Genomic DNA, 57,671 nt, shown 5'->3' on the forward strand with positions numbered 1-57,671 from the left:
TCCAGGCTTCGGAAGGGGACTCACGCGCTCAGCAGCCCGGCGTCGTGAGCGGGCGGACTGCCTACCGCAAGCGCTTGTTTTAGGGCTAGATGCAGGCGACGCCGTACGAGTTGGCCCAGGTCTCCAAGATCTCCATGCAGACCGTGAGCTCGTCCTGCGTGATGTTCATGGCGTCCTCCGCGACGTGTGGGAAGTGCTCCCAACCGCAGGTGGGAACACCAAAGTCGCCCGCATAGAGACCTGCAACGTCGTAGCCGCCCCCGGCGTATGGGATGTTCACCTGTAGCCCGGTTTCCCCAAAACCAAAGCCCGCATAGTCTTGGCAGTACAGCGGCTCGATCGAGAGGGCATCGATCCAAAACGGCATGCTGGCGCACGGTCACGTGGGCTCCGGCGGTGCGTCCGGCGTGTCGCAGTCGGTCCCCGTCCACCCCGGATCGCAAACACACACGTAGCCGTTCACCTGGTCCACGCAGACACCGTTGTCGCAGGGGTCCGCCTCGCACTCGTCGATCTCGATCTCGCAGTCGGTCCCCGTCCACCCCGGAGCGCAAACACACACGTAGCCGTTCACCTGGTCCACGCAGACACCGTTGTCGCAGGGGTCCGCCTCGCACTCGTCGATCTCGATCTCGCAGTCGGTCCCCGTCCACCCCGGAGAACAAACACACACGTAGCCGTTCACCTGGTCCACGCAGACACCGTTGTCGCAGGGGTCCGCCTCGCACTCGTCGATCTCGATCTCGCAGTCGGTCCCCGTCCACCCCGGAGAGCAGGCACACTCGTAGGCGTTCACCTGGTCCTCGCAGTCACCGTTGACGCAAGGGTTCGCTTCACACTCGTCGATCTCGGTGTCGCAGTTGGCCCCCGCAAAGCCCGGCGGGCACTCGCACGCGCCCTCCGAGGCCACCGAGGCGCCCGCCTGCTCGGCCTCGCACGCGCTCGGGTACGTCACGCCGTCGCAGCCGCACACCTCGCCTTGCGGCGCCTCCTCGCAGCCGATCGGCTGCGCCTTGCACAGGCCCGCCGCCACGTCGCCGCACGATGCCGCGTCCACGAAGTGGCAGAACGTGTCCTCGCCACAGTCTGCGTTGCTCGTGCACGCATCGCCCGGAAGGTACATATCGTACGGCTGGCATGCCTCCAGGCCAAAATCGGCATAGTCGCTGTTCCAGTACCAACTCGCGCTCTGCGTGAGGTTGTCCCACCGACCCACGCCCCAGTAGCCCACCTGATCCACCCAGTACGAGGCCATCGCGGGACCCGAGTAGCCCACCGGGAGCGTCCACCAGTTGTTACCCGGCCGTCCCGTCACCTCGAATGGCTCGTTGGTCGGCACCGCGCCCACCAGCGACTGGTACGCAGGCGTGCTCCCGTCCACCTGCGCCATGAGCACACCGCCGAGCCCGATCGTGAAGTCGGCTGCGCTGCCCACCCCGTACGCCGGCGTCCAGTGGATGTAGCTCTGGTTGACCGCATCCCAGCCCCACACGCTCACCACCGAGCTCCCGAGGCGAGCGACGACGTCCGAGGCACGCTCCGGACCGCCCACCATGCACACGGCGAGCTTGTTGTAACCCTGGGCCATCGCCGTGGTGGTCTTCATCACCATCTGCGAGAGCACCCGCGCGTCCCCGGTCTCGATGCCCACGCGGTAGTAGTAGTGCGGGGTCAGGTCGTCGTGGTCGGCCGCGCCGACGTCGGTGTAGTCGGTGGCGCTCGGATCGAGCACCACCTCGACCACACCCGCCGGCAGCGCGTTGCCGAGCGGCAGGCTGGCCAAGAGCGCTGGATCGCTCGAGCGGAACACGCTCACCGCGGTGCCCTGGGCGCCCGACCAGTCGAGTACCACGTCCTCGCCGCCGAGCGAGATCGCCACCGCGAAGCCGGGAGCGGGACCCTCGAAGTCGATGGGGCGCAGCGTGATGAGCTCGCCGTCGAGGTCATCGCTGAGGCAGCTCGCCAAGAGCGCCGTGGGCAGCATGAGGCCCGCGAGGCCCAGGAGCGTGCGCAGACGAGCAGAGCTTGGAAGGGAGGCTTGGTGAGGCATGGACATCGTGGTGGCCCCCTCTTAGCGAAGTGACTGGTCACCTGTCGCCTGTCAGCGACTACCGGTTGTGATCTGTCGAGACCCAACAGGGGGACCTGTCGGAATTACCAGACCCAGCGCAGTCTCCGCACGCGCGATGGCGCGCGCGGAGGGCACGGACGATGGATCGCCAGATTTCCTCATCCGTCGACGGCCGCGTGCAACTCCATGATCGAGGCCCTGTCCGACCGCAAATGCACGGAGCGACGGTGACATCGAAGCAGAGGCAGAGGCGGGCGCGGAATCGGCATTTCGAGTGGAGGGCCGTCTCCGAGCGGCGACGCAGGCGCGAACACGGAGCGCCAGGCTGGCTGCTCGACGAGCTCGCGTCCCTTCACGCCACGTTCTCTGCCGCCGTGGTCGAGGCGCCGCTCGCGGGGCTCGACCTGCTGGTCGCATCGCTCTTGGCCGATCTCGGGCGACTCCTTGGAGCAGCATGCACCACCATATACGAGCGCGCCGACGATCGCCGAGCATTTCGGGCCTGGCAGTCCTGGGCCACTGCGGGGTGCGAGCGCCGGCTGGAGCTCGAGCTCAATGAAGGCTTCGAGTCCTCGCGCGTGCCTGCCCCGCCGGGCCCCTCCCACCGGGTGATCCCGCTCCGCGTGGGTGGAGCGACGCTGGGAGCCCACGGGATCGACGGGGCCCCCCACGAGTCGCTCGCGCAGGCCCTGCACCCGCTGCACAATGCGCTCGCGGTGGCGCTGCTGCGCCGACGCAACGACCGCGAGCAGGCGCGCCGACACGGTGAGTTCGACGAGGTCGAGCGCACGCGCAACGAAGTCGCGTTGACCGCCCTCACCCACCGCTTGATCCGCGCACAAGAAGAAGAGCGAGCCCGGCTCGCCCGCGAGATCCACGATGACCTCGGGCAACGGCTCGCCGCGCTCAAGCTCGAGATCGATCTCTTGGGCCGTGATGCCGCGGATGGCACGCTCGGTGACGCGCTGCGGTCGCGGGTGCAGGCGCTGGGGAAATCGGCCCACGGCGTGGCTGCGGTCGCACGCGGGCTCAGCCACGCGCTGCACCCGGTGATGCTGCAGCAGCTCGGCCTGCCCGACGCCCTCGAGGCACTGTGTCTGCGCACGACGATGCTCTCCGAGGTCGATGCGAGCTTCGAGCCCGGCGACGTCCCCGGGAAGCTCGAGCCCGAGGTGGCGCTGTGCCTCTACCGCGTGGCCCAGGAGGCACTGGGCAACGTCACCCGGCATGGCCACGCGCGCACGGCCGCGGTGAGCCTGGCGCGAGTGGGCGACGAGCTCGTGCTCTCGGTGCGGGACGACGGCGTGGGCATGGCCGCGCGCGACCCCGCAGATCCGCCAGGGCTGGGCCTTCTGGGCATGCAAGAGCGCATGCACCTCGTGCGCGGTCGGCTCGAGGTCACCGCGAGCCTTCGGGCGGGCACGTGCATCACGGCTCGCGTCCCCCTGCTCGAATCGAGCGACTCATGAAGCGCGCACGGATCCTGCTCGCCGATGATCACAGGGTATTCCTGGAGGCGCTGCGCAGCCTGCTCGAGCCGCGCTTCGACGTGGTGGGAACCGTCACCGACGGCAAGGCGCTGGTCCAGGCCGCGCTGCACCTCGAGCCGGATGTGGTGGTCTCGGATGTGTCGATGCCTGGCGGCGATGGGCTCGAGGCCGCACGCCGGCTGCTCGAGCTCGTGCCCGGCGTGGGCGTGGTGTTGCTCACCGTGAGCGACGACCCCGCGCTCGCGGCGCTCGCGATGCGCATGGGGGTGCGCGGCTACGTACTCAAGACCGATGCCTCGACCGGTCTCGTGGCTGCGATCGATGCTGCGCTCGTGGGCGACAAGCACATCAGTCACACCCTGGTGAGCGGGACCCTGTCGCACCTCTCGGGCAAGGAGCCGCTCACGGAGCGACAGACCGAGGTACTGCGGTTGCTGGTGCAGGGTCACACGATGAAGGAGGTCGCAGCCGCGCTCAGCTTGAGCCCACGCACGGTCGCGTTTCACAAGTACCGCATCATGGAGGCGCTCGGGGTCGCCTCCAATGCGGCGCTGCTCCAGCACGCGGTCGCGCGCGGGATGTCCAAGAACTGAGCGATTTCGAGCGGAGGTGCTCCCGTGGAACGTGGCCGGCCTCGAGCCCATGACCGGACTCGAGGTCGCACGCGCGGGCGAGCACGACCTCGTGGACAGGGGCTCGGATCACTCGTCGACGATGGCCCAGGCGGCCCGCTCCTCCTCGGTCGGCGGCTCCCAGGCGTCGTAGGCCCGCTCGAAGATCTCCGGCGGCACTCGTTGGGTGAACGGTCCGGAGGATTGGTTGCGACGAGCGACGCGTTCTCGACAGGTGGCCCGCGGGGCGTCGAGGAGGTGCACGACGAGCTCGAGCCCTTCGCTGCGCGCTCGCTCGTAGAAGGCCTGGCGCTCCTGTTGCCCGAGCAGGCCGATCTCGAGCACGACGTCGGTGCCGCATGCGAGCACGCCGAGCGTCAGGTCCCACAGCACGCCGCGGCATCGCTCGCGGCGCTCGAGATACCAGGCCATGACGCCCTCGGGAGGTCGCGGATCGGCGCCGAACAGCCGCACCATCCACACGTCGAGGTCGAGGAACACGGCCGGCGAACGAGTCACGCGTCGCTGGGCGTAGGTGGTCTTGCCGGCACCAACCGGGCCGATCAACAGGTGAAGGGTTCCACGGGGACTCATCACGGACTCCAGGGAGGCAAAGCGGCACCGAACGCCGACGGCGACCCGACGCCCCCATGCTCGCCGCTTCCTGGCCTTGCAGGCAAGGCCAGGGCGCGGGGCCGAGGCGCTCGTCGCAACGGGCGGGTCGACGCACGGTCGCCATTCACACCGAGCTGCCGCCGCCGCGCGATCTCGACGAGGCGATCCAATCCGAATCATTCGGATCATGCGCTAGGATTGCCCGCATGGTGCACCGTGCATGCTTGCTCGCGATGCTGACGTGCGTGGTCGCGTGCAGCGAGCCCGAGCCCGCACGCACCCCCGCCCCCTCGAGCACCCCCGACCCCGCACGCACCCCCGACCCCGCACGCCCCCCCACCCCCTCGAGCCCCCTCACCCCCTGGTCCGACGCCTGGCTCCTCCGCGAGGGTGAGCGCTTCCTCGAGGACACCGCCTACCGACGCGCGGCGCTCGAGCACTCGCTGGTGAACCCGAACAACCTGTACTCGCGGCAGCGGCTGGCCTCGTATGGCCTGGGCACGCGCCGCTGGGATCGGCTGCCGGTGTGGAATCCCCGCTCGCAGCCGGTGACCGCCGAGCTCGCCGCCCAGCTCGAGCGAGGGCAGGTGCCGAGCGAGCCGAGCGAGCCGCTGTGGGACGGCAACGAGCCGACGACGATGGACGGCTGGGTGGCGCTGGGTCGGCGGGTCTTCTTCGAGTATCCGATGCGGGCCGAGGTCTACATGGAATGGGGCCTGACCAAGCCCGCGCTCGCGACCGCGGTCGGGGTCGAGCGCAGCGCCGAGGGCGGAGTGCCGGGCTTGGTGGTGTTTCGCGACGTCGATCGAGAGGTCCGCGTCGGCATCACGTGTGCGATCTGCCACTCGTCGGTCGACGATGAGGGCGTGGTGGTCGAGGGCGCCGCACGACGCAGCTTCGACTACGGCCGGCTGCGGCTGTCGTACTTCGCCGACACCGGCGAGTGGGTCGAGCCCGGGCTCGCACGCCGCATGGCGACCTGGGGTCCCGGTCGCGCCGACGTGACCGAAGACGACGACGAGGATCCGGTTGCGATTCCGGATCTATGGGGCATTCGCGCGCAGCGGTGGCTCACCCAGGCGGGCACGATCCGTCACGACAGCCCGCTGGCCCTCGCGATCCGGCAGGAGACGCAGCTGACCGATTCGAACCACGCGATGGTCCGCCCTCCGCGAGCGCTGGCGTGGGCGCTCGCGATGTACGTCTACTCGCTCGAGCCACCCACCGCGACGACGATCGACACCGCGAGCCGTGGTGCAGCCGTATTCGCCGACCAGTGCGCGGGGTGCCACGCGAACGAGGGCTACGGCGGTCGCGTGATCGCGGCCGACCGCATTGGCACGGATCCCGCGCTCGCCACGGGCCGAGGTCGCGGCACGGGGACCTATCGCGTGGCGCCCTTGCTGCGCGTCGCCACCGGCGCGCCGTACCTGCACGATGGCTCCGTCGCGTCGCTGCAGGAGCTGCTGTCGCCCGCACGCCTCTCGCCCGACTACACCGCCGGACGTCTCGGGCCGGGGCCGATCCCCGGTCACACTGCCGGCACGGCGCTCGTGGCCCACGACCGCGAGGCGCTGCTCGCCTTCTTGCAGACGATCTAGCAGACGATCTAGGCCTGGATCCTAGGTCTTGACGTTCGGCGGCAGGCTCGTCGGGGCATCCACCTCGACGCTCTGCTGCACGGTCTGGTCGTCACCATCGACCGAGAGCACGGCCTTGACCGTGTACGTCTGGTTCCAGCGGTCCTCGACCTTGGACCAGTCGGGCTGCGTCAGCGCGTAGCTCACCGAGAGATCCTGCCCCGGCTCGACCTTCTGATCCCACGGAAGGTAGCCGTCTGCATCCGACCACACGCTCGGCGCGCGCGCCTCGAGCATGCCGAGCGACGTGCCCGACTCGAGCATCAGCTCGACGGACCTCACCGCCATTGCGGCCGGCCTTGCGCCCTCCGGCGCGACGATTGCCAGCTGGATCGAGCTCTGCTCGCAACGACGCTTGGCCTTGGACTTGGCACTGAGGCCCGCGTCGCTCTTGCTGCGCTTGGCCTTCATCGGCGGCTCCCGGGGCGGGGTGTTCGGGCCCCCGCCGCAATCGTCGGCGAGCGTGGCAGCCGTCATCTGCACGGTGATCGTGGCCGCAGCCACCGTGCCCTCGGGCTCGCCATCCGACCTGCCCTCGGGCGGCTCGTCCGGCTCGACCACGGATTGCGGCGGTGCGCTCGGCTCGACCTCGTCGACGGTCTTGGGGCCCGACTTGGTGCAACCGAGCAATCCAACGAGGGCGAACACGACGCGGGTGTGCATGCGCGAACGATACCATGCGGCCGGGCGTGGGCGATCGACACGCACCGGCCACGAGCGCTCACCCCCCTGCCGCTCCGTCGTCCGCGTGCTCCCGCAGCCACGCCTCCGCCTCGGTCCGCTGCGCGAGCTCGCCATCGAGCCCGACCACCGCGGCCACCGCGTCGCGCACGAGCGCCACCGCGCGCTTGCGATCGCCTCCCGACTCCCAGAGCGCCCGACCGAGGGCGAACCTCACCTCGCACAGCTCGGGTGGCGGGGTGTGCTCGGGGGCCCGCAGCACCAGCCCCCGCTCGAGCGGGGGCACGGCGGCGCTGGGCTCGTGCTTGGCCAGCAGCGCCCGCCCGAGCCCGACGAGCGGATACGACACCTGGAAGGCGTCGGGGCCCAGGCTCTCTTCGAGCACGGGCAGCGCGCGCGCGAACCCCTGGGCCGCGAGCTCGACGTGGCCGGCCTTCAGCTCCACCTCGGCCAGGTTGATGATCGACGAGGCCGTGAGCGCATGGTCGGGACCCAGGGCTTGCTCGCGGATCTGGAGCGCCCGCCGCTGGCTGCGGAGCGCTCCGTCCACGTCGCCCACGGCGAGCTGATCGATCCCGAGGTTGTTCAGCCCCATGGCCACGTTGGGGTGGTCGACGCCAAAGGTCTGCTCCATGCCCGCGATCGCGCGCTCGTGCAGGGGAATCGAGGCGCGCATCTCCCCCCGCAGCGACAGCGTGAGCGCCAGATTGCCGACGATGCGCAGCGTCTGCGGGTGTGAGGGGCCGTGGTCCCGCTCGCTGCGTACCAGGGCCTGCCGCAGCAGCTGCTCGGCCCGGGCGGTGTCGTTGAGATCATTGGCGACGTTGGCGAGGTTGACCATGTGCAGCGTGACGCTGGGGTGGTCCTTGCCGAGCAGGCGCTCGGTGAGATCGAGCGCCTGCTCGTGGTGACGACCCGCTTGGTCGCTCCGACCCATCACGCGCGAGGTGCTGCCGAGGCGGCTGAGCAAGAGCGCGTGCCGGGTGGTCTCGGCCCCGCCCGCCGCCAGCAGGCGCTCGAGGCCCTGCGCGTAGGCGGCCTCGGCGTCCTCGTAGCGCCCGGCCGCGTGGTGCAGGCTGCCCAGGTGCTCGAGCAGCCGTACCTGCATGGACTGGTCGCCGGCGCGGGCCAGCTCGGCGCGCGCGTGCTCGCTCCACTGCAAGCCCTCCTCGTGGCGCGCCTGCTCCACCCCCACCACGTGGACCAGCTCGAGCGCGGCCTGTGAGGCGACGTCGGGGCGGCCCTGCTCGGTGGCGAGGAAGTACGCGTCGCGAAGGGCCTGCTCGGCCGCGGCGAAGTCGGCCACGCAGGTGGCCACGCGCCCCTTCAGCAGCGCCAGCTCGGCGTACAGCGGCGCGTGCTCGAGCGCGTCGACCTCGGGGGCCACCGCGCGCAGCTCCTCGCCGGCCTCGTCGCAGCGCGACATGCCCTCGAACGCCTCGACCCGGGCCAGGCGCCCGCGCACGAGGGTCACGCGCTCGGCGAGCGTGGGGTCGTCGGGGAGCAAGGGCTCGTGGTCCCCGTCGCGCGCCTCGGCGCACGCGGCCAGCGACGGCAGCTGCTCGACGGCGGCGATGGCCTTGGTCGCCCCCTCGTCGTCGGCCTCCGAGAGCGCCTGCACCAGCGCCTCGAAGCTCCGCCGCCGCCGCCGGAGGCACTGCACGCGGGCCTCGAGCACCGCGTCGCCCGTGGGCTCGGCGTTGGCGGCCTCGCACGCGGCTCGCCGCGCGCTGGCCCACTCACTGGCCCATGCACTGGCATAGTCGTCGAGCGCGGTGCTCACCCGCGCCCAGGTCTCGGGCGCATGGGCGGCCTCGGTGCGCTCGATCGCGGCCTTCACCCCGCTGCGCGCCGCGTCGGTCCACAGCGCAGGCGGCAGCGCGCCCTCGTCCTCGCAGCCCGGCAGCGCCTCCTCGGGGGAGGGCAGCAGCACGAGCACCGCGCCCAGCCCGACCGCGAGACCCCCGGCGGCCAGGGCCCACCCGCGCCGCCGGGCCGCGACGGGCTGGCTCACCGCCTCGAGCTCGGACAGCAGCGCCGTCATCGATGGCCAGCGATCGCGGGGCTCGGGGGCCATGCCTCGCACGAGCGCGGCGACCAGCCGTCGGGGCGCGTCGATCTCCCGCGGCCACGACCCAGGCCCGCGAACCTTGGCCCGCCCCAGCTCGATGTACGAGCCCTGGAACGGCCGCGCTCCGCACAGTGCCTGCCACAGCGTCACGCAGAACGCATACTGATCGGTGCGGCCGTCGGCGGGCAGGTCCTGGAACTGCTCGGGTGCCATGTAGGCGGGCGTGCCCACCACCATGCCGGTGGCCGTGAGCGCGTCGTCGAGCGGGTGACTCGCCGAGGCCGAGGGCGGTGGATCGTCCGAGAGCTCGGCGCGCTGGTCGAGCGAGGCATCGGGCGTGCGCGCCAGCCCGAAGTCCATCACCCGCACGCGGCCGTCGTTGCCGAGGATCACGTTGCCGGGCTTGAAGTCGCGGTGCACCAGCTCGGCCGCGTGAGCGGCCTCGAGCCCGCGGCCCGCCTGCAGGAACAGCGGCAGGGCCTCGCGCCACGGTCGGGGACCCGGCTTCATCCACTCGGCGAGCGTCGGTCCCTCGACCAGCTCCATGACCAGCACGAAGTCGTCCTCGAGCTCGACGTCGTACACCTCGATCACATTGGGGTGCGAGAGCTGGGCCAGCGCCTGCGCCTCGCGGACCAGGCGAGCCCGCACGCGTGCGTCGAGCACCCAGGACTTGAGTCGCTTGAGCGCGACCTCGCGATCGAGGCGGAGGTCGCGAGCGCGATACACCTCGCCCATGCCGCCCTCGCCGAGCAGGCCCAGGATTCGGAAGCGCCCTCGCGAGCGGGGCGGCGACGGGCGCGAGGGATCCGAGAACCCGCCGCTGGCATCGTCCCACGATGCCTCGGTCGAGGTGCGCTCCTCCGTCGCCATGCCCAGTGGTGCTCGCGGCGAGTGGGGGTCCATCGGCGAGCAGCCTACCATCGGCGAGCGTCGGCGAGCGTGCGATCTCCGTGGCCCGTCGGATCACGGGCAGTTCCCGCTCACCACGTCGCGCCAGGTCTGGCTGTTGCTCTGGCCATACTCGACGCCATCGAACCACGGGAGGATGCGCTCGGCCCCGGAAAAGCCCCAGCTCGCCTCGCCGTCGCCGTTGGCGTCGAAGCCGAGCTCGAAGTGCAGGTGGGGATGGTTGTTCGAGGTGGGGCCGGTCTTGCCGACGGCACCGATGCCGTCGCCGAGCTCCACGACGTCGCCGACCTCGACCGCTCGCGATTGCATGTGCACGTACGTGGTGAAGTAGCCGCCGCCGTGATCGATCTGCACCAGGTTGCCGGCGTTGGCGTGAAAGAACGACTGGTTGACGATGCCGGGGCCGGGGGCGAGGAGCGGCGCGCCTTCGGTGCCGTGCTGATCGGGCTCGCGCACCATGTCGAGCGCCGGTGCATGGCCCCATGTGTCGAGCCGCCACGCGTCCCCGCACACGAACGGGAGCTGGAGGCCCTCGGGGATCTGCACCTCTTCTTCCTCCGGCGGGGTCTCGTCCTCGTCCTCGCACACGCCGGTGTTCTCGAGCCTCCCGATCTCCGCCCACTGCGGCATGTCGTGCCAGCGGTCGAGATCGCGGTAGCCGTCGATCACGGTGGGGGCCCCCCACAGGGTCTCTCCCGCGATGATGGAGTATTGGATCTCCGAGGTGGGATCGGGCTCGGCGTAGACGTTCAAGAGCGAGTCGTCGGCGCTCGGCAGGACGACGTAGAGGCACCAGTCCTGCTCCTGCGGCGGCTCTTCGCCCGTGGTGGTGCTGCCGTCGTCGGCGCCCCCGGTCGTACCGCCCTCGTCGTCGTCCTCGGGGGCGGTGTCCGCATCGTCACCCGCCGCGCTGGAGCCGTCGCCCCCGCTCGTGCCAGGATCCCATGCCTGACTGGACTCGCCATCGCCCGAGCAGCCCGCGAGCGAGAGCAAGAGCCCAAGTCCCCACGACGCCCCGACGCGAACGACGATCCTCATCGCTCGTTCTTAGCATGCACTCCACGGAGGCGACGCAGCGCATTGGGTAAGGCTCGGCAGGCAAAGAACTGGACGTGCCGGTAGGCGCGATCCCAAGGCGATCACGGGGAGAAAACCCGGCGATGTGCGTCACCGGAGCTTCCCATGCTCTCATGCCGAGCGGTCGAGCCCAGCGATCGAGACCGACCGCTACTCATGGCACCGTGTGCCCGCAAAGCGCTCGAGCGCCGACAGCCGTACCACATCTCATCCTTCGCCTTCTCCGAGTTCCTTGACCCGCGCCACGAACCGGTCGAAATCCGACCGGATCCCTCCTCTCTCTTCCTCCAACGCTTGCTGCCGTGCCTGGTACCGCAAGAGCTCCCCTTCGGCGTGCTCGAGCGCCAGCTCTCGGCTGACTCTCCCCGCGTCTCCGAGCACGTTCCGTTCGTGGAACTTCAGGAACCCGTCGAGCTTGGCCACCCAATCTGCCATCGTCATCGCCCGCCGCATCCGCGCCTGGTCCTCCGCATAGTCGAGGTACATCCCCACAATCCGCTCGAGCTCCCGAAGTTCGTCCTCCTTCAAGTAGTTCTTCGCGATTCCCACGTCTGTCTTGCAGATCGACCCCTTCGGCGAGCGCGTCCACGTCGTCAGGCCCATGTTCGGTTTGCTCGCGTCGGCCCGTTCGCGGATGAGCTCGGCGGCCGTGTGCCCGTGGATGGCCCAGTGCAGCTTGTTCTGCACCGTCGCGTAGAACCGCTGCGTGATGTCCGACTTGGCGTCGTAGTCCGCGCTGCACTGCGCGTAGATGTCGGTGATCTTCTGGTAGAACCGCCGCTCGGATGCGCGGATGGCCCGGACTCGCTCGAGCAACTCCTCGAAGTAGTCCACCCCCAGGTTGCCGCGCCCCGACGCCAGGCGCTCGTCATCGAGTATGAAGCCCTTGACCAGGTACTCCTCCAGCCGCGCCGTTGCCCATTGCCGGAAGCGCGTGCCCTGCGTCGACCGCACGCGGTACCCGACGGCGAGCACCGCCGGCAGCGCATAGTGGTCGATGAGCCGAGAAACCCTGCGATTTCCCTCAGTTCGAACGATCCGGAATTTCCGGATCGTTGCCCCGGGATCGAGTTCCTCCTCCTCGTAGATGTTGACGAGATGCTCATTGATCGTGCGCACGTCCTTGCCATACAGCTCCGCCATGAGCCGCTGCGTCAGCCATACCGTCCCCTCCACGAGCCGCACGTGCACCCGCGCGACCCCTTCGTCGTCGATGTAGACGAGCAATTCGCCAGGGGCATCGAGGGAGGTCGATGCCTTGGGCTTGCGGGGCACGGGTCGCTGATACCATCCCTTGCCCCCAAGCGGTATGAGCCTCACCGGCTCGCGCCCGGCCTACTGCTGGCCGCCCTCAGGGGCCGCGGCTGCTCTTCCTTCGACGTCCCGCCACCAACGCCGACGCATGCAGCCACTCGCCGAGACACCCCCGGCGCCCGCCGAGCGCCGACGGTCATGCCAGGTCACGATCCGTGCCCCCCCTTGCCCGGTGACTTCGGCGGCACGGGATCCGCTGGTGTCGGCGGCGGGACGGGATCACCCGGTGGAGGTGGCGGAGGCGGTCTTCCGCCACCTCCACCGCACGCGGCTCCCGTCGGGATCTCGAACACCTTCCCCGTGGCCTCGTCGAAGCAGCCCTCGTGATGGCACAGGGGCATGGGCTTGCCGTCGGGGTCCTTGGGGCGGGCGCCCTCGACGTTGCACTTGGCGCCGTTCCAGCACGCATACTTGGCATTGCCGGATTCGAGCTCGAAGTGGCAAAACGGCGACCGCTCGGGCGGAATGCACACGCAGCACTGCTCGGCGATCGCGTAGGTCAGGAAGTCACCATTGCCGTTCAGCGAGGTCGACGTGATCTGATTCGAGGTCGCCGATCCACACGGCATGCCGGTGAACCACGAGCCGAGCGAGCCGTTCGTGCCGCCGCTGATCACCCCGCGAATCCCCTCCCCCAGGTAGCTCGGTCCGCCGCTGTCGCCTCTGCACGCTACATCGGGGGCCCCATCACCATTGTTCCACGGGACGAGATCGTAGTACGCACCGTTGCCGTCGCCGAATTCGGGGTCTTCGTCGTGGAGCGCGGACTCTGCCATCCACGCTTCCGACACCATCGCGCGCGAGTTCGCATCCACCTCGGTGGGGCCGCGCCCGAACAGCCGCCAGACTCGACCTTCCTTGAACGGAGGCGGGGGCCTGAGGTTCAGCTTCACGTACTCAGCGGGCAGTCGCTCGTTCTGCTCGCGCCTGAAGATCGCCAGATCCTGCGCCTGCTGAGCCGGGGTGGTATCGGTGCCTGCACCCAGCGCAACAACCCTCGTGATGCGTGCCGACCTGAGGGGCTGTTCGACCGGCAGCCCCAGCTCCCACTCGTTGCGCTCGTGCGCGGCCCAGCGGGGCTTGGTCTGGCAGTGGGCCGCGGACAGGATGCACTCGGAGCGCTCGACCTGGGTGCCCGTGCAGATGAACCCCTCGGGGTCGTACAAGACACCGGTGGCCTTCTTCTTGGCGAGCTGCCCGTTGGCGATGAGCCAGATGGAACCTCGAAGGGCGCGTAGATCGTGGCCCATGCGAGCGCCCACGATGGCGGCCTCGTTGGCCCGCGAATCGGCGGGTCGCACCGAGAGGGTCCCCAGGACCGCGACAGTGGCGACCACCATGCCGACCCGACCATGGCTCCAACGAGAAGGTGGATGGCGTGGTGCGTTCATCGAGGATCAATGGTGCCACGTCACCGGGGGCGATCCTGCGCGTGCCCGGGTCGAAATGATCGCCCACGGTCGAATCAGAACCTCCGCCGCAGCCCCAGCGCCATGCCACCCGGGCCTCCGCTCATCAGCACCATCGTTCGCGCGGCCGCAGCCTCGTGGCGCCTGCGCCCGATGACGACGAGCGGAATCCCCACCGCCACCGCCACCGTGGCCGTGATCGCGCCCGCGATCGCCAGCCGATTGCCGAGCCGCCCGCGCGCCAGCACGTCGCGACGCGTCTCGATGTCGTCGCGCAGGACCAGCGCCTGCAGATCGCTCTCGGCCCGGCTCCCCATCCCCAGACCCACGGCCATCAGCCCGTAGCCCGCCACTCCCGCCACCACCACGCCGACCCCGGCCCCGACCATGCGGTCGCCCGGCAGCCGCACCGGCCGCTCGGGAGCAGCCTGCGGAGCGGGAGCGGGCTCGGCCGCGCGCGCACCGGTGGTGCTCGCCACCAGGCTCACCACCATCACCCCTGCAATCGCGATGCGTCTCATGGCTCGACCTCCAGCACCCGCAGCGCTCCCACGCCCTGCGCCGGCCCCAGCAGCACCTCGGTGAGCCCGTCGCGATCGAAGTCGACCGCCACCAGCGACCCGACGGCGCCCTCGACCGGCAGCGCGATCCCGTCGGGGTGCCGGCTCCCGCGCGCCAGGAACACCCACAGCGCGGGCTCGGCGTCCGTCAGCACCACCAGGTCGCGCTCGGTGCTGCGATCGAGGTCCGCCACCACCACGGCACGAACCCGCCCCGAGGCTTCGACGCGCTCGGTGGCCACGAAGTGCCCCTCGCCGTCGCCCACCAGCACGGTCACGCCGCCGTCCTCGTCGGGAACGAGCAGATCGAAGTCACCGTCGCCGTCGACGTCGGTCGCCACCACCTCGGCGGGTCGCTGCTCCAGCACCAGCGGCTCGCCCTTCACCAGCCCGCCGCCGCCGTCACCGAGCCAGATCCACAGCTGCCGTGCCTCGCCGTCGACCACCGCCAGGTCCAGCGCGTCGTCGGCATCGAGCGGCGCCGCCTCGCTCACCCACCACGTCCCGCTCGCCTCGAGCGACACGGGCTCGGCCAGGGTCCGCGAAGCCACATCGACCACCGCCTGCCGAAGCCCCTCGGCATCGACCCACGAGAGCCACGCCGGGCCGGCCCAGGATCCCGCGTCGGCCACCGCCAGATCGACCATGGGGCTCGTGCTCATCGTCGCCGCCCCGAAGGCCCAGCTCGTGCCGTCGCCAAACCCCAGGCTCACCGCAAGCGCGTCCTCGTCCACGGCCACCACGTCGAGCCGCTCGTCGTCGTCGAGCAACGAGAACCGCAGCGGCCCCCGGAGGCCGCCGCCGGACAGGGCCTGGAGCACCGACCAGCCGTCCCCGTCGCGCGCCCATACCTGTGGCGACCCGTCGGCCCCGCGCACGAGCAGCTCGGGCGTGGCGTCGCCATCGAGGTCGCCGGCCCGTAGCTCGCCCGTCATCGGCGGCGCGCCGAAGACCTCCGCCGCGCTCACCAGGCACAGCTCGCCGCGCTGCGCGAGCCCATCCCCGCAGCGGCCGCAGACCTCGTTGGTGCAGCCCAGCTCGGCCCCGCAATCGGCATGCTCGCGGCAGCTCGCGCCCAGGGTCGACTCGCCCGAGAAGCACCCGAGCAGCGAGGCCATCAGCGCCGCAGCTCCGAGCCTTGGGCCGCTCATGAGGCCGCAGGCTAGCACGGCCCGAACGAGAGCCAACCAAGGGCGAAGGCCGCCCCCGCCAGGCAGGAGCGGCCCTCGACGGCCCTTCGTGGTGGGCCCGCGGCTGGCAAGCGGCCGTCAGCCGCACATGCCCGGGACGACCTCCAGCGTGTTGCCGGCGATCGCGATCTCCGGCAGCGTGCAGGTCTCGCCCGGCATGCAGTCGGAGTCCTCGTTGCACGGCGAGCACACGGCCACCACGGGGATGCCCATGAGCGCCGCCGGGGCGCAGTTGCCCGACATGCACTCGGAGCCGTCGCCGGTGGCGTTGCAGCCCTCGTTGTCGGGGACCGAGCCCGGATCGACGCACTGGTAGAAGCCGCCGATGTTGGCGATGTCGTAGGTGGGCGTGCAGATCTGCCCGCCCGTGCAATCGCCGTCGGACTCGCACTCGCTGCAGGTGGACGCCGACAGGATGCCCGGGACCTCGATGAGCGTGGGGCAGAACAGGCCGGCGGCGCACACGTCGGCCGACTCGCAGCTCTCGCCGATGTCGCCGGTGGTGCTGCACACGGCCGGGGTCATGGTCAGCGGGTTGCCGAAGTTGCAGCCGAAGCCGGTGGTGTCGGCGCAGTCGGCATCCTCGTCGCACTCCGAGCACACGCCGCCGAGCGGGCCGACCACGAAGCAGTTGCCCGAGGCACAGTCGCACTCCGGATCGGCACACGCCGCCCCGAGCTCGGCCATGTCGCACACCGGGCCGGTGGTGGGCTCGTCGGTGGTGCTGATGGTGCTGTCGGTGGTGGCGGTGGTCGTCGTCGTGGACGAGTCACCGGTGTCGGCGGTCGTCGTCGTGGGCATGGAGGTCATGCTGTCGGACGACGTGCTCGGATCGTCGCTCGTGCTCGAGCCGTCGTCCGTGGTGTCGTCCTCCTTGCCGCCATTGCACGCGGGGGCAAGACCCAGCGCCAGCACCAACGAGAACCCGGTCAGCAGTCGAAGCTTGTCGTTCATGTCGAAGATCTCCCTCTAGTCTCGCCGCGATCTGGGCGGCCAAGCGCGGCGCGGCGTGGTCGCCGGCCTCTCGTGGGGGCATCCTCGCGCCAAGCCCGGCGCCAAGTAAAGCGCCTTTTCAACCAAGCCTGCGGCAAAACACGCGATACGGCTCACGCGCCGCCCGCTTCGCCCGAGGGTCCGCCCGCTTCGGCCGCAGGCCCCGAGGCCCCTGCTTGGCCCAGGGCCCCTGCTTGGCCCAGGGCTGGGATCGACACCACCGCATCCCGGCCTTGGCGCTCCACCTCGAGCTTCTCGAGCGCCTTGCCCACGCACGGACCGCGGTCGCACACCCCCGAGTGGGGCTCGTAGGCGGCCCCGTGGGTGCGGCAGTAGATCCGCCCCAGCTTGGCGCTGAAGAACTCGCCGGTCCCCATGTCGAGGTCGAAGGACACGTGGGCGCAGCGGTTGCGATAGGCCACCAGCGTCTCGCCGTCCGGCTCGCGGAGCATCATCACGAAGCCACGTCCCTCGTAGCCACCATCCTCGAACACGAAGGTCCGCGCCTGCCCATGCTGCAGGCCCTCCACCCCCTCCACCACGATCCGCTGTGCTGCTCGCATCACGACGCCGCATGCTAGCGTAGGCCCCCCTTGGGGGGCAGCTCGCTGTACCGCTTGCCGCGGGCCGAACCGAGCAAACCGCCACGATTGGCCACCAACAAGGCCCCCTTGGGGGTCATCACGACGCTCTGGTGCCCGGCCAACTTCTGGATCGCCCGCGCGGGCGCGCCCTTCATGGCGAGATGGCTGCAGAACGTATGCCGTAGGAAGTGGGGCCCCTTGATCGGGAACCCCGCCTCCGTCTGGACTGCGGTCAGCCAATCCCGGATGCCCTGCGCCCGTGCGGGCGTCTTGCGCCGCATCGCATATAGAGGATCCGCGGACCCCCCGGTGCTGCTCGAAGGCTCGCTTGAGGTCGTTCGACAGCTGGACGGTCCGGTTGCGGTAGCCCCTGGTCGACGCTCGGTCTCCTGGGTCGAGGCCCCAGCCGAGCGAGAGCCTCGTGGTGAACTCGATGGGTGCTACCGTGGGCGGCACGATGCGGTGTGTAGCAGCCCTCGTCTGCCTCGCTGTTTGCGTGAGCGCGTGCGCCCCCAAACCTGCGCCCGCCGCGGCCCCCGTGCTGCCGACATCGTCTAGCAAGGAGACGCTCGAGCCCCTGGTGATCGGCCAGACGTGGACGATCGACTCGCAGGTGCTGGACGAGACGCGGCGCATCAACGTCCTCGTGCCCACGATCTACGGCGAGGCGATCGACGAGCCGCTCCCCGTGCTCTACGTGCTCGACGGAGGGATCTACGAGGACTTCTTGCACGTGGCCGGGCTCGTGCAGGTGCTCGTGAGCAACGGCAGCATGCGCCCGCGGATCGTGGTGGGCATCGAGAATACGGAGCGCCGTCGGGACATGACCGGCCCCACGACCAACCCGGACGATCTGGCGATCGCGCCCGTGGTCGGTGGCTCGGCCTCGTTTCGCGGCTTCTTCGCCGACGAGCTGATGCCCGCGGTCGCACGCCGCCATCGTGTCACCGGAGAGGCCGCGATCGTCGGTGAGTCGCTCGCAGGGCTGTTCGTGGTCGAGACGCTGTTGCTTCGACCCGAGCTGTTCGACGCCTACATTGCCGTGGACCCGAGCCTCTGGTGGGCCGACCGAGCGCTGTTGGGCTCCGCCGAGGCGCACCTTGGCGAGCACGTGCTCCGCGGCAAGTCGCTGTTCATCGCCAGCGGAAGCGAGCCGGAGCTGGCCACGCTCGCGTCGTCGTTGGTCGAGACCCTGAGCGGCCACACACGCGATGGGCTCACCGTGCGCTACGAGCCCATGCCCGAGCAGACCCACGCGACGATCTTCCACCCGGCGGCGCTGCGGGCATTCGTCGCCATGCTAGGGCCCGTGCCGAGCGACGCGAACGAAGGCCCGAGCGAGTGAGCCGCAGCGGCGCCGAAGGGCGACGCAGCGCCGTGGACCGCCCGCCCCGAAATGTCGCTTATGCGGACTTCCGTTGCGGATCTACGGCTCGGCGGGGCACGGCTCGATGAGGCACCCGCCGCCACACGGCTCGATGAGGCACCCGCCGCCACCTGGAGGTGGGGGAGGCGGAGGCGGAGGAGGCGGCGAACCATCGAGATTGCAGCACTTCAAATCCAGGCCGTTCATGGCGGTATCATCACCATCCCCCTGATACGACTCGACCCTCGACCTCAATCCGCAAACGGCCGTGCCGCTTGGGCATTGCTTCCAGCTGTTCCATGAACCCCAACCTTGTCCCCCCGGAGCATGAATGGTCTCCCCCTGGGAGCAGCCAAATTGTACGTCGTTGGCCGCGGTGTCGTCTTCGTTTCCACCGCCCTGAGAGGACTCGATGCGCATTCGCGCGCTCTTCAGGTAGTTGTTGCTGCCTGGGCAAGATGAGGTCGCATACCAGGAGCCCCATAGCCCGTCATGGGAAGAAATCAACGACGTCTTCCCTGTCGCGGGATCCTTGCAGAGCAGTTGAACCGAATTGAGCGCGGTGTCGTCGTTTCCGAACCAGAGGCCACCACCCTGATACGACTCGACCCGCATGCGGTACCCGACAGCGTACGTTCCCGGTTTGCAGTAGACCGTCGGATGCCAGGTGCCCCAGTTTCCCTGACCTGGAACGATGGATCCGTTCTTGTCGATGCGCGAGGTCACCCGCGGTGAGTACAAGGCATTGAGCGCAGTAAGATCGGTGGACGTCCACTGTCCCGTACTGCCCCCATTGTAGCAAGAGTTCATCACCGATCCGTTGTTCACGGCATTGGCGGGGGTTCCTGGAACACGGGCCGCTCCAACACCGGCACCGCCCTCATCATACACCCCCCCACCACAGCTGATGGAGCGATCGTAGTAGTCGCTGTGGCGAAACCCGAAACAGTGACCGATCTCATGGGTGATGACGTGTGTCGCAACACTGAGCCCATAGTTCGAGACGATGTCGTCACCGATCGTGATGGTGCCGTAGGGTAGGCCTCCCGAAGGAAACCCCGCCGACCCGCCCGTGCCATTCATCAAGACCGCGGTGATCGTCGCGTCGCAGCCCGCGGTGGCGCCGCTCGTTCGCACGAGGTTGAACGAGAGGTCGAGGTTCGTGTAGTTGGCAATCGCATTGTCGAGCGCGGTGCTCAAGGAGCCCGTAAATGCAGAGCCATTGACGCAGATCGTGTCATGGATCGTGCTCACGAGATTGGTGGAATGGTACTGGCGGAATTCGATGTCATCATCGTGGCCTCCTTCACCCGATGCAGTGAAGCCGACCATCTCTCGCGATGCCTCGAGGCTCACTTCGGCATCGCCCCCGACGAAGACCACCCCATCTTCGCGAACCTGGATCTCTGCTTCGGGATAGCCGGCAGCTCGGAGGTTTTCGATGATCTCGAGAACCGGATCCACTTCATCGGAGTCATCGAGCTCCGCGCTCTCGCCGTCTGCCAACTCGACGTCACACCCGAGGGGTTCGACCAACGCAAGCAACGCGAGAAATCCATGGAATCGTCGTCGTTTCAGCATCTGTATTCGTCCTATTCTCTGGAACGGGCATTCAAAGCTCTAACAAGTAGATATGGAGGTCGCGCCGGCCTCTCCCATCGAGCACGCTCGCTGGGACCTCCACATCGCGGGCCCTGCCGGACCTCTTCCATCCTGGGTGGCTGCTCCCGCGGCCCATGGGAACTCAGCAGAAGGCGCAGACCCCGCTCGGGCAGTCATAATTGGAATCGATTGGTCCACAAAGCGGGACGAGGCAATGGTCGTCAGGCGGCGCCACACCCAAAGAATGGTTCGTGGATGCTCCAACTCGCGAACCTCGGTGAGACCGAGTAAGGGAATCCTGTATCATGGCGATTGTTCCGAATCAAGGAAACGGCAGGAATGTTCCGTGGACTATCTCACATGAGATTACCAAGCGGATAGGCCGTATGAGCAGGTGGACCCAAGTACTCGATCCGTCATCCTGAGTTCGAGACGCACTCCCCAGCGGTGCGATTCGTAGTTTGCAGAGTCCAGTATATCGGCGATTGCGGCTGCTCACCCGGGCGAGCCCCGCATCGGCGCACTCCTGAGAACGGGTCTGCGCTTGCCTACCGCTGCCTGCGGGGCGAGCAGAGTACAGCGCCGCGAAAGGCCACCAACGAATGCCCCCCTTGGGGGGCGAGCTGGCTGCACCGCCAGCTCCAAGCCGGATGCGGGGACGATCAGAGCAGAGCCCCACGCTCGACCTCACCTACGCCCCCCTTGGGGGCAGCTCGCTGTACCGCTTGCCCTCGCTGGTCGCTGGGGGGCTAAGTAGCAGACCAGCGCCGGGAGAGATCCTTGGACAGGTTCTTCTGGTGCGCCTCGATGGTACCGCCGCCGATCTCCAGCAGCTTGGCGTCACGCCACAGCCGCTCGACCGGGTACTCCTTGCAGTAGCCCGCGCCCCCCATGACCTGCATGGCCCAGTCGGCGACCTGCTTGCCGACGGGGGCGGCAAACAGCTTGGCCGCGTCTGAGCCCACGCGGTTGCGAATGTCGGGGCCGATGTCGCTGGCCACGTTGTAGACAAGGCACTTGGCGGCCTCGGTCATGGCGTAGCCGTCGGCGACGTAGCGCTGGATCTGTCCGAAGTTGGCGATGGGCTGGCCGAACGCCTTGCGCTCGTTGGCGTAGCTCACCATGATCTCCACGCAGCGATCGGCGATCCCCACGCTCATCGCCGCGAGCGTGAGCCGCTCGATCTCGAGGTTGCGCATCATGTGGGTGATGCCGTCGCCCTCGGCGCCGAGCAGGTTGCGGGCCGGGATCCGGCAGTCCTCGAACACCAGCTCGGCCATGGTGGAGCCGCGCATGCCGAGCTTGTCGATGTGCTGGCTGGTGGAGAACCCCGGGCAGTCGCGATCGACCACGAACGCGGTCACCCGGCCGTCGACCTTGGCGTAGAAGAGGAAGCAGTGACCCTCGCACGCGTTGGTGATGTAGGTCTTGGTCCCGTTGACCACGTAGTGGTCGGCCTTGCGCACGGCGGTGGTGCTCATGCCCAGCACGTCGGTGCCGGCACCCGGCTCGGTCATCCCCATGCCGGCCACCCACTCGCCGCTGAGCACCCGGGGCAGGTAGCGCTCGCGCTGCTCGGCGTTGGAGCAGTGGTAGAAGTTGTTGACGAACAACATCGAGTGGGCCAGGTACGCGAGGCAGAGGCCCGGATCGTGCTTGGACAGCTCGTGGTGCACGATGACCGCGGCAACCGCGTCCATTCCGGCCCCGCCCGCATCCTCGGGGATGGTGATGCCCAGGAGCCCCATCTCGCCCAGCTTGCGAAACAGGGCCACGTTGAGCTGCCCCTTGGCGTCGTGCTCGGCGGCCTGCGGCTCCACCTCGCGGCGGGCCAGCTCGGCCACGGTCTGGCGCAGCAGGGCGTGCTCCTCGGTGGGGTTGAAGAGTCGCTCGTAGTTCCGCTCGACCATGGGGCCTAACTTTGCGTCCGGGGGCCCCTTGGGAGGAAGGTTGGCTGGGCTGTGAATTCTCTCATCCGGACCGGCAAATCGTTGTAAAGGTGGGGAGGCGGCCGGCCGAAACCCCGCTCGACGTCCACCGTGCGCCTTCCATTCCCGCCGTCCCAACCGGCCGGCGATCGCGACGCTCGATGTCGTGGACGACATCGATTGCCGCAACGCCACGCCTCGCGCCTCACCCAAGCGCGCCAATGTCCGAGCGCCCACCGAGGTGGCAAGCCCTGTGCAACGGGGGCAGGCCGCCATGCCCCGCAATCGCGCCGCGCTCGCCCTGCTGCTGATCCAGGCCCTCGCCTGCCAGCCCGTGCCCACTGCGACCGGCGGTGGTGACGATGCCGCCACCCCCGACTCGCCATTTCGCGCCTCGGCCACCGGAGCAGACCTGCTGGTGTTCCCGCCGCAGGCCGAGCTCCACCCCCGCCGCGTGCTGCCGCGGCACCTGGCCGAGGCCGAGCACACCGAGGAAGCGCAGACCGACGTGGAGTGGCCCGAGCTCGACGACGACGGGACGTTCGAGATCGCGGGGCGAACCCTACGGATCCACTTCAACCGCGCCATCGAGCCGCCCGCGGACCCCGACGCAGCCCTGACGATCGAGCCCGCGATCGCGGGCAAGGCCTCGATGCCGAGCGCATGGGTGCTGCAATTCCAAGCGGACGCTCCGTTCGACCCCGACACCGAGTACACGGCCGCGCTGGGCGAGCTCCACGACGCCGACGGCAAGCGCGTGGCCGAGGGCTGGAAGGGGACGTTCACGGCCGAGCCCCGGGTGGACATCGCGGGCAAGGTGATAAGCTACCTGCCCACGCCGGGTGAGCCGCGGGTGGTCGCGGTGCGACCCGAGTACGTGCCCAAGGTGAGCCGCAGCGTGGCCCCGCGGGTGCTGTTCGACCAGCCGGTGAGCCTGGCCGAGGTGAGCCGACGGATCACCGCCACGGTGGACGGCCACCCCCGAAGGCTCGAGTTGCACCACGCCAAGGACGACCGCTTCGAGGGCGTGGCGATCGACCGGCACCACGTGGTGGTGGCCAAGCCCGTCCCCGCCCCCGGGCCCGGGCAGCAGCTCACCCTCGCCGTGACCGAGCCCGATGGCAGCGCCGGGGTCGAGCAGGAGTACGAGGTGGCCGAGCCGCTCGCGTTCGAGGAGGTGAGCTGCGATGGCGGCTACTACGACGAGCACGAGTGCACCTGGAAGGACGGCACGCTGGGGCTCGAGGGTCGCCGCTTCATGGTGCGCTGGAACAACACCATCGCGGGCAGCGACGCGGCCCTGGCCAAGCAGGTGAAGGTGACGCCACGGGTCGACGACCTGCACGTGCAAAGCGACACCTGGCGCTCCGACGGGGCGCTGTGGATCTCGGGCGACTTCCGCTCGTCGACCCACTACGAGGTCGAGATCGGCCGCGTGCGCGACCGCTTCGGCTCCACGCTGCGCAAGCCGGTGCGCTTCTCGGTGGAGGCCGCCCCCAAGTCGGCGAGCGTCTCGATGCCCGAGGGGCAGCAGGTGCTCGACGAGGCGGCAAGCCGCCGCTTCGCGGTGCAGACCCGCAACGTCGAGGCCGCTCGCATCGAGATCTGGGAGGTGGAGCCGAGCACCGAGGCGTGGGAGCAGGCGCGGCGCCAGCTGAGCGCGCGCGAGCGCCCCAGCGAGGCGCCCGACCTCAGCGTGCCGATTCGGCCCCGGGCCAGGCGCGACGAGTCGGTCACCACCACGCTCGACCTGCTCGACGTCCTCACCCCCGGCAAGACCTACCTGGCGCAACTGGGGCTCGAGACGACCGCGTTCGGGGCCAAGCCGCCGTCGTACCCCGAGTGGTCGATGGCGGCGCGGCCGGCCACCGCCCTGCTCACGCCCCACGACGACCGGGCGCTGGCGGTGCACGTGCACGGCGGCCGCGACCAGACCCTGGTCCACGTGGCGCGGCTCGACGACGGTCGCGCGGTGGCGGGAGCCCGCGTTCGCGTGGACGGCGAGGAGGTCCCCGGGGTGGTCACCGGCGCCGACGGGCTGGCCGTGGTGCCGCGCTCGCTCGCTGCGCCGGGCGGCTCGCGCCACCACGTGCTCGAGGTCGAGGGCGACGATGCACGCGCGACGCTGGTGATGGGCATGGGCTCGCTCGACGAGGGCGACCTCGCGCCCGAGCTCGGCGGAGGCGCGACCCCGCTCGGTGACATCCGGGCCCTGGTGCTCAGCGATCGGGGCGTCTACCGACCGGGCTCGTCGGTGGGTCTCAAGGGCATCGTGGAGTTCCGCGACCAGACCCATGACCGGGGCCGCCTGAGCCCCGCGAGCACCATGCCGGTGGGGCTGCGGATCCATGCGCCCACCGGCAAGCTGGTGCACTCCGAGGACGGGCTCACCTCGGACATGGGCGGGTTCTCGACCCGCTTCGAGGTGCCCAGCTCGGCGGAGATCGGACGCTATCGCGTGGAGTTGGTGGCACCGCTGCGCGACGACGCGGTGCTGGCCTCCTACGGGATCCAGGTGGCGGAGTTCGAGCCGCCGCGGTTCACGGTGGACGTGGAGGCGCAGGCCATCGACGGTGGTCAGCGGCTCTCGGCCCGCGTGGACGGGCGCTACCTGTTCGGGGCGGCGATGGAAGAGGCGCCGGTCACCTGGACCCTGCGACGGCAGGACGCCCCGTTCCCCCAGGGTCCGCTGACCGCCAAGGGCCTGCACTTTCGCGAGGCGCCGAGCTGGTGGGACGAGGACGAGGACGAGGCGTGGCTGCGCACGGGCGAAGGTCGCCTCGACACCAAGGGGCGGCTGGACCTCAGCCCGGCGGTGGAGCTCGATGCCGAGGCCGGCCCGCAGCGGTTCGTGCTCGAGGCCGAGGTCACCGACGAGTCGCACCGCGCGATCGCGGGACGAGCCTCGGTGGTGCTGCACACCGCCCCGCGCTACGCCGGCCTGCGACTGGCCGAGCGCTGGGTCGACGTGGGCAAGGCGCTGCCGCTCGAGGTCGGGGTCGTCGACCAGGAGGGCGCGACCGTGAGCGATGCCGCGGTGGAGGTCAGGCTCGAGCGGCTGGAGTGGCAGCGCGTACGACGTCCCGGCCCCGGCGGCTTCGCCGACGAGGAGTGGCACGAGGTGGGGCAGGAGGTCGGCCGCTGCGAGGCTCGCACCGCGGAGGACTGCCGACTGGTGCCCAAGCGCTCGGGCAGCTACCGCGTGAGCGCCTTCGTCGACGGTCGTCGCGGCGGCGGCATGCGGCTTTGGGCCTGGGGCCACGGCGGCGGGGCCGAGGCGCCCTCGCCGGGCCGCCGGGTGGAGCTGGTGGCCGATCGCGATCGCTACCGACCCGGCGACACGGCGCAGATCATGGTGCGCAACCCGTTCCCGGCCGCGACCATGATCCTCACCGTGGAGCAGGGCGCAATCCTGCACCACGAGAGCCGCACCGTGACCGAGTCGGCCACGAGCTTCTCGGTGCCGCTGACCCACGAGCACACCCCGCATGCGTACGCCACGGTCACCATCCTGCCGCGCGAGGGCGAGGGCGAGGGCAAGGGCAAGGTCGGGGCCGCGGACGAGCTGTCCGGCCAGGCGCGGGTCGACTGGAAGCTGGGCGCAATCCGCCTGCCGGTGGAGCTCTCCGATGCACGGCTCGACGTGGTGGTGGCCAGCGATCGCGATCACTATGCGCCCGGCGAGGAGGTCGACGTGGTGGTCGACGTCAGCCGTGGCGGCACCGCGGTGGCGAACGCCGAGGTGGTGCTCGCGGTGGTCGACGAGGGCGTGCTGCGCCTGACCAACTTCCACGCCCCCGATCCCGTGCCCGCGCTCTACCCCGGGCAAGGCCTCGACCTGTGGATCGACGACAGCCGCCGGCTGCTGGCCGAGCAGCTCGGCCGCAGCCACGTGGCCGGCGACGGCAGCGGAGCCGGCAGCCACAGCCTCGTGTCGACCCGCAAGGACTTCGTGGAGACCGCGGTGTGGGAGCCCGCGCTGCGCACCGACGCGGCCGGCCGCGCCCACGTGCACTTCACCCTGCCCGACAACCTCACCCGCTTCCGCATGATGGCGGTGGTGGTCGACGCCGAGGGCCGCGGCGGGGTGCACGAGGACGACTTCGAGGTGCGCAAGCCCCTGATGGCGATCCCCGCGGTGCCGCGCTTCGCCGCGCTCGGCGACCGCTTCGAGGCCGCGGTGCTGGTGCACAACAACCAAGACCACGCCGAGACGGCCACGGTGAGCCTGGGCGGCGACAGCCGGCAGGTCGAGCTCCCGGCCCGCGGCCGCACCCGCGTGGCCTTCGAGCGCGCGCCCACCCGCGCGGTGCCGCTGCAGCTCGAGTTCGTGGTGGCCGATGGCTCGGGGACCGTACGCGACCGCGTGCAGGCCAGGGTCCCGGTGCAGGCGCCGGGCATCGACGAGCGCCCCTACCTGCACGGCTCGTTCATGGGTCGCCAGGAGCTCGCGCTCGAGATCCCCGCGGACGTGTTCGCCGATGCCACCGGCGACGACCACCTGACGGTGACGGTGGGCGAGAACCTGTGGCCCGAGCTCGGCCAGCGCGTGGAGTACCTGGTGGGCTACCCGCACGGCTGCGTGGAGCAGACCACCTCGAGCACGCTGCCGCTCTTGGCCGCGCGCGAGATCCTCCCGCGGCTGGGTCTGGTCCGCTACACCGACCAGCAGCTGCGCGACATGATCGAGGCCGGCGTGGAGCGCCTGTCGACCATGCGCACCAGCACGGGCGGCCTGGCCTACTGGCCCGGCGGCTACGAGCCCAACCCGTTCGGCACCGCCTACGCCACGCTGGCCATCGCGCGGGCGCAGCGGCTGGGCATCGAGGCCCCCGAGGGGATGATCGACGGCATGCGCGAGTACCTGCTGCGCATGGTGGAGGCCGATCAGCTGCCCCACGGCTACGGGGTCGAGGTCCGCGCCTCGATCGCGCTGGCGCTGGCCGAGCTCGACGCCCTGCCGCCCTCGGTGGCCGACTCGCTCTTCGACACGGCGAGCGCCCAGGGCACCTTTGGCACCGCCACCCTGGCCCTGGCCCTGTCGAGCCTGCCCGAGCAGGACGATCGCGTGGCGACGCTCGTGCAGACCCTCGAGTCCTCGTTCGACGAGGAGGGCAACCTGGCCAGGGCCCGCGACGACGACGACTTCGCCTGGTATGGCTCCGATCAGCGCAGCATCGCCCAGGCCACGCTGGCGCTGTCGCGGCTGCGACCCCAGTCGACGGTGCTGCCCGCGCTGGTGAGCAACCTGATGCGGCGAACCGGCGACTACACCACCCAGGCCACGGCCTATGGCCTGCTGGCCCTGGCCGAGCGGCTCGCCGCCGAGGAGGGCTCGGGCGCGCGCCAGCGGGCGCTGCTCGACGACGTGGAGCTGCTGCCCGAGCTCGCCTCGGCGGTGGCGCTGGGCCCGAGCGCGCGGCGCTACCGGATCCCGCTGTCGCGGGTGCAGGGCCGCCGGGCGATCCTCGTGCTCGAGAGCGAGTCGGACCGCGCACAGGCGTTCATGGTGAGCGCGCGCTGGCGACGGTCCAACGCCCCCGTCAACGACGACCAGGGGCACGAGGACGAGGGTCGGGCGGCCACCACCACCGACAACGGCCCGGACCTCTACCGCGTGATCACCGATGCCAAGGGACGCAGCGTGGACTTCGACCGGATCGTCCCCGGGCAGGTGCTGCGCGTGGTGCTGCTGGCCCGGATGCCCGAGGGTCTGCCGCATGCACGACGGGGCTACCTGGCGCTGACCGACCGGCTCCCGGCCGGGTTCGAGGCCATGCAGCCCGACCTGTGGACGGTGGCCTCGGTGCCCGAGCTCGACCAGAGCCATCCGCTCTACGATGCCCTGCGCTGGACCGGCAGCACGGCCAGCCACGTGGAGCTGCGCGACGATCGAGCCCACTTCTACTTCGACCGCTTCTGGGGCGAGTGGGTGCACGCCACCTACCTGATGCGGGCGACCACGCCGGGCACCTTCACCGCGCCACCGGCCATGGCCGAGCTGATGTACGAGCCCGACAGCGCGGGCTACAGCCAGGCCAAGTCGTTCACGGTGCTGCCGTAGGACTCACCGACCACCCTGAACCGTAGGATCGACCATGCCCAGGCCACGCCCGCTCGCGCCTTCGCTCCATCCCCGCGCCTCCCGTCGTCGGCGACGCCGCGTGGTGCTGGGCGCCCTGGTCCTGCTGGTCGGCGTGGCGTGGCTCTCGTGGGCCGCCCTGTGGGCGTGGCTGCGGCAGGAGGTCGGGCGGCCCGACGAGGCGCTGGCCGACGACTGGTACTCGGGGCATCGCGTGCTCGATCGCGAGGGCCGGCTGCTGCGCGAGCTGCCGGGCGAGGACGGCCGCCGCGGGCGCGCGGTGTCGCTGTCGGAGCTCGGCGATCGCATCGTGGCCGCCACCGTGGTCAGCGAGGACGCTCGGTTCTTCGAGCACGACGGCATCGACGAAGCGGCCATGGTGCGCGCGGCCGGACAGAACCTCCGGCACGGGCGGGTGGTCTCGGGCGCGAGCACCATCACCCAGCAGCTGGTCAAGCTGCTCGACACCCGCGGCAAGCCGGGGACGCGCACGCCGTGGGTGAAGCTGCGCGAGGCCGCCCGGGCCGCCAACCTCGACGAGGCGCTCGCGAAGGAGGAGATCCTGCAGGCCTACCTCGATCGCCTGCCCTACGGGCACGGCCTGATGGGGCCCGAGGCGGCCGCGCGCGGCTACTTCGGGGTGGCGGCCAAGGACCTGTCGTGGGCTCGAGCGGCCTACCTCGCCGTGCTGCCGCGCGCGCCCTCGATGCTCGATCCATACCGTCATCCCGAGCGCGTGCTCCTGCGCCAGCAGGCGCTGCTCCACGCGCTGCACGAGGCCGGCGAGCTGAGCGAGGCCGACCTTCGCCGCGCGCTGCTCGAGCCGGTCTCGCCCCGGCCGCTGGAGCGCCCGTTCCTCGCCCCGCACCTGGTCGAGTCCCTGCGCACGGAGGGGCGGCTCTCGCCGGGGGCCACCACCACCACCACGCTCGACCTGCCGCTGCAGCGCGACGTGGAGGGCCTGGTGCACACGCACATGGCCCGCATGGTCGAGCTGGGGGCCGGCGACACCGCGGTGCTGGTGATCGACAATGCGACGGCCGAGGTGCTGGCCTACGTGGGGAGCACCGACTTCCACGATCCCGCGATCTCGGGGCAGGTCGACATGGCCCGCGCGCCTCGCCAGCCGGGCTCCACGCTCAAGCCGTTCGTGTATGCGCTGGCGTTCGAGGCCGGTCGCTCGCCGCTCGAGCTCTTGCCCGACGTGCCCACGCGCTTTCGCGAGGGCCCCGGGCACGTCTACGCGCCGCACAACTACCACGGCGAGTTCACGGGTCCGGTGTCGGCCCGCGAGGCGCTGGCGACCAGCCTCAACGTGCCTGCGGTGCGGCTGGCGGCCGAGCTTCCGCCGGGCCGGCTGCTCGACACGCTGCATCGGCTGGGGCTGCACAGCCTCACCGAGCCGGCCGAGCACTACGGCCTCGCGCTCGCGCTCGGCAGCGGCGAGGTCGGCCTGCGCGAGCTGGCCGAGGCCTACGTGGCGCTGGCCCGCGGCGGCGAGCACCTGCCGCTGCGCACGGTGATGGGCGAGCCCGCCGGCACCACGACGCAGGTGCTCGATCCCGCGGTGGCGGCCGCGGTGACCGAGGCGCTCTCGGATCCGCTGGCCCGCACCCGCCTGCTGCCCGCCGGTCACCGCCCGTTCGACATCGGCTTTCCGGTCGCGCTCAAGACCGGCACCAGCTCGGGCTACCGCGATGCATGGACGGTGGGCTACACCCGCGAGCGCACCGTGGCCGTGTGGCTGGGCAACGCCGACAACGGCCCCATGCACGAGGTCACGGGCGCCGGGGGAGCGGGGCCGCTGTTCGCCGACGTCATGCGTCGCGCCATGCGAGACGTGCCCACGCGGGCGCCGCTGTTCGATCCGGGCTTGCTGGAGCCGGTGGAGGTCTGCGCGCTCTCGGGCCATCGCCCCGGGCCGGCGTGCGAGCACACGGTGACGCGCCGGCTGGCGAGGGGCAACGTGCCCGACGAGCCGTGCCCGTTCCACGTGCATGCGCGCACGCAGGCCGTGCGCACCGCGAGCGCCTCCCCGTTCGTGTGCGATCCCGAGGGACCGGAGATCGTGGCCGTGTTCCCCGAGCCCTACACGTCGTGGCTCGACGAGCGCACCGCCGGCGCACCCGGGCACGATCCCTGGGGCACCCCGTGGCTGGCCAGCGAGCGCGTGCCCGGCTGCGCGAGCGAGGGTGAGCGCCCGGGGCTCGCGATGGTCGAGCCCGCGGACGGAGCCGTGCTGTGGGCCGGGCACGAGAGCGACGCGGTGGAGCTGCGCGCCGAGCTGCAGGGCACCGGCCGCGATCCGCAGGAGCTCGCGCCGCAGATCGAGCTGATCGTCGACGGCGAGGTGGTGGCCACCACCAAGTGGCCCTACCGCGCGCTGGTCCGGCTTGCGCCCGGGGATCACGAGGTGCACGCGAGGGTCCGAGGCGGCGATCCGCTGCCGAGCACCAGCACGCGCTTCAGCGTGCGGTAGCCACCAAGGCGTGAGCCGGCGGCCCCGGGGCACGACGCCGCCGTCATGGCGCCGCGCCCCGGGGCATCCGATCACAGCACGTCGATGCGATACTTGCCGCTCGGCAGCAGCTTGGCCCCGCTGACCACCGCGAACGCGGTCTCCCGCGCACACCAGTCGGTCAGCTGGGGAGCCCGCGAGGCGAAGGTGGAGTGATTCATGCCCAGCGGCCACGCGCTGACGAAGGGCGCCGTGGTGACCGTGTGCGGCGCATTGCTGCGGAGGATGTGATAGCCCTGCTGGTCGTCGCGCCACAGCAGGCCGAACGCGAGGCCGTCGACCACCCCGTTGGGCACGGCTCCCTCGACGACGAAGTTGCCAGTGAGCGTGCAGCCTCGCAGGTCGTACTCCTTGGTGATGATGCGATTGAAGGTCGGGATGCCCGGGATGTTGATCCAGCCGACGGTCCCCGAGGGGTCCTTGTACTCGAAGCCGAACGTGGCCTCGCCCTGGCCGTCGTAGAAGAGCACGATCTGCAGCCGATTGGCGGGCAGACCGCTGAAGCGGTTGGAGGTGAGGTCGTCACCGAGAAGAGTGGGTGCGGTCATGATCTTCGATTCCTGGAGGTCGTGTTGGGGGTCGATGCGGCGCCCTCATGGCGCCACGTCGTGTCCCTTGCCGGAGCCGGGCTCCGATCCAACGCACGCGATCGAGTGCACGAGCACCCTCGCGCTCGTCACCATGCTCCCCGCACTCAGGGCACCCACGCTCGAACGAGACGCCAGGCCGAGCTGCCCTCGGCCTCGGCCCGCGCTCGCCGCTGTGCGCTCGCCAGCGCGCGTGCGGCCGCATCGGCGTCGGGCCCATCGAGGCCGTCGTAGAGCATGCCCATCAGTGCGGCCGACTCGTCGTCGCCGATCTCCTCGGTGGTGGCAACGACCACCTGCGCCCCCGCGAGCACGAAGGCATGCGCGAGGCTCATCCCGCCCCCCGACGTTCGCGGATCGACCACCCCGGTCTGGCAGCCGCTGAGGATCACCGTCGCAGGCACGCGAGACAGCGCGAGCACGTCGGGCACGCGCAGCACCGCCGTGCCGTCGGCGGCGAGCACCAGCTCGCTGTCCCAGCCACCGAGCCCATCCGAGCGAGCATGCCCCACGTAGTGGAACCACGAGGCACGAGGCAGCGCCGCGAGGACCCGAGCCGCGAACAGCGGCGGCTCGTCGCCCCCACCGTCGAGCGCGCCGCCCACCACCTCCACCGCGAGGTCGAGGCGCTCGAGCGCAGCCCGGCTCAGGCTCGCTTCGTCGTGGGCTCGCGGCAGGTTGCTCGGCGGCGCGAGGACCAGCGCCGGACCCTGGGCGTGTGTGCGCGCCGGAGCCCGGGGCAGGTCGAGCCCGTAGACCACCGTGTGCTCGTCCTGCAGCCGTCCACTTGGCCCGAACGGCAGTGAGTGGAACGCCACCCCGAACAGCGGCCCGGTCGCCATCACGCGCGCTCGGCGAGCGGTCACCAGCGCGTCCGCGAATGGCTCGAGCAGCACCGCCCCCAGCCGCTGCGCATCACCCCCCTCGAGCCCCGGGCTCGGATCCTCCAGCCACCGGTGGACGACCGTACCCGCTTCGTCCATGGAGAACCCCACCCAGCCGCGATCGAGCTGCACGTAGTGGAGATCGATCGCGCCCGGCTCGGGTCGGGAGAATCCCTCGCAGCCGGGAATCGAAGGGCTCCCCTGCCCGGGTCTTCGCATGATGGCCTCGAAGCGCTGCTCGTTCGCCTCGCGCTCGCGCTCGATGTCCTTGCGTCGACGGGCGGCCCGAGCCGCCGAGGACGCCGTCCAGAACGTCCGGTCGTACTCCTCGTCGAGCCGCAGCCGCGTGCCGAGGTACTCGTCGAGCGCCCGGCGGGTGTCATCGTCGGCATCGCGACGCATCCGCTGATCGAGCGATCGCAGGGCCCGCGTCCGGGCCAGACGAGCCACGCACAGCGCAGCGGCGGGCTGGCCCTCGTCCAGCAGCAGCTCCACGCGATGTCGGGTCACCGCATCGCGCCCGATGAGGAAGCGCTCGCGATCGACCAAGGCGAGCACGGGCAGCTGCTGCTCGAGCACGAGATCGGCCTGGGCGTACTCGGCCAGGGCCTCGGGCACGCGGCCGAGCTGCTCGAGCACCCGTGCATGCTCCACCCGAGCCGCCCAGCGCAGGCCGTGGTCCTGGTGTCGCTCGGCATCGTCGACCATGGCGCGAAGGCGACGGCGCGCGGGCTCGAGCTCGCCCTCCAGGCGCTCGAGACGAGCGCTCAAGAGTCGATGCCACAGCTCGTTGGACCGGATCAGGCGCCGGCCGTCCAGCGTGTCGAGCCAGCGACGAGCCACGGCCGTCTCCCCGCGCTCGAGGGCATCGTAGGCGAGGTTGAGCCGAACGGTGAACCACGCCCCCCTGCCCTCGGGCTCGTCTCCCAGCAGCACCCTCGCCCGATCGAGCAGCTCGCGAGGCTGGTACGACGACAGCGCCCCCCCGGGGGACGAGCGCGACATCAGCACGGCCCACGCGGCGGTGTCGAGGAAGGTGGCGTGGTTGAACACGTCGATCGACGGGGATCGAGCCAGCCGCAGGCCCTCGCGCAAGGCCTCGGCGGCACCGTCTCGGTCGCCCATCTGCGTCATGATGGTCAGCGCCTGACCGAGCACGGCGAGCTCCACCAGGGGCATCGCCCCGATCGCCCGCCCCTGGTGAATGGCTCGCCGGTAGGCAAAGAGGGCCTCACCCAGATCGCCGCGGGTCTCGGCCAGGAGCCCGCGATGGAACAGGTGCATCCCGTCCTCGTGGGGCAGCAGCACCCGCGCGCGCTCGAGCCACCGGCGACCACCCGCCAGGTCTCGCTTCTCATGGATGTGGCGAAACGCCTGCGTGTGCGCCAACTTGGTGCCAAGCGACCAGTGGCCCGAGCGGCGCGCTCGCTCGTAGAGCTCGTCGAACGCCGCCGCATCCGCGGCCGCACCGATCTCCTCGCCGAGCCGCTCACGCTCGGCGAGCACCGCGGGCTCCGCGGTTCGAAGCACCAGCGCGTACGCCTCACCATCCTGCGAGTCTGCCCACCGAACGCTCAGCCTCGTCGCCTCCACCGGCACGTCGACGATCGTCCACCGCAGGCCCTGCTCGACCACCACCGGGCTCTCCTGCACCGGCACCCCATCGATGGACACCGCGATCGCATCGACCGAGGGCACGTCGACCCACAGCGTCAGCGTGCGCTGCGTGGTGGAAAGGACACACGTGGGACCCGGCCCTTGCTCCTCACACCCGCCAAACAGCACCTGCGGCGGCGGCAAGGGTCGCGACGGCGGGCGGGAGACCGGCGTGGGCGAGACCACCTCGAGCGATCGCATCGTCGGGCTCGAAGCGTCCGCCCCCTCGCACCCCACGCACACCATCCACGAGGCGACTGCGAGTCGACGCACCACGGGCTGATCCTACTATGCGCAGGCCTCCACACTGCGGCACTTGCGCTGTTGCTCCCGATCTCATCCATTCGTTCTGGAGGCCGCGTTGGAAGCAAGGACCACGATGGGTACGAGCAGCCATGCCGTCCCCCCGCCGTCTCGCCGTACTCACTGCCCTCGCGCTCTGTGCATGCTCCACCAAGAGCTGCGAATGCCCCGTGCCCGACCTTCCGAGCACGAGCACCACGGCCGGTGGCTCGACCGGAGGCCCCATCCCCGCGCCGCCGATCCCCGACCTCGAGCTGGATCGAGACCCGAGCCGTCCCCTTCCCCGCTCCTTCGTGGCCAAGATCGTCCCGGGCGAGAGCTGCCCCACCGCTCCACCGGGATGGGACCTCTCGCCACCTCCGACCGTGTCGTCGACCCGCCTGACCGAGCTGCTGGCCCGCTACTGCGCCTACCAGCTGCCATCCGACGTCCCCCACCCAGGATCGATGCCGTCCCTGAGCGCACCGCCCGGGGCCATCGAGCGGATCGCGGCCGACTACGCCGTGGTGCTGCCCCAGGCCACGGTGGTGCGAGGGACCGGCGAGGCCCGCCAAGCCCTGTTTCGCGAGCGCATGGGCGTGAGCTTCGTCCACGGAGCCACCAACGTCGCCGATGCCGACCGACCCTACGTGGCGATCGTCGACACCGCCGACCCCGACACGGCATGGCCCGGCAGCACCAAGGCCCAGCAGCACGGCTTGATCATGGGCGGGATCGTCAGCGAGATCCGCTGCCCCGAGGACGCGCCCGGCTGCGACAGCGGGCGGGTCTTCTATGAGCAGGCGTTCCCCTCGATCGAGCACGACCCCACCGCGCTCGAGGCCCGAGGAACCGTGTGGTCGCTCAACCTGGCCGTGCTCGAGGCGATCGAGCACTGGCGCGACCTCCACGACGACGCCCCGCTGGTGCTCAACATGAGCGTGGGCTGGCCGTGGGACGAGAACCAGTCCAGGGCGCTCGAGGAGCGCCAGGAGTCGCTCCTGTCCGGCAGGATGCGCGGGCAGTGGCTGACGCCGTCCGAGGAGGCGCTGCTGCTGACCCTGTCGTGGGCCTCGTGCCAGCGCGTGCTGGCGATCGCCGCGGCGGGCAACACCCGCGGAGGTGCCTGTGCCGAGGAGGGACCGATGGCGCCCGCCGCCTGGGAGGACCTGACGCCGCCGAGCTTCGACCAGTGCCAAGCGCTGCTCGACCCCGCCGATCACGATGCGCTCGGCACGAGGGACGAATTCGAGGCCAACCGCTTGGTCTACTCCGCCGGCGGCATCGATGCCAACGAGCAGCCCATCGTCAATGCTCGTCCGCTCAGCCAGCCCAAGCGGGTGCTCTACGCATCGATGGTCTCGGTCCCCACGGGAGACGCCGCACGGCCCTACTCGATGCCGCTGACGGGGACCTCGGTCGCCAGCGCGGCCTTGTCCGGGATCGCGGCCCAGTACTGGGGCATGCACCCCGAGCTCCGCCCGGCCCAGGTCATCGAGGCCATCACCAACGGATCCTCGACCATCGACTCGGGCTCGGCCGCGCAGTCCAGCTCGGCGCAGGTGCCCGTGATCCGAGCCGACCAGATGCTCTCCGGGCTCTACACCCGATCGTCCAATACCTACGAGCCTCCGTCGATCGCGTTCCAGCCGGCCACTCCCGACCCCGACCCCAACCCCAACCCCACCCAGCTCTCGCTGTCCCAGATCGCGAGAGTGACCCGCGGCTCCCGGGAGTGCACCAGCTACGCCTTCGCGGGCGCGGGGTCGACCACCGACGAGCCGTGGCCCGAGCTCGCCCCGCAGCCCCAGACGCCGATCTGTCCCACCTGCGACCTGAGCCATTCCGCGACGGGTGGCGCCACGCTCGACGTGGCCGTCGATCCCGAGTTCGAGATCATCACGACGACCGCCGTGCTCGAGCTGCACCTGCCCTCGGGGTCCGTCACCCAGGTCAGCCTCGATCTCGAGGACCCCTGCTCCAATCCGCAGGAAGGCCTGAACCTGCGGTCATGCCCGGATGTGAAGCTCTCGAGGTACGCACACCCCAGCGACGGCACCAAGACCCTCTCGGACTACGTGGTGGAGTCCGACGTCGGCGCAGCCACGCTGTCGTTCTACGTGACCGAAGACCGCTCCACGCAGCTCTACGGCAACGAGATCGACGTCTTCGACCTCGACGAGCAGTCGAGCCCGGACTGAGCCCGCGCGGAGCCGACGATGCCTGGCGTACCCATGCACGCGCTCGATGTCGCGGGGACGGGGGTGTTACCCTCCACCGGCACCATGACGCCGGCCGAGATCACCCGGGCCTGCGAGGGTGACGAAGAGCTGCTCGAAGGACTGGTGGGAGAGCTGCTCCCCGTGATCCGGCTCGAGGTCACCTACGGGCTCCAGCGCCGCGCTGCCTCGCACGGCCGCGACGCGAGACAGGACGTGGACGACTTCGTCCAGGATGTGCTGGTGTCCCTGCTCGCCGGTGGTGGTCGCCGACTCCGCGCCTGGGACCCCGACCGGGGCCGCTCGCTTCGCAGCTTCGTGCGCCTTTTGACCCGACGCCGGATCTCGCGGATCCTCGAGGGCTACCGGGGCAACCCCTGGGAGGGCGGCGCCGCCGAGGAGGCCGATCTGGTCGAGGAACGAGCGGTCGAGCCCGAGCGATTGTTCGCGCGGGTGCTCTCGCGACAGCAGCTCGAGCAGCTGATGGCCCGGCTCCGCGCGCGCTTCAACGAGCGCAGCCAGCTGCTGTTCGAGCTGCTCTACGTGGAGCAGCGCCCGGTGGCCGAGGTCTGTGACACCATGGACATGACCCGTGCCGCCGTCGATCAGTGGAACGTGCGGCTGCGCCAGCTCGTGCGCAAGCTGGCCGACGCGCTCGATCGGGAGCCGATCGGAGCGCCAACCGGGAAGCCGACCGGAAGGACGGTGGGGGAACGATGAGCGACGAGCTACTGCAACGGCTCGGCCGCGTCGAGCGTGAGAGCCGACCGGCCGAGGAGTGGGACGAGGTCCTGGAGGGTCGCATGACCGCCCTCGAGGCGGTGGAGCGAGGCCGGGCCCGGGGCGAGGAGGCCGACGAGCTCGAGGCGCGGGCCCGCGCCAGCGCGCCGCTTTCCGAGACCGAGCGCAAGGCCTGGACTCGGCGAGCACGAGCCGCCCTCGCCAAGGACGCGGAGGACGAGCCCCACGACGATGCTCCCCAACATGAGCCCGAGCCCGAATCCGAGCCAGAGTCCGCCGCGCCCGATGCCCCCGTCGATCTGGCCCGCGAGCGAGAGCGACGCCGGGCGTGGCTCTTGGGCCTGTCGACCCTGGTGATCATGGCCGCGGCGCTCGTGCTGTGGATCCAGGTCCAGCCGGTGCCTCGGGGCCTCGAGACGACGCCCGAGCCCTTGCCCTCGTTCTCGCTGTTCGTGCGCAACGACCTGCCGCGGGAGGTTCGTGGCGCCGACGAGGGCCCCGCCGAGGGGCCGCCCCGGTATCGATCCGATTCCCAGGTGCACTGGTCGATCCAGCCCGAGGCCCCCATCGCCGGTGCCGTGGAGCTGGCCGCCATCGTCCGCGGAGACGACGATCTGGCGTGCCTCGCCCGGCCAGTGGTGGCGCGGACGTCCACCGATGGAATCCTCGAGGTGCGAGGCACGGTGAGCGACACCCTCGGCCTCGGTGCGGGACACTGGACCCTCGAGCTGCTCGTCGCCCGGGCGGGAGCGCTGCCCGTCGACGAGCCCGGAGCCCGCTGCACCTCCCCTCGCCACCTCCCGTGCCCGTGCCCCCGTCCCTTGGAGCAAGGAGCGAGCATCGAGGCAGCCGTCCTCGAGCCCGCCCGCGAGCCCGCCGCGTGGCGAACGGTCGACGCGTACGAGATGCTGGTCGACGCGAGCTGAGGCGTGGCCGACCCGGCAGCGGGGCACGGCGGATCCGGTCACGCAGGTCCGTGCTCGCCGTGGCGCCGCGCGTGGCGGACGACGTACGCGACCTGCCCGGGCGTCTCCGGTCCGCAGCCACGAATCGCTCGAAACCGACGGATGGCCTCGAGCGGCTCGACGCCCCGCTGGACCAGGAGGCACGCGGCAAACACCCCTGCCCGCCCGCAGCCGGCTCCGCAGTGGACGTAGACCTTCTCGCCCGCCACGAGCGCCTGCTCGACCGCGTCGAGGGCGGCCTCGAAGGCCGCGTCGTCCGGCGGCACCTCGTAGTCGACGACGTCGACGAGCCGGAACCGCTCCCCGAAGCGCGCCGACCCCTCCTCGACGTACGTGGGCACGCGGTACGGCTCCGCCAGGTCGATGCGAGGTATCAGGCAGAGCACGTGGCGGATTCCGAACGCGACGAGCGCGTCGAGCTCCCCCTCGAGCGCCGTGGCGCGCCCGGGGAGCTGGCCGACCAAGAGCCGCCCGGACACGCCCGGCACCGGGACCTCGACCATCTGGAAGGTGATCTCGCCCGCTTCGTTCTCGAGCGTCACGATGGCCGCGGGATCCGGCGCGCCGGGTGGAGCATGGGCGAGCTGCGAGATCGTGGCGTCGTGCTCAACGAGCGCACGCAGCTCGTCGGTCACGGCACGGGGTGGCAAGAGGGCGAGGTGTGCGTCGTCGAGCATGGGGTAGACGCTACTCGCTTCGGTGCCGGCCCGACACCTCCAGCAGCTCGGCGATCGGCGCGGCTCCCAGGCTCGGGTGGCCAAAGGCGCCCAGCTCCACGCCCAGCGCGGCCGCCAGCGTGGCCGCCAGATCGGCCTGATCGGCGTCGACCTCCGCCACCCGGCCCGTCGTCATCGTTCCGCTGACGTCCACCACCACCACCAGCACCGCATTGCGCGAGTGCGCCGCGGGCACGCTGCCCAGCTCGCTCAGCCATACCACCAGGGTCGAGTCCAGCAGGCTCGCTCCCGAAGCCGAGGGCGTGGCCTCGAGCTGCCCCACCAGCGCCGCGAGGCTCTGCCCCCACCGCACGTAGACCGGCTCGGCTTGCAGGCTCGGCTCGCTGACCAACACCTCGTGGAAGGGCAGGCGCAGGCCGAGCTCGGTCCAGCGGATGCTCGGGATCCCCACGTCGACCGTCACCAGCTGCACCCGGGTGACATCATGGCCGAACGCCGCCGCAGCCAGGGCGAGCTGCGCGTCGAGCAGCCCCACCGGATCGTCCGCGGCGATCCCCGCGACGGCGTCGTGCAGCGAGTCGAGCGCGGGATCCTCGAGGCCTCCGAACATCAGCTCGAAGGTGGTGGAGGGATCCAGCCAGGGAGGGTTCGGCTGGTCGAGCCCCAGGTACGACACCCCCAGCGGCAGCGACGTCGGTGAAGGATCGCGCACCCCCAGGTGCACCGACGACAGCAGCGTCTCACCCGCGAGCGCCTCGCCGAGCACCACGTCGAGCGATGGACCACCGGCGTAGTGGGGGTTGAAGTCGGTGGCCTCACCGTTGACTCCGGTGCCCAGCAGGCCCCCCGTGAGCAGGCCCGCGCTGGCCGTGCTGTGATTGTCCATCACGTCGATCCCCTCGGGGTCGACCGCATGGCTCGAGATGCCCTCGACGATGAGCAGGTGATCGCTCCAGGGCTCGAGCGGCTCCAGCATCGAGCCCAGCACGAACGACTGCCCCGTCCCGCTCCACGCCTGGTCCTGGTAGAAGCCATGCGGCGTGTAGAAGACGAGGATCCGAGACGGCCCCTCCCGGGTGGGAGGGCCGCCCGTGGTCTCGCTGTCCGAGCCCGTGTCGTCCACGACCGAGGTCGACGTCGGCGCGGTCGTCCCGGTCGTGTCCTCCGCCGGCGGCACCCCGCTCGCGGTCGGCTCGCTCGGGTCGACCATCGAGGTCGAGACCTCCCCCGTCGACGAGCCCGCCTCCGGCGAGCCCGCAACCGAGGGGCCACAGGCAGCGACGACCAGGCTCACGGTGAGGGGCCAACGCACCACGCAGCGATCATACCCTCCCTCGTCTCTCACGAGTACAGCGTCTCGGGCCACAGCTGCGAGGCCAGCTCGCGCAAGAACCCCTCGCGTCGCCACTGCTCGTCCCTGGGATCGAGCGGCACTCCCCGCACGCTCAGCTGCTCGAGCTCGGCCTCCACCGCGCGCGCCACCACCGGGTCCTCCACCACCACGTTGGCCTCGCGCTCCCAGTAGCTCGCGGTGGCATCGAGATTGGCCGAGCCCACGCTCACCGCCAGGCCGTCCACCGTCATCAGCTTCGCATGTACGTACGGCCGCACCACCCCTCCGCGGCACACGATGAGCGGATGCGGAGCCACCACGTGCTCCCGGATCTCGGCCCCCGCGTGCAGCAGCGGCTCGAGCCGCTTCTTGGTCATGTACTCGAACGCCTCGCGATGCAGCGGTCCATCGAAGAACGTCCCGTCGCGCCGACGCGGGATCGCGCTGCCCGTCAGCATGCGCACCCGCACCCCGCGGTGCAGCGCGCGGCGCAGGGCCAGCTGCAGGCTGGGCAGGACCGGAAAGTCGTTGACCACCCACACGTGCGAGCGCGCCCCGTCGATCATCGCCTCGTAGGCCAGCATGGCCGCCGCATCATCGACCCCGTCGTGCAGCACCAGGCGTGCGCGCGAGGGCCCGGCCGCCGCTGGAGTCACCACCGCCTCGACGCCCCCGGGGGGCGGCTCGCCACCGGCCTCGATCCATCGCGCCACGAACGCGCGCTCGATCGCACCGCACAGCGGCCCCCGAACCTCCACGTGCGCATCGAACCATGGGATCCGGGCGTGCGGCGTCCAGTCGGTGATCGCGACCTCGTCGAAGCCCGTGTAGTACACGTCGGCCGCATTGCGGCCCCCCACCAGCGCGAGCGCGCCGTCCATCACCACCACCTTGCGATGGTCGCGACGCTTGAGCATCATGGCCTCGAGATCGTCCCGAGAGCTGATCGGCTGGGCCGAGACCACCTCGATGCCGGGCTCGGTCTGAAGCCCTCGCGCCACCGCGTTGGTGGCTCCGGCCACGCCATCGACCGAGTAGAGCGCATCGACCAGCACCCGCACCCGCACCCCGCGACGCGCCGCCCCGATGAGCCGCGCCGCGAGCCGATCGCTGAACGGGCCGTCGTCCACCTGGTAGTACTCGAGGTGCATCGAGGTCCGCGCCTGCTCGATCATCCCGAACAGCCGCTGCCGCGCGCGCCGGTTGTCGAGCTCCACGTGGCACGCATTGCCCTCGACCACCCGCGCGCGCCCCATGCGATCGAGCCTCGTCCCGAGCGCTGCGCTCCGCGGCTCGATCCTTCGCAGGTAGCGGGCGCTGGCCCTGCGCGCGGGGTTCAGCTCCTCGAAGCACTCGATCCGGGCCCGCAGCGCCGCTGCCACCGCCGCCTCGTTCTCCGAGACCAGCGCCCGCAGCGGCACCCCACCGCCCAGCAGCCGTCGCAGGGTGACGGCCAGGAACACCGCGCGAAAGTCCACCCCCAGCGTACGAACCTCGGCGGTGTCCTTGCTGTGGATCATGATCGCGGCCGGTGGTGCCGACAGGCGCGTGAGCTCGGCGCGCAGCTCCACCGTGCGATCGCGCTCGGCGAGGTCGAAGTAGAACAGCTCGCAGCCCTCGTCTCGCAGCGCCTTCAGCACGGGCGCCGCCGACGGCCGCTCCAGCACGAGCTCCACGTCCACCGCGAACGTGGGCCGATCGCCGATCACCTGCAACAGCAGCGGCATCTCCCCGCTGGTGCCGCCCACCTGCACCCCGTTGGCATCGAGCAGCTCGGTGTGCACCTCGTAGAGCCCCGGCGCGTCGGCGCGGTGCATCACCACCCCGTCGTCCTCGGGCCGCAGCGGCCGATCGAGCACGACCTCGTGCCCCACCCGCACCCGCCAGCGCTCCGCTCGCAGCCGCGCCACGCGATCGATCGGCGTCAGCAGGTGCACCACCTCGCCCGCCGCGGTCACCCGATCGGGCCCGCGCGAGGCCAGCAAGCGCCCCAGTATGCCCATGGCCTGCATGCCCGCGCGCCAGGTGTCGACCTCGCGCACGCCCTCGGAGATCTCGGGGTCGACGGCCTCCGGCCCGCGCTCGTTGCGGCTGCGAAACGCCTGGACCAGCTCCCGGAGCCGAAGACCGCGATCGGACACGGGATCATGGTAGCGCGGCCGGGCCGAACCACCGTAGCGGCCCGCGCGGCAGCAGGTTCTCGCCCCGTCGCTCGTCCTGCGGATCGAGCAGCAGCACCCGGCCCTCCGGAGTCACCACCAGCGGATGCCTGGACGTCCGCCCCAGCACCGTCCCCGAGGACACGTCGACGAGCTTGGGTCCCAGCATCACCCGCGGCCCCCGCCCGTACGGCAACTGACCGATCGCCACGCGTGTCCAGAACGATCCCACCGGATCCAGCGACGCCAGATCCAGCACCCGGATCTTCCGGAGTCTGCGGCGAATGGACTGGTCGTGATGCAGCAGCACTCGATCGGTGACGATCCCCACCACCCAGGCCCCCTCGGGCAAGCGGCGAAGCCGACCGGTGTCCATGTCGACGAGCAGCGGGCCGCCGTCCATGTGGACCGCCACCTGCCGGCCTTGGTCGTCGTGGAACGCCACCGAGGAGCCGAACTCGAACCGGCCCAGGTCCATGCGCCGGTCGGGTGCGGGTGTCTCCAGGCGCAGGTGGCCCGCGCCGAGCTCGGCCCCGGGCTCCTCGCACCACATGAGCATGCGGCTGCGCTCGGCATCGACGAACAGCGGCGTGCCCTCGCACGACGGCATCTCGACGTCGCGATCCTCCGCGGGCGTCCACCACGTGGCCCCCCAGTCGGGCGTGGGACGGACGAGGCTCGCGCCCATCGGCTGGTAGTCGCCCGGGCGCCGCCCGACCTCCGTACCGTCGGTCCGCAGCACCCGGGTCACGTTGCGGGCCCCATCGGGCACCTCCTCCGGCCCCGTGCACGAGAGGAAGGCATCGACCTCGTAGCGCCACTGGCCCGCCTCTGCCGCCGGGCCACCATCGTGCACCGTCATCCCCACCGCGACCGCATCACCGCCCGCCATCAGCCGGGCCCACGACAGGCCCCCCGCCCCGGGATCGATCACCTGGCGCGTGCCGTCGGTCAGCTGCTGGAGCACCAGCCGCGGGCCCTCGGGCGTCGCATCGGGAACCAACACCGAGCCTCCATCGGCCGCGAAGCTCACGAAGCAATCGGGATCGGAGCCGAGCAGCGCCGCCTGGTCGGGCCCGGTCGGTAGCGGCTCTGCGTCCCCCACGGCGCCCTTCGGCCACGCCACCAGCTCGGTCCACGTCCCGGCCGCCACGTCCACCACCTGCAGCTGGCCGCTGCGCAGCACCACGAGGTGACGCTCGCTCGGCGACACCCAGTAGCGCTCGATGATCACCCCCGGCGCGTCCCCGACCAGGAGCACGAGCGGGAACGCGGCGGGATCGTGCAGCGACCTCTCATCCCTCACGGGCGGGCCATCGACCGCGGGAGACTGGCTGATCACCATCCACGAGCCATCGCTGGCCGCCTGCCCGTGCCCCAGGTCGATCTGCGCCGCAGTGCCCAGCGTCTCCCCGGTCGCCACGAGCTTGGGAGCACACCCGAGCACGAGCGATGCGACCATCGCCGCCACCGGAAGGATTGCACGCGCGCACTCGTGGCGATCGTTCATCGTCATGGTCATTCCCCCTGCTCCATCGCCCCTCACCCCCACGGCGCATAGCGATCGAAGTACTGCCGCATCAGCCACCGCCGAAACCACACGTTGATCCCCGGCAGCTCCACCCGCGCCCCCCCGTACACCACCAGCGACCGCCCCCCCAGGCTCACCCCGTAGGCGAACCGCGGTCGCAGCACGTGCGGCGTCAGCCCCTGCTCGGGCGAGCGCATCAGCGCCAGGACATTGCGCGCGACCAGCTTGGCCTGCCACAGACACTCGATCGCCCGCTGCATCGTCGGCCACTCCCCGGTCCCTCCCACCACCCGCACCGCATCGCCGCACGCGAACACCTCGGCGCTCGGCTCCCTCAGGGGAAAGCACTGCAAGGTGGGCCCGACCTCGAGCCACCCTGCCTCCGTCCGTGGCAGCCCCAGGTGCTCGAGCACGGGCGCCGGCCGGATTCCCCCGGCCCACAGCGCCGCCGCGCACGGCAGGCTCTCCTCGGAATCCCCCCGCAGCCGCACCGCACCGGGCTCCACCGCCGTGAGCCGCGTGCCCAGCCGCAGCTCCACGCCCTCGGCCCGCAGCACCGCCGCCGCCTTGCGCCCGACCCCCGCCGCCAGCTCGGGCAAGAGCCGCTCGCCAGCGCTCACCAGCGTCACCGCCGGCACCCGCCACCCATCGGGTCGCTGCCGCCGCAAGTGCGCCAGCTCGCCCGCCAGCTCGACCCCCGAGATCCCGCCACCCACCACGACCAGTCGCGGCGGATCGCCCGTCTCGACCCGCAGCACCCGGTCGAGCCGCTCGCGAGCACGCTGCAGCTCGTCACCTTGCTTGTAGCGCAGCAGCCGCTCCCCTCCGGGCAGCGAGGGCGGTGGCGCGAGCGTCGAGCCGAGCGCAACCACCACGAACCGCGCCACGATCGTCGTGCCCGAGCCCAGCGTCACCAACTTTCGAACGGGGTCGAACGCGACCACCTCGTCCTCGATGAAGCGCGCCCCCGGCAGCGAGCCCACGAACTCCGCGGTGGCAAGCTCGGTCGCCTCCATCGGCATCCGCCCGCACAGCCGCTCGTGCACCAGCGGGATGTAGCCGTGCCGCTCCTGCCGGTCGACCACCACCACCTGCAGCGCCTTCCCGCTGCGTCGCTGGAGCTGCAGGAGCACCTCGATCCCCGCGAAGCTCGCCCCCAGCACCACCACGTCGCAGCGGTGTGCCACGCCCCCGTCGCGGCGCCGCGGCAGATCGCCACCGCCGCCCTCATTCCCTCCCTCAGCTTCCGAAGACATGCACCTTGTCCCGTACCGCTGCGGGAAAGCGCTCTCGTACGATCCGCTCGGCCTCGCTGCGCGTGTGCCGAGGGCTGCGGTGCACCAACACCAGCGCCTGGCCCTCGAACTGCTCGGCACGCTCGATGATCTCGTCGACGTGGGTGTGCCCCCACTCGCGCACGTCCTCCGGGCCCCGCCGGTCGTCCCAGCCCGTCACCTCGTGCACCAGGACCTCGCACGTTCGCACCAGCGGCTCGCGATCGAACAGCTCGATCTGGGTGTCACCGGTCACGCACAGCAAGGGCGTCACGTGGGTCTCGGTGATGTCCTCGCCCGCCTTGCGCCGCGCCGCCAGCTCGGGCCCCGGCCGCCCCTGCAGCTCGGGACGCAGGCGCTGGGTGTGGCGCTCGATGATCCACGCCAGCGAGGGCACCCGATGCACCGAGCGCACGCAGCGGGCCAGCCCCTCGCGGATCTCCACCGCATCCCCCGGTGCATGACCGTGCAGGTCCACCGGGATCGAGAAGTCCTCGATCTCTCGCCACGCCGCGAAGATCCGCTGCAGCGGATCGAGCACCTCCATCGGCACGTGCACCTCCGGAGGCGACTGCTTGACCATGTGCCGCTGCGAGACGAGGTACGGCAGGCCCCCCAGGTGATCCTGATGACCGTGCGACACGAAGATCGTGTCGTAGCGAAGCTGGCCCCCGATGCGCGGGGCCACGTCGAACATCAACCCCAGCTCGGGAACCATCAAGCACGTGCAGATGCCCCCTCGGGTCACCCCCCGCAGGGTGAGGCCCTGCACGTGCAGCTCGTCTTCGCCCTGGTCCAAGAACGGGTCCAAGATCGGGGTCCAAGTTCGGGGTCCAAGCCGCGGGTTCGAGCCGAAGACCGGGCCACCCCGGCTCAGGCCACGAAGCTCCGGTTCGGGGTCCACAGCACCTGCGGCGGCGCGGCCGTGGTCGCCGAGACCGCTGAAGCCGCCGATTGGAGTCGAGTCCTCAGCACGATGCGTGCCGCGTCGACCACCTTCTGCGGCGACACCACCAGCATGTCCTCCAGGTGCACGCTCTGCGGGATCCCGGGCACGGCATCCTGCCCCAGCACCCGCGTGATCACGTGGCGCTCGCCGTAGTGCTCGTGCACCGCCCCCTGGAGCTCGCGCCCCAGGCTCGAGAACACGCGATCCTCGTGGACGACGAGCAGCCGCCCCGTCTTGCCCACGCTGCTCAGCACCGCCGGCATGTCGGGCGGGACGATCGTGCGCATGTCGATGAGCTCCACCGAGACCCCGTCCTCGGCCTGCAGCCGCTGCACCGCGTCCTGGCAGAACAGCGTGCAGCGCCCCCAGGTCACGATGGTGAGATCGCTGCCCTCCTGCAGCCGCGCCGCCTTGCCCAGCGGCACGCGGAAGTCCTCGGGCAGCTCGGGCGCATGGCCCTCGAACGCGATCGCGCGCTTGAGCTTGCGGATCTGCTCGGGGTCGGTGGGCTCGCCGGGGAACGCGTCGCCCAGGGTCATGCGATAGAGCCCCTTGGACTCGAAGAACAGCACGGGGCCGGTGTACTCCGCGGCCGTGCGCAGCAGGCCATACACGTCTCGCGAGCTCGAGGGCGCCACGATCGTCAGCCCCGGGATCGCGCCGTAGAGGCCCTCCATGCACATCGAGTGGTAGACCGCCCCGCCGTGCAGCGGCTCGACCGGCAGCCGCACGATCACGTTGGCGCGCACGGTCGAGTCGGAGGTCCACAAGAGGTTGCCCAGGTGCACCAGCCAGTGCAGCGTGTTCAGGCTGTAGTCGGAGAACTGGATCTCGGGCAGCGCCGTGGCACCCTCGTGCAGGGCAAAGCCCAGCGCCGAGCCCAGGATGAACGGCTCGTTGATCGGCGCATCGCGAACCTGGCGGGGGAAGTCCTCGATGAGGCCCTTGGTGGCCTGCATCACGCCGCCCTTGCGCCCCACGTCCTGGCCGTAGATCCACGTCATGGGGTTGTTGCGCAGGATCGCCCCCATCGCCGCCCGCACCGCGCCGTTGATCGAGATGATGGTGCGCCGCCCGGTGCGGGGCGCCTCGACCACCGCCGGGTAGGGATCGCGGATGTTGTCGAACGTCCGCTCATAGCTCGGGTGCGGCTCGGACTCGGCCACCTCCATGGTGTGCACGATGTACGCATCGGCCTCCGCGCCCATGCGGCCGAGCTCGTGGCGCGCGTAGTAGTCCTTGCTCTCGCCCTCGCGGCGCCGGATCACGTCGCCGTCCTGCAGGATTCCGCGGTCGCACAGCGCCTGCCCGAAGTCGATCAGCGGGTCGTACTCGTGGAACTTGAACGTGACGTCGGCGGCCGAGCTGTGATCGTTGAGCCGCGACAGGTTGCGCACCCACAGCAGCGCCGGGCGCTGCTGGTCGCGGCAGTAGGTGGCCGCGGTCCGGGTCACCTCGAACACGTCGAGGAAGTCGTTGCCGTCACAGGTGAAGTAGGCGAACCCGAACGCGCTGGCGTAGGCCTCGAAGTCGCGAATGCCCCGGCCGTCCTCGGGCTCGACGCTGATCGCGATCTCGTTGTCGGTGATCGTGAGCAGCCACGGCAGCTGGAGGATCGAGGCCCCCGTCATGCCCTCGTGCAGATCGCCCTCGGCACAGGTGCCGTCGCCGATGATGCACTTGACCACCGCGTTGGCGTGCCCCTTGTGGCGCAGGCCCTGGGCGTAGCCCACCGACTTGGAGATCTGCATGCCCAGCGCCGACTGCACGGGCAGCGTGTTGTGGCGCATGTCGTTGAAGTGCGCCGTCATCTGGCGACCGCCGCTCCAGGGATCGGTGGCCCGGGAGAGCTGCTGCCGCATGTGATCGAGGTGGAAGTCCTGGTAGCCCCGAAGCCGGCTCCACATCGCCAGCAGCGACGCGGACCGGTAGTGCCCCGCGATCGCGAATGCGTCGGGGTCGACCACCTGGTGCAGGGCCAGGGCGGCCGCGGTCCCGTGGATCTCCTCGCCAGGGCCCCAGATGGCGAACTTGACCCTACCCTTGAGGCACTCCTGGACCACGCGCTCCACGTGAAGGCGCGCCATGCACGCTTCGCGGTACGCCAGTCGCAGCAGGTCCGGAGTCAGTTCGGAGAATTCGTCGAGGCGGCCGAGGTCGTACTTCGACCGGCCGGGCGAGGCGGCGTCGGGCATGGGCCAGAGCTCCTTTTCATGCGTCGGCTGCGGCCCCCACGGCCACGTCGACACGCGCCGAGCCTATGCGAAAGGCACCGACCCCGACAACGCCGACGGGGGCCCCAAGAGGCCCCCGCCGCGTGATGATTCCCGGGGAATTCGGGCTTGGCCCGATCCCACGGAGCTGGCCTCGAGCGCCTACTGACCGTAGGGGTTGTATCCGCCCGGCCCCGGCGGTCCGCCGGGCTGCCCCGGATACCCGCCCGGCGCCTGGCCAGGCTGCCCCGGGTACCCTCCCGGCGCCTGGCCGGGCTGTCCCGGATATCCTCCGGGCGCCTGACCCGGCTGCCCCGGGTACCCTCCCGGCTGCGGCGCCATCCCGGGCTGCCCCGGGTACCCGCCCGGCTGCGGCATGCCCGGCTGCCCCGGGTAACCGCCCGGCTGTCCCGGCGGCGCCATTCCCGGCGGCTGGCCCGGCTGTCCCGGGTACCCGCCCGGCTGCGGCATGCCCGGCTGCCCCGGGTATCCGCCCGGCTGTCCCGGCGGCGCCATTCCCGGCGGCTGGCCCGGCTGCCCCGGGTATCCGCCCGGCTGCGGCCCTGGCGGCTGTCCCGGGTATCCTCCCGGCCCACCCGGCGGCTGGCCCGGAGCCATCCCCGGCGGCTGGCCCGGCTGCCCCGGATACCCGCCCGGCGCCATCCCAGGCGGCTGGCCCGGCGCCATCCCAGGCGGCTGGCCCGGCGCCATCCCAGGCGGCTGGCCTGGGTACCCACCCGGTTGTCCCGGAGGCTGGCCTGGCTGACCCGGGTACCCACCCGGCCCGGCCATTCCCGGCTGCGGCTGCCCCGGGTACCCGCCCGGCTGCGGCTGCCCCGGGTACCCGCCCGGCCCGGCCATTCCCGGCTGCCCGGGCGCCATGCCGGGCTGCCCCGGATACCCACCCGGCTGCTGCCCGTACTGCCCCTGGCCAAAGCCATCGGGCACACCAGGAAGATCGGGCGCTCCCGCGGCCATCTGCTCGAGCATCTGCTTGGCGGCCGGCTTGGGATCGGCGCCCTCCATCTGCTCGCGAACCTCGAAGTACACCTTCACGGCGATCGCCGCGATGATGGGGAACAAGATCGCGTTGCCCATCGCGTTGATGATGCCGAACAGCGCGACGAACAGGCGCAGCATGAAGCCCGCGCTGAACAGACCCAGCACGATGCGGCTGAGGATCTGCAGCACCACGCTCACGGCCACCGCCATGATGAGCGTGGCGACGATCGTCCGCACGATCACCGGCTTCCACACCTCGAGGCTGCGCATGTTGGTGTCGAAGAACTTCTTGTCGGGCTCGAACATCCACACCGGGCCCACGAAGAACCCCAGCGGGAAGAACAGCGCGATCGCACCGATGATGAACGACACCCAGAAGCTGACGAGGTCACCCACGCCTCGGCCCAGCACCGCCTTGTAGGCGTCGAGCCAGCCGACCCGATTGCCCATGTGTGCCTGGGCCATGAAGTAGTAGGTGGCCGGCACCGCCACCAGCGACAGCAGCGACAGCAGCAACGCCAGCAGGCTCCCCACCCCGACCGCGATGTCGAGGATGATGAAGGGGGCCGAGAGCACCGCCCCACCCACGGTGGGAACGCCCAGCAGCATCACCGCCGGCACGAGGTTGTCCTTGAACACCCCGATGCCGTGCTTGATGTCGTCCATGAAGCCCTGGCCCGAGGCATCGGCTCCCGCGAACGCTTGATCGAAGCCCTGTCCGACCTGCTGCATGCCCTGGTTGAACTGCTGGCCGTAGCCCGGCTGACCCGGCGGCTGCCCGTATGCACCCGGCTGTCCCGGCGGCTGCCCGAACCCTCCCGGCTGCCCCGGGGCTTGACCCGGTTGACCAAAGCCTCCGGGCTGTCCCGGTGCTTGGCCCGGCGGCTGACCAAAGCCTCCGGGCTGTCCCGGTGCTTGGCCCGGCGGCTGACCAAAGCCTCCGGGCTGTCCCGGTGCTTGGCCCGGTGCTTGACCCGGCGGCTGGCCGAACCCTCCGGGCTGTCCGGGAGCTTGGCCAGGAACTTGGCCGGGCGCTTGCCCCGGCGGTTGGCCGAATCCTCCCGGCTGTCCGGGAGGTTGGCTCGGAGCTTGGCCCGGCATCCCCGGCGACGCCATGCCGGGCTGCCCCGGCGACGGCGGATAGCCTGGCGACGGCGCCGCGGCGCCGGCGGGAGGATAGCCGCCCGGGGCCGGACCCGGCGGAGGACCTGCCGGCCGCGGCGGCGCCATCGGCTGATTGAGCCCCGGGATCGGCGGCGGCGGACCACCAGCCGATGGACTCGGCGAAGGCGGCGGCGCGCCCCCCGGGGCAAACATGGTGCGCCCTTGCTGCACCGCACCCGGGAAGTCGATGTGCTGCACGGTGATCGTCGACTGGCCCAGCCGCACCGCATTGCCGATGCCGAGCTCGACGGGGCCGGTGATCCTCTCTCCACTGGGGAGGAACGACCCGTTGGTCGAGCCGAGATCTTGGAAGACGAGCTTGCCGTTGGAGAACCGTATCTCGGCGTGACGGCCCGACACCTGCGCGTCCATGAGCGCGATGTCGCCGACGTCGCGACCGATCACGATCGTCTGCTTGTCGAACGGCTTGGTTTCTGGGGGGCGTCCCGCGTACTGGACGTACAGGGTGTACAGCGCCATGAGGCTCCTGGTTCGCTTGGGGCCCCGGGAGCATCCCAAATGGCAGCCGCCTAGCGCAACTCGGGTCGTGCCGGTTCGGCACCGCTCCTCTCGAGCCCGAGTCGCCAAGGCGGCGGATGCCGGAGAATTCCGGCTCGGACGGCCTTTCGACGGCCATGGACCGGAGGGGGCCGAGCACCGTGGCCACGGGCTCCCGGCCGCGCCGTGCCCGGGTCCTCGCGGTACGAGCAAGCTCGCGAGCGGCTAGGTGAACAGCCCCACGAACCAGACGATCACCTCCACGAACCATGCGTCGTGGAAGTGCGCGCCCACCAGAGCACCGGACCCGAAGATCAGGCCGATGATCAGCCCGGGGACCAGCACCCAGCCCAGCGCCCATGACGTCCAACCACCGCGCTTGCCCTCGCCTTCGGGGTTGGCCTTGGGATCGACCTTGGGAGCCTTGTGCAGGGCCTTGTCGTCCGTTGCCTTGCTCATGGCTCGATCTCCGCGGGCGAGGGGGTGGGCAACGCTTCGGGCGCGAACGGCAGATCCTTGCGCATGAGCACTCGCTGACGATTGTCGACGTCGATCCACGGCTCGCGCGACTCGGGCACCGCGGCGTAGCTCATCCAGCTGCCCGCCTGGTACGCCGGGTTGGCGGGATCGGTGATGTCGAGGGCGCCGAACATGTGGGCCACCTCGTGCAGCAGCGTCCGCAGGTGCGCCTCACGATGATGCCGCGTGGCATAGACCACCCCGTAGGCCCCATTGAACGGGCTGTCGGGCAGCGGGGTGTCGGCCTGCCCTGCGGTCGTGTCGTCGAAGGGTCGATTGGTGAAGCCCACCAGGATCTCCGCCCCCTCGCGCGGTCGACCGCGAAGATCATCGAGCAGCTCCGACGCCCCCATGCCCTCGGTGGCCACCATCCAGCGACCGACTCCGGACAGCTCGAGCCGAATCCCGAACTGCTGCTCGTAGACCTGCGAAGCTCGGCTGACCGTGCGCTGCAAGTAGTCGATCCAGTCGGGGTGATCCTCGATGAGCGGCGGATCGACGAGCACCTTGATGCGCACCGTGACCGGGAGCTGCAAGCGCGCCGCCAAGCTGCCGTCGAGAGGATCGACCTTGGTCTGCGGCGGGGGCAACGGCTCGGGCCCCCCCGTGGTCGGCGGCGTGGTCGACGGAACCTGAGTCGCGGGTGGGGTCACCGATGGGGTGGTCGATGGCGTGCTCGGTGGGACCGCAGTGGTGGGCGGCGCCTTGGTCTCGGGCGCCTTGGTCTCCGGAGCCCTGGTCTCGGGCGCCTTGGTCTCCGGTGCCTTGGTCTCGGGCGCCTTGGCCACGGTGGCATCGTCGGGGACCTCGACGTCCAGACCCAGCCAGTCGCGCTCGAAGTGGGTGATCCCGGCGCGGTTTTGGACCCCACAGTAGACGCCACAGCTGAACAAGCCGAAGATCAGCGCCAAGGGGGTCCCGAACAACAGGACCAGCTTCGCGATCGCGAGGATGCGCTTGCGGTTCATGGGGGAGCCCAGAGTATAGGGCGGAGCCCCCACAAGTCCGACCCTCCCCGAGCTATTTCCTCGTGGCCCGGCTCGGTGACGCCCACCACTGCACGGCCGGGGCGGTCTCGCCGTCCGCGCACCCGGACCGCGGTCGACGGGCCACGTCACCCCAGTGGCGATTCCAGAATCCCCAGCTCCACCATCGAGACGGTGGACTCGCGCGTGACCACCAGGTGATCGAGCACCAGGATCCCGAGCAATCGACCCACCTCCGCCATGCGATGGGTGAGCATCACGTCGGCGTCGCTGGGCTCGGCCTCGCCGCTGGGGTGGTTGTGGACGAGGATCACCGCATGCATCCCCGCCTGCACCAGCGGGCGAAACACCTCGCGCGGGTGCACTTGAACGCTGCACAGCGAGCCCACGGCGATGGTTCGGACCATCTGCAGCCGCTGACGCACGTCGAGACCGAGCACCAGGAACGTCTCCTGCGAGGCGGCTCCGATCGACGCGCGAAGGAACGCCGCCACGTCGTCGGGACCCTCGATGCAGCGCGCGTACGGGACCTGGAGCTGCGCCACGCGTCGGCCCAGCTCCAGCGCCGCACAGATCGCGGTGGCGCCGGCCAGGCCCACCCCCGAGGTGCGGCACAGCTGCTGCGGATTGGCGCGGTCGAGCCCGAGCAAGCCACCGGCATCTTGCATCAGCGCCAGCGCTCGGTTGACCGCATGCCCACCCCCGAGGATGAGCGCGAGCAGCTCCACGTCGGCCAGCTGCTCGCGACCGAACAGCATCATCCGCTCCCGAGGACGTTCTTGGGGGATCTCGAACAACATGCCCTCCGGCCTTGCCAGGGCCGTGCCGCGGACAAGTAGGCGAAACGGCTGGGCTCGCCACCAGCGCCGGCCCACCGGTGGGCCAATTCCCGGCCAAGGCGGCCAATCCGTGGGCCATTCCGGAGGCCGCTCCAGGGCCATCCGGCCCGGGGACCGCGTCGCGCCGAGTGCGTGGTATCGTTCACCGCTCGTGCGTCCCACGTCCAACCGCTCCCGGGCTCCCCTGCCCTTGGCTTCCTTGGCGGTGATCACCTTGGCCGGATCCATGGCCGGATCCATGGCCGGATCCATGACCGGATCCATGACCGGATGCGTGGAGGTCTACGAGGACCGCCGCCCCCCTCCGTCCAAGGACGCTCGCCCCCCCGCCGCCGCGACCCGCCAGGCCACCGCCCCGTCCCACGGCTTCAACGACGCGATCGCCTGGCGGAGCCTCGACGAGGGCCTGGCCGAAGCCAAGGCCCAGCGTCGTCCATTGATGCTGGTGGTCCACGCCAGCTGGTGCGAGCGCTGCAAGGAGCTCAAGCCCTCGTTCCAGGACCACCGCCTGACCGAGCTGTCCGAGCAATTCGTGATGGTCAACGCCGATCAGGACCAGACGCCCGCCGCGCTCGCCTACGGTCCCGACGGCACGTACATCCCGCGGGTGCTGTTCATCGACCCGACCACGGGGAACGCCGACGCGGAGCTCCAAAACCCCGAGCGCGAGCGCTACCACTACTACTATGGGCCCAAGGACGACCTCCCGGCCATGATGGAGAAAGCCCTCGGACGCCATGGCAAGTCGTAGCCGAACAACCTCGGGTCGCTGGGCCGTGGGCCTTTGTGGTGCTGCCCTGCTCCATGCAGGATGGCTGTGTGCAGGATCGCTGGCCACGTCGTCGGTCCTGCCGCCCGCCACCGCCCGCGCCGGGGGCCCCCTGCCCACCATGCCCGTCTCGGAGATCAAGCCGGGCATGCGCGGTCACGCGGTCACCGTGTTCTTTGGCGAGCAGAGCGATCGCTTCGAGATCGAGGTGGTCGACACCATCCGCAACTACCTGCCTCAGCAGGACGCGGTGCTGTTTCGCTCGAGCGATCCCCGGCTCGAGCACTCGGGCATCGTGGGGGGCATGAGCGGCTCGCCGATCTTCCTCGACGGCAAGCTGGTGGGCGCGCTCTCCTACGGCTGGCGCTTCAACAAGGATCCGCTGGGCGCGCTGACCCCCATCTCCAACATGCTCGAGGTGGGCGAGCTGCCGTTTCGGCCCGACGTGATCGCCCACCCCGCCGGTCCGCGGCGCGGGCGCGCGCGCGAGGGCAGCCGCGCCTGGGCCGACCAGATGCTGGGCCTGCGCACCGATCCCCTGCCCGCACGTCGTCGCCCCGACGAGCTCGAGGCCGGCGCGACGCTCGAGCCGCTGCCGCTGCCGCTGACCGTCTCGGGCCTGGGCACCAGCACCGCGCGCATGCTCGGCGAGACCTTCGGGATGGTGCCGGTTCGCGGGGGCTCCGGCCCGGGCGCGGGCGCCGAGGGAGCCAAGTCGGCATCGGCGCCCAAGAAGGTCTGGAAGCCCGGCGACTCGGTCTCGGTGGTGCTCATCCGCGGCGACAGCTCGGCGGCGAGCAACGGCACCGTGACCTGGGTGAGCCCCAAGGGCGATCGCCTGCTGGCCTTCGGGCACTCGATGTTCGAGGACGGGCCCAGCAACCTGCCGTTCGCCGATGCCCGCGTCCACACCATCATCAACAGCGTCGACCGCTCGGTGAAGATGTCGAGCCCGCTGACGATCCAGGGCACGATGGTGCAGGATCGCCAGCCCGCCATCGCGCTGCGCACGGATCTCTTCGCCCCGATGATCCCGGTCGAGGTCACCATGATCGGCCCCGACCCCGACCTGCCGGCTCGCACCTACCGCAACGAGGTCGCCTTCGGGCTGGACCTGACCCCGAACCTGGTGGCCAGCATCCTCTCCGAGGCGGTCGACGAGGCCGGACGCGACGCGACCGAGGTGGTCATCACCATCCACCACGAGATCTCGCTGGAGACCAGTCGTGGGCCTCGCACCCTCACCCTCGACGAGGACGTGTTCTTCCCGCAGGGCCTCATCGGGCGCCTCTTGGCCCGTAGCCGCGGCGTGCTGACCATCATGGCCGCGCTCGACAACGAGTTCGAGGTGGCAACGATCCGCGGCACTCGCCACGAGATCCGCATGAAGTACGGCGCGCCCATCGAGACCATCGACCAGGTCCGCCTGCTCGACTCGGAGATCCGCGAGGGCGACGTGGTCCGGCTCGAGGTGACCCTGCGCGCGTTCAAGGGCGACACCCGCACCATGATCGTGCCGCTGCGGATCCCCGACGATGCGGGCGGCGAGGAGATCAAGGTCGAGCTGTGCGGCGGCGACGGGGCCACGCCCTACCGCCCGCGGCCGGACTCCCTCGACACCTTGCTGCAGACCATCGAGCAGAGCTATCCCTCGCGCTCGCTGGTGGCCAGCATCTACCGCCAGGGCGAGGGCCTGTCGACCAAGCACGGGCTCATCGAGGACCTGCCCGACAGCGTGCTCGAGACGCTCGTCGATCGGGGCAGCACCTCCGATGCCGTGCGCTTCAAGCGAATGGCCCGCCGCGTGCTCCCCACCGAGACGATCATCGAGGGCCAGCACACGCTGGAGCTCGACGTGCTCCCCCGCAAGACCTTCGACGACGCACCATGACGGCCCGCATGCGCTCGCGCTACCCATCCCTCCCGCTCGCCGTGCGACACCTCCCGCGCGCTCCCCGGACCCTGCGTCTGTCGCTGGGCCTGTCCCTGGGTTTGTCCCTGGGTGGGGCCGTCGGCGCGGCCCTGGTGGCTCCGTCGTCGGCATGGGCCGGAGGCACCCGCACCTTCACCCTCGAGGACCACTCCGACTTCGACGCGGGCGAGACCGAGGGCGCGGCCATCGAGGACAGCGGCCGCGTCACCACCGGCTTCGTGCCCGCCAAGGGCGAGCTGCCCGACGCCGCCTCGGCGTTCTCGTGCCTCAGCCGCAAGGACGACGTGCTGGTGGGCACCGCCGACAAGGCGGCCGTGTTCCGCATGGGCCTGGCCAAGCGCGGCAAGGACAAGGGCAAGGTCGAGGTCGAGCGCGTGGCCGAGCTGTCGGGCGTGGTCGTGACCGCCATGGCCGAGCTCCCCGGCGGCGACGTGGTGGTGGCGACCCTCCCCGGCGGCAAGCTCTGGCGCCTCGACGGCCGCGGCAAGGTCTCCGAGTTCGCCGAGCTCCCCGTCGAGCAGGTCTGGGCGCTGACCGTGCACCAGGGCAAGCTCTACGCCGGCACCGGCCCCAAGGGCGAGCTGTTCGCGATGACCCTCGCGGGCAAGGACCCCAAGGTCGTGCTCGACGACGTCGACAAGCACCTGATGAGCCTCTTGTCCGTCGGCGATGCGCTGCTGGTCGGCACGGCTCCCTCGGCGCGCCTGCTGCGGCTCTCCGACGATCCCAAGGGCGTGCTGCTCAAGGACCTCGAGGGCGACGAGCTGCGCGCCCTGGCGCTGACCCGCCAGGGCCTGCTGGCCGCGGTCAACACGTTCGAGGACCGCTCGCTCAGCTCCGTCGATGCGCTCACCAAGAACCTCCAGCGCACGAGCCTGGTGGGCGACCCCCCGCAGGGGGATCTCCAGCAGGCCCGCCCCCCCAAGGCCGACGCCACCGTGCACCACGTCGACCTCGGGACCGGTCCCGGGACTGGCCGCGACTTCGACCGCGCCAGCGAGGCCCCGTGGGACCAGTGGTTCTCGCGCGAGGGGCAGTACTTCACCGGCATGCTCGCGCTCGACGACGTGGGCACGGTGCTCCTGTCCACGTCGTCCGACGGCAAGATCTACCGCCTGCGGGGCCCTCGTGACGTGGCCACCGTGGCCGACTTCGAGGAGCGCCAGAGCACGGCGCTGTGCCGCGCGGCCAAGGGTCCGATCTTCGCCACCGTGGGCCAGGGCGCGGGCGCCTATCACCTCGAGGCGTCCACCGCCAAGAAGGCCCTCTACCGCACCAAGGTGCTCGACGCCAAGCAGCCCTCGGACTTCGGGGCGCTGGCGCTGCGCGGCAAGGGGCCGCTCTCCGTCCGCGCCCGCGTGGGCCCCAGCGCCGAGGCCGACGATCGCTGGTCGCCGTGGAGCGCGATCACGCTGACGGTCGAGCCGGGCGCGGGCTTTCGTGGCGACCTCTCCTCGCTTCCCCGCCGTCGCTATCTACAGATCGAGGTCGGCCTCGACACCCCCGACGCGGAGCTCCGCGAGCTCGAGCAGTTCTACGCGCCCGAGAACCTCGCGCCGCTCTTGACCAGCGTCGACGTCAACCGCCCCGAGCTCGACGACGACGGCGAGCGCGAGCCCAGCCCCAAGGTCACCATCCGCTGGAAGGTCGACGCCCGCGACGACGACGACCTCGTCTATGGCGTGCGCGCTCGTCCCGAGGGGACCGGCGAGACGCAGTGGATCCCGCTGCACGACGCCAAGGATCCCGTGACCAAGCGCGAGCTGCAGTGGGATCT

At 70.8% G+C, this 57,671-nt stretch carries 39 protein-coding genes and 1 pseudogene (1 of these 40 running past the window's edge); 12 read left to right on the plus strand and 28 right to left on the minus strand.

All coding sequences use genetic code 11. The annotated features are described in order from the left end of the window. Positions 1-85: 85 nt before the first annotated feature. Together OEB96_RS29325 and OEB96_RS29330 are read right to left on the minus strand one after the other, a co-directional pair. The gene (locus OEB96_RS29325) at positions 86-367 is read right to left on the minus strand and encodes a hypothetical protein (protein ID WP_266220088.1); all 282 of its coding nucleotides are present in this window, start codon (positions 365-367) and stop codon (positions 86-88) included. A gap of 12 nt (positions 368-379) precedes the next feature. After that, a complete protein-coding gene (locus OEB96_RS29330) occupies positions 380-2,056 on the minus strand; it encodes a hypothetical protein (protein ID WP_266220089.1) in 1,677 nt (558 codons plus the stop codon). 389 nt (positions 2,057-2,445) lie between these two features. On the opposite strand from OEB96_RS29330, the gene OEB96_RS29335 reads away from it, so the two are divergent. After that, positions 2,446-3,540 carry a sensor histidine kinase gene (locus OEB96_RS29335; RefSeq protein ID WP_266220090.1) on the plus strand — a complete coding sequence of 365 codons (1,095 nt, stop codon included), beginning with the start codon at positions 2,446-2,448 and terminating at the stop codon, positions 3,538-3,540. Then, positions 3,537-4,154: a response regulator gene (locus OEB96_RS29340; RefSeq protein WP_266220091.1), complete on the plus strand. Its 618-nt coding sequence runs from the start codon at positions 3,537-3,539 to the stop codon at positions 4,152-4,154. The genes OEB96_RS29335 and OEB96_RS29340 overlap by 4 nt, the downstream gene beginning before the upstream one ends. Positions 4,155-4,262: 108 nt before the next feature. On the opposite strand, the gene OEB96_RS29345 is transcribed toward OEB96_RS29340, so the two are convergent. Next, positions 4,263-4,766 (minus strand): AAA family ATPase, encoded by a 504-nt coding sequence (locus OEB96_RS29345; RefSeq protein ID WP_266220092.1) that lies wholly within the window; start codon positions 4,764-4,766, stop codon positions 4,263-4,265. Positions 4,767-4,993: 227 nt separating this feature from the next. Between OEB96_RS29345 and OEB96_RS29350 the strand changes: the two genes are divergently transcribed. Further along, a complete protein-coding gene (locus OEB96_RS29350; protein ID WP_266220093.1) occupies positions 4,994-6,388 on the plus strand; it encodes a hypothetical protein in 1,395 nt (464 codons plus the stop codon). Between the two features lie 21 nt (positions 6,389-6,409). Here OEB96_RS29350 and OEB96_RS29355 read toward each other — a convergent pair whose 3' ends face one another. The 10 genes and pseudogenes from OEB96_RS29355 to OEB96_RS29400 all read right to left on the minus strand — a co-directional run. Next, on the minus strand, positions 6,410-7,090 hold the full coding sequence (locus OEB96_RS29355; RefSeq protein ID WP_266220094.1) for a hypothetical protein: 681 nt from the start codon (positions 7,088-7,090) through the stop codon (positions 6,410-6,412). Positions 7,091-7,148: 58 nt separating this feature from the next. Further along, positions 7,149-10,085, minus strand: a complete 2,937-nt coding sequence (locus OEB96_RS29360) for a serine/threonine-protein kinase (protein WP_266220095.1) — start codon at positions 10,083-10,085, stop codon at positions 7,149-7,151. Between the two features lie 60 nt (positions 10,086-10,145). Beyond that, complete coding sequence (locus tag OEB96_RS29365; protein ID WP_266220096.1) at positions 10,146-11,129, minus strand: M23 family metallopeptidase; 984 nt, start codon at positions 11,127-11,129, stop codon at positions 10,146-10,148. A gap of 246 nt (positions 11,130-11,375) precedes the next feature. After that, on the minus strand, positions 11,376-12,395 hold the full coding sequence (locus OEB96_RS29370) for a virulence RhuM family protein (protein ID WP_266220097.1): 1,020 nt from the start codon (positions 12,393-12,395) through the stop codon (positions 11,376-11,378). A 233-nt stretch (positions 12,396-12,628) separates the two neighbouring features. Further along, on the minus strand, positions 12,629-13,822 hold the full coding sequence (locus OEB96_RS29375; protein ID WP_266220098.1) for a trypsin-like serine protease: 1,194 nt from the start codon (positions 13,820-13,822) through the stop codon (positions 12,629-12,631). A 125-nt stretch (positions 13,823-13,947) separates the two neighbouring features. Further along, entirely contained in the window at positions 13,948-14,412 is a 465-nt protein-coding gene (locus OEB96_RS29380; protein WP_266220099.1) for a hypothetical protein, read from the minus strand. Then, complete coding sequence (locus OEB96_RS29385; protein WP_266220100.1) at positions 14,409-15,602, minus strand: FG-GAP repeat domain-containing protein; 1,194 nt, start codon at positions 15,600-15,602, stop codon at positions 14,409-14,411. Before OEB96_RS29385 ends, OEB96_RS29380 begins: the two co-directional genes overlap by 4 nt. Before the next feature lie 117 nt (positions 15,603-15,719). Continuing rightward, complete coding sequence (locus tag OEB96_RS29390) at positions 15,720-16,595, minus strand: hypothetical protein (protein ID WP_266220101.1); 876 nt, start codon at positions 16,593-16,595, stop codon at positions 15,720-15,722. Between the two features lie 152 nt (positions 16,596-16,747). Further along, a complete protein-coding gene (locus OEB96_RS29395; protein ID WP_266220476.1) occupies positions 16,748-17,197 on the minus strand; it encodes a Rieske 2Fe-2S domain-containing protein in 450 nt (149 codons plus the stop codon). A gap of 14 nt (positions 17,198-17,211) precedes the next feature. Continuing rightward, a pseudogene (locus OEB96_RS29400) lies at positions 17,212-17,523 on the minus strand (tyrosine-type recombinase/integrase); the annotation flags it as partial. A gap of 191 nt (positions 17,524-17,714) precedes the next feature. On the opposite strand from OEB96_RS29400, the gene OEB96_RS29405 reads away from it, so the two are divergent. Beyond that, positions 17,715-18,563: an alpha/beta hydrolase gene (locus OEB96_RS29405; protein ID WP_266220102.1), complete on the plus strand. Its 849-nt coding sequence runs from the start codon at positions 17,715-17,717 to the stop codon at positions 18,561-18,563. Between the two features lie 81 nt (positions 18,564-18,644). On the opposite strand, the gene OEB96_RS29410 is transcribed toward OEB96_RS29405, so the two are convergent. Continuing rightward, positions 18,645-20,165, minus strand: a complete 1,521-nt coding sequence (locus tag OEB96_RS29410) for a M57 family metalloprotease (protein ID WP_266220103.1) — start codon at positions 20,163-20,165, stop codon at positions 18,645-18,647. 770 nt (positions 20,166-20,935) lie between these two features. Then, positions 20,936-22,096 (minus strand): acyl-CoA dehydrogenase family protein, encoded by a 1,161-nt coding sequence (locus tag OEB96_RS29415; RefSeq protein WP_266220104.1) that lies wholly within the window; start codon positions 22,094-22,096, stop codon positions 20,936-20,938. A gap of 292 nt (positions 22,097-22,388) precedes the next feature. Here OEB96_RS29415 and OEB96_RS29420 point away from each other — a divergent pair, with 292 nt between their 5' ends. Next, positions 22,389-28,178 (plus strand): alpha-2-macroglobulin family protein, encoded by a 5,790-nt coding sequence (locus OEB96_RS29420; RefSeq protein ID WP_266220105.1) that lies wholly within the window; start codon positions 22,389-22,391, stop codon positions 28,176-28,178. Positions 28,179-28,212: 34 nt separating this feature from the next. Then, positions 28,213-30,675 carry a penicillin-binding protein 1C gene (gene pbpC / locus OEB96_RS29425; RefSeq protein ID WP_266220106.1) on the plus strand — a complete coding sequence of 821 codons (2,463 nt, stop codon included), beginning with the start codon at positions 28,213-28,215 and terminating at the stop codon, positions 30,673-30,675. 71 nt (positions 30,676-30,746) lie between these two features. On the opposite strand, the gene OEB96_RS29430 is transcribed toward pbpC, so the two are convergent. Continuing rightward, a complete protein-coding gene (locus OEB96_RS29430) occupies positions 30,747-31,262 on the minus strand; it encodes a hypothetical protein (protein WP_266220107.1) in 516 nt (171 codons plus the stop codon). Positions 31,263-31,408: 146 nt separating this feature from the next. Next, positions 31,409-34,042: a CHAT domain-containing protein gene (locus OEB96_RS29435; RefSeq protein WP_266220108.1), complete on the minus strand. Its 2,634-nt coding sequence runs from the start codon at positions 34,040-34,042 to the stop codon at positions 31,409-31,411. 272 nt (positions 34,043-34,314) lie between these two features. Here OEB96_RS29435 and OEB96_RS29440 point away from each other — a divergent pair, with 272 nt between their 5' ends. The 3 genes from OEB96_RS29440 to OEB96_RS29450 are packed head-to-tail and all read left to right on the plus strand — an operon-like array spanning position 34,315 to position 38,009. Next, complete coding sequence (locus OEB96_RS29440) at positions 34,315-36,324, plus strand: S8/S53 family peptidase (protein WP_266220109.1); 2,010 nt, start codon at positions 34,315-34,317, stop codon at positions 36,322-36,324. A gap of 33 nt (positions 36,325-36,357) precedes the next feature. Continuing rightward, positions 36,358-37,062, plus strand: coding sequence for a sigma-70 family RNA polymerase sigma factor (locus OEB96_RS29445; protein WP_266220110.1), 705 nt, complete (start codon positions 36,358-36,360; stop codon positions 37,060-37,062). Next, complete coding sequence (locus tag OEB96_RS29450) at positions 37,059-38,009, plus strand: hypothetical protein (RefSeq protein WP_266220111.1); 951 nt, start codon at positions 37,059-37,061, stop codon at positions 38,007-38,009. Before OEB96_RS29445 ends, OEB96_RS29450 begins: the two co-directional genes overlap by 4 nt. Before the next feature lie 38 nt (positions 38,010-38,047). Here the strand turns inward: OEB96_RS29450 and OEB96_RS29455 are convergent, their stop codons facing one another. The 11 genes from OEB96_RS29455 to radC form a co-directional block, all read right to left on the minus strand. Continuing rightward, positions 38,048-38,725, minus strand: a complete 678-nt coding sequence (locus tag OEB96_RS29455; RefSeq protein ID WP_266220112.1) for a protein-tyrosine phosphatase family protein — start codon at positions 38,723-38,725, stop codon at positions 38,048-38,050. A 10-nt stretch (positions 38,726-38,735) separates the two neighbouring features. Next, the gene (locus OEB96_RS29460; protein ID WP_266220113.1) at positions 38,736-40,040 is read right to left on the minus strand and encodes a DUF1552 domain-containing protein; all 1,305 of its coding nucleotides are present in this window, start codon (positions 40,038-40,040) and stop codon (positions 38,736-38,738) included. 26 nt (positions 40,041-40,066) lie between these two features. Further along, positions 40,067-42,199, minus strand: coding sequence for a phospholipase D-like domain-containing protein (locus OEB96_RS29465; protein WP_266220114.1), 2,133 nt, complete (start codon positions 42,197-42,199; stop codon positions 40,067-40,069). A gap of 4 nt (positions 42,200-42,203) precedes the next feature. Continuing rightward, complete coding sequence (locus OEB96_RS29470; protein ID WP_266220115.1) at positions 42,204-43,733, minus strand: hypothetical protein; 1,530 nt, start codon at positions 43,731-43,733, stop codon at positions 42,204-42,206. A 26-nt stretch (positions 43,734-43,759) separates the two neighbouring features. Then, entirely contained in the window at positions 43,760-45,004 is a 1,245-nt protein-coding gene (locus tag OEB96_RS29475) for an NAD(P)/FAD-dependent oxidoreductase (protein WP_266220116.1), read from the minus strand. Beyond that, positions 44,988-45,833, minus strand: coding sequence for an MBL fold metallo-hydrolase (locus OEB96_RS29480; protein ID WP_266220117.1), 846 nt, complete (start codon positions 45,831-45,833; stop codon positions 44,988-44,990). The genes OEB96_RS29475 and OEB96_RS29480 overlap by 17 nt, the downstream gene beginning before the upstream one ends. Positions 45,834-45,895: 62 nt before the next feature. Next, a complete protein-coding gene (locus OEB96_RS29485; protein ID WP_266220118.1) occupies positions 45,896-48,166 on the minus strand; it encodes a thiamine pyrophosphate-dependent enzyme in 2,271 nt (756 codons plus the stop codon). Between the two features lie 180 nt (positions 48,167-48,346). Beyond that, positions 48,347-50,830, minus strand: coding sequence for an FHA domain-containing protein (locus tag OEB96_RS29490; RefSeq protein ID WP_266220119.1), 2,484 nt, complete (start codon positions 50,828-50,830; stop codon positions 48,347-48,349). A 243-nt stretch (positions 50,831-51,073) separates the two neighbouring features. Beyond that, on the minus strand, positions 51,074-51,307 hold the full coding sequence (locus OEB96_RS29495) for a hypothetical protein (RefSeq protein WP_266220120.1): 234 nt from the start codon (positions 51,305-51,307) through the stop codon (positions 51,074-51,076). Continuing rightward, positions 51,304-52,335: a M12 family metallo-peptidase gene (locus tag OEB96_RS29500; RefSeq protein WP_266220121.1), complete on the minus strand. Its 1,032-nt coding sequence runs from the start codon at positions 52,333-52,335 to the stop codon at positions 51,304-51,306. The genes OEB96_RS29495 and OEB96_RS29500 overlap by 4 nt, the downstream gene beginning before the upstream one ends. Before the next feature lie 146 nt (positions 52,336-52,481). Further along, a complete protein-coding gene (gene radC / locus OEB96_RS29505; protein ID WP_266220122.1) occupies positions 52,482-53,153 on the minus strand; it encodes a RadC family protein in 672 nt (223 codons plus the stop codon). A gap of 289 nt (positions 53,154-53,442) precedes the next feature. On the opposite strand from radC, the gene OEB96_RS29510 reads away from it, so the two are divergent. The 3 genes in view from OEB96_RS29510 to OEB96_RS29520 are tightly spaced (at most 41 nt apart) and all read left to right on the plus strand, a layout consistent with a single transcriptional unit that may run on beyond the window. Next, entirely contained in the window at positions 53,443-53,943 is a 501-nt protein-coding gene (locus OEB96_RS29510; protein ID WP_266220123.1) for a thioredoxin family protein, read from the plus strand. Then, a complete protein-coding gene (locus OEB96_RS29515) occupies positions 53,930-55,852 on the plus strand; it encodes a SpoIVB peptidase S55 domain-containing protein (protein WP_266220124.1) in 1,923 nt (640 codons plus the stop codon). Before OEB96_RS29510 ends, OEB96_RS29515 begins: the two co-directional genes overlap by 14 nt. A 41-nt stretch (positions 55,853-55,893) precedes the next feature. Next, positions 55,894-57,671: the 5' portion of a hypothetical protein gene (locus OEB96_RS29520; RefSeq protein WP_266220125.1), read on the plus strand. The gene runs 391 nt beyond the window's last position; 1,778 of the gene's 2,169 nt are visible here — the first part of the coding sequence; its start codon is at positions 55,894-55,896; the stop codon falls past the right edge of the window.

This window comes from Paraliomyxa miuraensis (assembly GCF_026337845.1).
GTDB classification, from domain to species: Bacteria; Myxococcota_A; Polyangia; order Nannocystales; family Nannocystaceae; genus Paraliomyxa; species Paraliomyxa miuraensis.

Bases quoted from the DNA above. Each gene is read 5' to 3' on its own strand.
- OEB96_RS29470 (WP_266220115.1), bottom strand. From the start codon at position 43,733: ATGACGATGAACGATCGCCACGAGTGCGCGCGTGCAATCCTTCCGGTG.
- OEB96_RS29345 (WP_266220092.1), bottom strand. From the start codon at position 4,766: ATGAGTCCCCGTGGAACCCTTCACCTGTTGATCGGCCCGGTTGGTGCC.
- OEB96_RS29420 (WP_266220105.1), top strand. From the start codon at position 22,389: ATGCCCCGCAATCGCGCCGCGCTCGCCCTGCTGCTGATCCAGGCCCTC.
- OEB96_RS29455 (WP_266220112.1), bottom strand. From the start codon at position 38,725: ATGCTCGACGACGCACACCTCGCCCTCTTGCCACCCCGTGCCGTGACC.
- OEB96_RS29415 (WP_266220104.1), bottom strand. From the start codon at position 22,096: ATGGTCGAGCGGAACTACGAGCGACTCTTCAACCCCACCGAGGAGCAC.
- OEB96_RS29390 (WP_266220101.1), bottom strand. From the start codon at position 16,595: ATGAACGACAAGCTTCGACTGCTGACCGGGTTCTCGTTGGTGCTGGCG.
- OEB96_RS29435 (WP_266220108.1), bottom strand. From the start codon at position 34,042: ATGCGATCGCTCGAGGTGGTCTCGCCCACGCCGGTCTCCCGCCCGCCG.
- OEB96_RS29495 (WP_266220120.1), bottom strand. From the start codon at position 51,307: ATGAGCAAGGCAACGGACGACAAGGCCCTGCACAAGGCTCCCAAGGTC.
- OEB96_RS29500 (WP_266220121.1), bottom strand. From the start codon at position 52,335: ATGAACCGCAAGCGCATCCTCGCGATCGCGAAGCTGGTCCTGTTGTTC.
- OEB96_RS29350 (WP_266220093.1), top strand. From the start codon at position 4,994: ATGGTGCACCGTGCATGCTTGCTCGCGATGCTGACGTGCGTGGTCGCG.
- OEB96_RS29365 (WP_266220096.1), bottom strand. From the start codon at position 11,129: ATGAGGATCGTCGTTCGCGTCGGGGCGTCGTGGGGACTTGGGCTCTTG.
- OEB96_RS29515 (WP_266220124.1), top strand. From the start codon at position 53,930: ATGGCAAGTCGTAGCCGAACAACCTCGGGTCGCTGGGCCGTGGGCCTT.
- OEB96_RS29490 (WP_266220119.1), bottom strand. From the start codon at position 50,830: ATGGCGCTGTACACCCTGTACGTCCAGTACGCGGGACGCCCCCCAGAA.
- OEB96_RS29430 (WP_266220107.1), bottom strand. From the start codon at position 31,262: ATGACCGCACCCACTCTTCTCGGTGACGACCTCACCTCCAACCGCTTC.
- OEB96_RS29475 (WP_266220116.1), bottom strand. From the start codon at position 45,004: ATGTCTTCGGAAGCTGAGGGAGGGAATGAGGGCGGCGGTGGCGATCTG.
- OEB96_RS29375 (WP_266220098.1), bottom strand. From the start codon at position 13,822: ATGGTGGTCGCCACTGTCGCGGTCCTGGGGACCCTCTCGGTGCGACCC.
- OEB96_RS29510 (WP_266220123.1), top strand. From the start codon at position 53,443: ATGACCGGATCCATGACCGGATGCGTGGAGGTCTACGAGGACCGCCGC.
- OEB96_RS29340 (WP_266220091.1), top strand. From the start codon at position 3,537: ATGAAGCGCGCACGGATCCTGCTCGCCGATGATCACAGGGTATTCCTG.
- OEB96_RS29450 (WP_266220111.1), top strand. From the start codon at position 37,059: ATGAGCGACGAGCTACTGCAACGGCTCGGCCGCGTCGAGCGTGAGAGC.
- OEB96_RS29360 (WP_266220095.1), bottom strand. From the start codon at position 10,085: ATGGACCCCCACTCGCCGCGAGCACCACTGGGCATGGCGACGGAGGAG.
- pbpC (WP_266220106.1), top strand. From the start codon at position 28,213: ATGCCCAGGCCACGCCCGCTCGCGCCTTCGCTCCATCCCCGCGCCTCC.
- OEB96_RS29445 (WP_266220110.1), top strand. From the start codon at position 36,358: ATGCACGCGCTCGATGTCGCGGGGACGGGGGTGTTACCCTCCACCGGC.
- OEB96_RS29355 (WP_266220094.1), bottom strand. From the start codon at position 7,090: ATGCACACCCGCGTCGTGTTCGCCCTCGTTGGATTGCTCGGTTGCACC.
- OEB96_RS29395 (WP_266220476.1), bottom strand. From the start codon at position 17,197: ATGCGAGCAGCACAGCGGATCGTGGTGGAGGGGGTGGAGGGCCTGCAG.
- OEB96_RS29330 (WP_266220089.1), bottom strand. From the start codon at position 2,056: ATGTCCATGCCTCACCAAGCCTCCCTTCCAAGCTCTGCTCGTCTGCGC.
- OEB96_RS29385 (WP_266220100.1), bottom strand. From the start codon at position 15,602: ATGAGCGGCCCAAGGCTCGGAGCTGCGGCGCTGATGGCCTCGCTGCTC.
- OEB96_RS29485 (WP_266220118.1), bottom strand. From the start codon at position 48,166: ATGCCCGACGCCGCCTCGCCCGGCCGGTCGAAGTACGACCTCGGCCGC.
- OEB96_RS29325 (WP_266220088.1), bottom strand. From the start codon at position 367: ATGCCGTTTTGGATCGATGCCCTCTCGATCGAGCCGCTGTACTGCCAA.
- OEB96_RS29410 (WP_266220103.1), bottom strand. From the start codon at position 20,165: ATGCTGAAACGACGACGATTCCATGGATTTCTCGCGTTGCTTGCGTTG.
- OEB96_RS29380 (WP_266220099.1), bottom strand. From the start codon at position 14,412: ATGAGACGCATCGCGATTGCAGGGGTGATGGTGGTGAGCCTGGTGGCG.
- radC (WP_266220122.1), bottom strand. From the start codon at position 53,153: ATGTTGTTCGAGATCCCCCAAGAACGTCCTCGGGAGCGGATGATGCTG.